Source organism: Paracoccus versutus, from assembly GCF_000763885.1.
Classification (GTDB): Bacteria; Pseudomonadota; Alphaproteobacteria; order Rhodobacterales; family Rhodobacteraceae; genus Paracoccus; species Paracoccus versutus.
Map to the genome: position 1 here is coordinate 83,286 of NZ_JRKO01000001.1, position 57,003 is coordinate 140,288.

56 protein-coding genes (2 of these 56 running past the window's edge) are annotated in these 57,003 nt (G+C 61.0%); 32 read left to right on the forward strand and 24 right to left on the reverse strand.

From position 1 onward, the window contains the following. The 5 genes from IT40_RS00420 to IT40_RS00440 form a co-directional block, all read left to right on the forward strand. On the forward strand, positions 1-747 hold the 3' portion of the coding sequence (locus tag IT40_RS00420; RefSeq protein ID WP_012092635.1) for a relaxase/mobilization nuclease domain-containing protein. 993 nt of this gene lie to the left of the window's left edge; 747 of the gene's 1,740 nt are visible here — the last part of the coding sequence; the start codon falls outside the window, past its left edge; its stop codon occupies positions 745-747. 24 nt (positions 748-771) lie between these two features. After that, on the forward strand, positions 772-2,757 hold the full coding sequence (locus IT40_RS00425; RefSeq protein ID WP_012092636.1) for a conjugal transfer protein TraG: 1,986 nt from the start codon (positions 772-774) through the stop codon (positions 2,755-2,757). A gap of 4 nt (positions 2,758-2,761) precedes the next feature. Further along, positions 2,762-3,211, forward strand: a complete 450-nt coding sequence (locus tag IT40_RS00430; protein WP_012092637.1) for a ribbon-helix-helix domain-containing protein — start codon at positions 2,762-2,764, stop codon at positions 3,209-3,211. Positions 3,212-3,351: 140 nt separating this feature from the next. Next, positions 3,352-3,636, forward strand: coding sequence for an EF-hand domain-containing protein (locus IT40_RS00435; protein ID WP_036749074.1), 285 nt, complete (start codon positions 3,352-3,354; stop codon positions 3,634-3,636). Positions 3,637-3,766: 130 nt separating this feature from the next. Then, positions 3,767-4,204, forward strand: coding sequence for a hypothetical protein (locus IT40_RS00440; RefSeq protein ID WP_052095659.1), 438 nt, complete (start codon positions 3,767-3,769; stop codon positions 4,202-4,204). 152 nt (positions 4,205-4,356) lie between these two features. Here IT40_RS00440 and IT40_RS00445 read toward each other — a convergent pair whose 3' ends face one another. Genes IT40_RS00445 through IT40_RS00470 form a run of 6 tightly spaced genes read right to left on the reverse strand, consistent with a single transcriptional unit; the run spans position 4,357 to position 8,743 of the window. Beyond that, entirely contained in the window at positions 4,357-5,583 is a 1,227-nt protein-coding gene (locus IT40_RS00445) for an MFS transporter (RefSeq protein ID WP_012092639.1), read from the reverse strand. Further along, the gene (gene arsH / locus IT40_RS00450; protein ID WP_012092640.1) at positions 5,580-6,296 is read right to left on the reverse strand and encodes an arsenical resistance protein ArsH; all 717 of its coding nucleotides are present in this window, start codon (positions 6,294-6,296) and stop codon (positions 5,580-5,582) included. The genes IT40_RS00445 and arsH overlap by 4 nt, the downstream gene beginning before the upstream one ends. Continuing rightward, positions 6,293-7,381, reverse strand: a complete 1,089-nt coding sequence (gene arsB, locus IT40_RS00455; protein ID WP_012092641.1) for an ACR3 family arsenite efflux transporter — start codon at positions 7,379-7,381, stop codon at positions 6,293-6,295. Before arsB ends, arsH begins: the two co-directional genes overlap by 4 nt. A 27-nt stretch (positions 7,382-7,408) precedes the next feature. Then, positions 7,409-7,834 carry an arsenate reductase (glutaredoxin) gene (arsC, locus tag IT40_RS00460; protein ID WP_012092642.1) on the reverse strand — a complete coding sequence of 142 codons (426 nt, stop codon included), beginning with the start codon at positions 7,832-7,834 and terminating at the stop codon, positions 7,409-7,411. 8 nt (positions 7,835-7,842) lie between these two features. Next, on the reverse strand, positions 7,843-8,391 hold the full coding sequence (locus IT40_RS00465) for an arsenate reductase ArsC (RefSeq protein WP_012092643.1): 549 nt from the start codon (positions 8,389-8,391) through the stop codon (positions 7,843-7,845). Beyond that, positions 8,384-8,743, reverse strand: a complete 360-nt coding sequence (locus IT40_RS00470) for an ArsR/SmtB family transcription factor (RefSeq protein ID WP_012092644.1) — start codon at positions 8,741-8,743, stop codon at positions 8,384-8,386. The genes IT40_RS00465 and IT40_RS00470 overlap by 8 nt, the downstream gene beginning before the upstream one ends. A gap of 46 nt (positions 8,744-8,789) precedes the next feature. Between IT40_RS00470 and IT40_RS00475 the strand changes: the two genes are divergently transcribed. Then, entirely contained in the window at positions 8,790-9,287 is a 498-nt protein-coding gene (locus tag IT40_RS00475; RefSeq protein ID WP_012092645.1) for a DUF6428 family protein, read from the forward strand. A 105-nt stretch (positions 9,288-9,392) separates the two neighbouring features. Here IT40_RS00475 and lspA read toward each other — a convergent pair whose 3' ends face one another. From lspA to IT40_RS00505, 6 genes are all read right to left on the reverse strand, one after another. Beyond that, positions 9,393-9,857, reverse strand: a complete 465-nt coding sequence (gene lspA, locus IT40_RS00480; RefSeq protein ID WP_012092646.1) for a signal peptidase II — start codon at positions 9,855-9,857, stop codon at positions 9,393-9,395. Between the two features lie 25 nt (positions 9,858-9,882). Next, complete coding sequence (locus IT40_RS00485) at positions 9,883-10,626, reverse strand: cytochrome c biogenesis CcdA family protein (RefSeq protein ID WP_012092647.1); 744 nt, start codon at positions 10,624-10,626, stop codon at positions 9,883-9,885. Next, entirely contained in the window at positions 10,626-11,246 is a 621-nt protein-coding gene (locus IT40_RS00490; RefSeq protein WP_012092648.1) for an SCO family protein, read from the reverse strand. The genes IT40_RS00485 and IT40_RS00490 overlap by 1 nt, the downstream gene beginning before the upstream one ends. Next, positions 11,243-11,746, reverse strand: a complete 504-nt coding sequence (locus IT40_RS00495) for a copper chaperone PCu(A)C (protein ID WP_012092649.1) — start codon at positions 11,744-11,746, stop codon at positions 11,243-11,245. Before IT40_RS00495 ends, IT40_RS00490 begins: the two co-directional genes overlap by 4 nt. Next, positions 11,739-12,356: a cation efflux transmembrane domain-containing protein gene (locus tag IT40_RS00500; protein ID WP_012092650.1), complete on the reverse strand. Its 618-nt coding sequence runs from the start codon at positions 12,354-12,356 to the stop codon at positions 11,739-11,741. The genes IT40_RS00495 and IT40_RS00500 overlap by 8 nt, the downstream gene beginning before the upstream one ends. Before the next feature lie 66 nt (positions 12,357-12,422). Then, positions 12,423-14,555, reverse strand: coding sequence for a heavy metal translocating P-type ATPase (locus IT40_RS00505; RefSeq protein WP_036749083.1), 2,133 nt, complete (start codon positions 14,553-14,555; stop codon positions 12,423-12,425). Between the two features lie 78 nt (positions 14,556-14,633). On the opposite strand from IT40_RS00505, the gene IT40_RS00510 reads away from it, so the two are divergent. Further along, positions 14,634-15,038, forward strand: coding sequence for a MerR family transcriptional regulator (locus tag IT40_RS00510; RefSeq protein WP_425272517.1), 405 nt, complete (start codon positions 14,634-14,636; stop codon positions 15,036-15,038). A 7-nt stretch (positions 15,039-15,045) separates the two neighbouring features. On the opposite strand, the gene IT40_RS00515 is transcribed toward IT40_RS00510, so the two are convergent. Both IT40_RS00515 and IT40_RS00520 read right to left on the reverse strand, forming a co-directional pair. After that, entirely contained in the window at positions 15,046-15,981 is a 936-nt protein-coding gene (locus IT40_RS00515; RefSeq protein WP_036749085.1) for a bile acid:sodium symporter family protein, read from the reverse strand. An 8-nt stretch (positions 15,982-15,989) separates the two neighbouring features. Next, positions 15,990-16,355, reverse strand: a complete 366-nt coding sequence (locus IT40_RS00520; RefSeq protein WP_012092654.1) for an ArsR/SmtB family transcription factor — start codon at positions 16,353-16,355, stop codon at positions 15,990-15,992. A gap of 476 nt (positions 16,356-16,831) precedes the next feature. Between IT40_RS00520 and trbB the strand changes: the two genes are divergently transcribed. The 11 genes from trbB to IT40_RS00575 are packed head-to-tail and all read left to right on the forward strand — an operon-like array spanning position 16,832 to position 26,432. Further along, the gene (gene trbB, locus IT40_RS00525; RefSeq protein ID WP_425272518.1) at positions 16,832-17,782 is read left to right on the forward strand and encodes a P-type conjugative transfer ATPase TrbB; all 951 of its coding nucleotides are present in this window, start codon (positions 16,832-16,834) and stop codon (positions 17,780-17,782) included. Then, on the forward strand, positions 17,779-18,108 hold the full coding sequence (locus IT40_RS00530) for a TrbC/VirB2 family type IV secretion system protein (protein WP_036749090.1): 330 nt from the start codon (positions 17,779-17,781) through the stop codon (positions 18,106-18,108). Before trbB ends, IT40_RS00530 begins: the two co-directional genes overlap by 4 nt. Next, positions 18,108-18,389 (forward strand): VirB3 family type IV secretion system protein, encoded by a 282-nt coding sequence (locus IT40_RS00535; RefSeq protein WP_036749093.1) that lies wholly within the window; start codon positions 18,108-18,110, stop codon positions 18,387-18,389. The genes IT40_RS00530 and IT40_RS00535 overlap by 1 nt, the downstream gene beginning before the upstream one ends. Positions 18,390-18,399: 10 nt before the next feature. Then, on the forward strand, positions 18,400-20,910 hold the full coding sequence (trbE, locus tag IT40_RS00540; protein WP_036749095.1) for a conjugal transfer protein TrbE: 2,511 nt from the start codon (positions 18,400-18,402) through the stop codon (positions 20,908-20,910). Next, positions 20,907-21,689: a P-type conjugative transfer protein TrbJ gene (gene trbJ, locus IT40_RS00545; RefSeq protein ID WP_036749098.1), complete on the forward strand. Its 783-nt coding sequence runs from the start codon at positions 20,907-20,909 to the stop codon at positions 21,687-21,689. The genes trbE and trbJ overlap by 4 nt, the downstream gene beginning before the upstream one ends. A 16-nt stretch (positions 21,690-21,705) precedes the next feature. Beyond that, entirely contained in the window at positions 21,706-21,993 is a 288-nt protein-coding gene (gene trbK-alt / locus IT40_RS00550) for a putative entry exclusion protein TrbK-alt (RefSeq protein ID WP_036749100.1), read from the forward strand. A 3-nt stretch (positions 21,994-21,996) separates the two neighbouring features. Beyond that, positions 21,997-23,355, forward strand: a complete 1,359-nt coding sequence (gene trbL / locus IT40_RS00555; RefSeq protein WP_036749102.1) for a P-type conjugative transfer protein TrbL — start codon at positions 21,997-21,999, stop codon at positions 23,353-23,355. Continuing rightward, positions 23,352-24,041 (forward strand): conjugal transfer protein TrbF, encoded by a 690-nt coding sequence (gene trbF / locus IT40_RS00560; RefSeq protein WP_036749105.1) that lies wholly within the window; start codon positions 23,352-23,354, stop codon positions 24,039-24,041. Before trbL ends, trbF begins: the two co-directional genes overlap by 4 nt. Further along, positions 24,038-25,066: a P-type conjugative transfer protein TrbG gene (gene trbG, locus IT40_RS00565; protein ID WP_036749108.1), complete on the forward strand. Its 1,029-nt coding sequence runs from the start codon at positions 24,038-24,040 to the stop codon at positions 25,064-25,066. The genes trbF and trbG overlap by 4 nt, the downstream gene beginning before the upstream one ends. Then, positions 25,063-26,190 (forward strand): TraB/TrbI/VirB10 family type IV secretion system protein, encoded by a 1,128-nt coding sequence (locus IT40_RS00570; protein ID WP_036749111.1) that lies wholly within the window; start codon positions 25,063-25,065, stop codon positions 26,188-26,190. Before trbG ends, IT40_RS00570 begins: the two co-directional genes overlap by 4 nt. Positions 26,191-26,192: 2 nt before the next feature. Continuing rightward, on the forward strand, positions 26,193-26,432 hold the full coding sequence (locus IT40_RS00575) for a DUF2274 domain-containing protein (protein ID WP_036749115.1): 240 nt from the start codon (positions 26,193-26,195) through the stop codon (positions 26,430-26,432). Here the strand turns inward: IT40_RS00575 and IT40_RS27145 are convergent. From IT40_RS27145 to IT40_RS27150, 6 genes are all read right to left on the reverse strand, one after another. Next, positions 26,395-27,330, reverse strand: a complete 936-nt coding sequence (locus tag IT40_RS27145; RefSeq protein ID WP_084196752.1) for a LysR family transcriptional regulator — start codon at positions 27,328-27,330, stop codon at positions 26,395-26,397. The two genes, IT40_RS00575 and IT40_RS27145, sit on opposite strands and share 38 nt — an antisense overlap. A 266-nt stretch (positions 27,331-27,596) precedes the next feature. Next, positions 27,597-28,085, reverse strand: a complete 489-nt coding sequence (locus tag IT40_RS00585) for a peroxiredoxin family protein (RefSeq protein WP_036749121.1) — start codon at positions 28,083-28,085, stop codon at positions 27,597-27,599. A gap of 51 nt (positions 28,086-28,136) precedes the next feature. After that, on the reverse strand, positions 28,137-28,649 hold the full coding sequence (msrA, locus tag IT40_RS00590; protein ID WP_036749124.1) for a peptide-methionine (S)-S-oxide reductase MsrA: 513 nt from the start codon (positions 28,647-28,649) through the stop codon (positions 28,137-28,139). Then, entirely contained in the window at positions 28,650-29,096 is a 447-nt protein-coding gene (gene msrB, locus IT40_RS00595; RefSeq protein WP_036749127.1) for a peptide-methionine (R)-S-oxide reductase MsrB, read from the reverse strand. It abuts the gene before it with no gap. Positions 29,097-29,223: 127 nt separating this feature from the next. Continuing rightward, positions 29,224-30,096: a LysR family transcriptional regulator gene (locus tag IT40_RS00600; protein WP_036749130.1), complete on the reverse strand. Its 873-nt coding sequence runs from the start codon at positions 30,094-30,096 to the stop codon at positions 29,224-29,226. A gap of 17 nt (positions 30,097-30,113) precedes the next feature. After that, on the reverse strand, positions 30,114-30,641 hold the full coding sequence (locus IT40_RS27150; RefSeq protein ID WP_082657960.1) for a MarR family winged helix-turn-helix transcriptional regulator: 528 nt from the start codon (positions 30,639-30,641) through the stop codon (positions 30,114-30,116). A gap of 141 nt (positions 30,642-30,782) precedes the next feature. Here IT40_RS27150 and IT40_RS27155 point away from each other — a divergent pair, with 141 nt between their 5' ends. The 8 genes from IT40_RS27155 (at position 30,783) to IT40_RS00635 (ending at position 36,808) form a co-directional block, all read left to right on the forward strand. Then, positions 30,783-31,388 (forward strand): molybdopterin-dependent oxidoreductase, encoded by a 606-nt coding sequence (locus tag IT40_RS27155; RefSeq protein WP_084196753.1) that lies wholly within the window; start codon positions 30,783-30,785, stop codon positions 31,386-31,388. Beyond that, positions 31,381-32,121, forward strand: coding sequence for a ferredoxin reductase (locus IT40_RS00610; protein WP_036749135.1), 741 nt, complete (start codon positions 31,381-31,383; stop codon positions 32,119-32,121). The genes IT40_RS27155 and IT40_RS00610 overlap by 8 nt, the downstream gene beginning before the upstream one ends. A 530-nt stretch (positions 32,122-32,651) precedes the next feature. After that, positions 32,652-33,224, forward strand: a complete 573-nt coding sequence (locus IT40_RS00615; RefSeq protein ID WP_036749327.1) for a hypothetical protein — start codon at positions 32,652-32,654, stop codon at positions 33,222-33,224. 73 nt (positions 33,225-33,297) lie between these two features. Beyond that, the gene (locus IT40_RS00620; protein ID WP_036749139.1) at positions 33,298-33,744 is read left to right on the forward strand and encodes a hypothetical protein; all 447 of its coding nucleotides are present in this window, start codon (positions 33,298-33,300) and stop codon (positions 33,742-33,744) included. 7 nt (positions 33,745-33,751) lie between these two features. Then, positions 33,752-34,111, forward strand: coding sequence for a hypothetical protein (locus IT40_RS27160; protein WP_243700141.1), 360 nt, complete (start codon positions 33,752-33,754; stop codon positions 34,109-34,111). Further along, a complete protein-coding gene (acuI, locus tag IT40_RS00625) occupies positions 34,108-35,094 on the forward strand; it encodes an acrylyl-CoA reductase (NADPH) (protein ID WP_036749142.1) in 987 nt (328 codons plus the stop codon). The genes IT40_RS27160 and acuI overlap by 4 nt, the downstream gene beginning before the upstream one ends. A gap of 77 nt (positions 35,095-35,171) precedes the next feature. Further along, on the forward strand, positions 35,172-36,131 hold the full coding sequence (locus IT40_RS00630) for a YeeE/YedE thiosulfate transporter family protein (protein WP_036749145.1): 960 nt from the start codon (positions 35,172-35,174) through the stop codon (positions 36,129-36,131). A gap of 17 nt (positions 36,132-36,148) precedes the next feature. Further along, complete coding sequence (locus tag IT40_RS00635) at positions 36,149-36,808, forward strand: RraA family protein (protein WP_036749148.1); 660 nt, start codon at positions 36,149-36,151, stop codon at positions 36,806-36,808. A 28-nt stretch (positions 36,809-36,836) separates the two neighbouring features. Here IT40_RS00635 and IT40_RS00640 read toward each other — a convergent pair whose 3' ends face one another. Beyond that, positions 36,837-37,424 carry a TetR/AcrR family transcriptional regulator gene (locus tag IT40_RS00640; RefSeq protein WP_036749151.1) on the reverse strand — a complete coding sequence of 196 codons (588 nt, stop codon included), beginning with the start codon at positions 37,422-37,424 and terminating at the stop codon, positions 36,837-36,839. A 159-nt stretch (positions 37,425-37,583) separates the two neighbouring features. On the opposite strand from IT40_RS00640, the gene IT40_RS00645 reads away from it, so the two are divergent. The 6 genes from IT40_RS00645 (at position 37,584) to IT40_RS00665 (ending at position 46,511) form a co-directional block, all read left to right on the forward strand. Continuing rightward, a complete protein-coding gene (locus tag IT40_RS00645; protein ID WP_036749154.1) occupies positions 37,584-37,982 on the forward strand; it encodes a RidA family protein in 399 nt (132 codons plus the stop codon). Positions 37,983-38,269: 287 nt separating this feature from the next. Beyond that, positions 38,270-39,241: an LLM class oxidoreductase gene (locus tag IT40_RS00650; protein WP_036749329.1), complete on the forward strand. Its 972-nt coding sequence runs from the start codon at positions 38,270-38,272 to the stop codon at positions 39,239-39,241. A gap of 89 nt (positions 39,242-39,330) precedes the next feature. Continuing rightward, a complete protein-coding gene (locus IT40_RS00655) occupies positions 39,331-39,972 on the forward strand; it encodes an SDR family oxidoreductase (protein WP_036749156.1) in 642 nt (213 codons plus the stop codon). A 121-nt stretch (positions 39,973-40,093) separates the two neighbouring features. Next, positions 40,094-40,399, forward strand: coding sequence for an ArsR/SmtB family transcription factor (locus IT40_RS27165; RefSeq protein WP_084196755.1), 306 nt, complete (start codon positions 40,094-40,096; stop codon positions 40,397-40,399). A 359-nt stretch (positions 40,400-40,758) separates the two neighbouring features. After that, entirely contained in the window at positions 40,759-43,641 is a 2,883-nt protein-coding gene (locus IT40_RS28225; protein ID WP_147307257.1) for a hypothetical protein, read from the forward strand. Beyond that, positions 43,638-46,511, forward strand: a complete 2,874-nt coding sequence (locus IT40_RS00665) for a DEAD/DEAH box helicase (protein WP_084196756.1) — start codon at positions 43,638-43,640, stop codon at positions 46,509-46,511. The genes IT40_RS28225 and IT40_RS00665 overlap by 4 nt, the downstream gene beginning before the upstream one ends. Before the next feature lie 912 nt (positions 46,512-47,423). Here IT40_RS00665 and IT40_RS00670 read toward each other — a convergent pair. The 3 genes from IT40_RS00670 to IT40_RS27170 form a co-directional block, all read right to left on the reverse strand. Further along, a complete protein-coding gene (locus IT40_RS00670) occupies positions 47,424-49,145 on the reverse strand; it encodes a nuclease-related domain-containing DEAD/DEAH box helicase (protein ID WP_036749165.1) in 1,722 nt (573 codons plus the stop codon). Then, positions 49,145-55,303, reverse strand: coding sequence for a DEAD/DEAH box helicase (locus tag IT40_RS00675; protein WP_147307256.1), 6,159 nt, complete (start codon positions 55,301-55,303; stop codon positions 49,145-49,147). Before IT40_RS00675 ends, IT40_RS00670 begins: the two co-directional genes overlap by 1 nt. Positions 55,304-55,374: 71 nt before the next feature. After that, a protein-coding gene (locus IT40_RS27170) for a Druantia anti-phage system protein DruA (RefSeq protein WP_208021292.1) crosses the window boundary here: on the reverse strand, positions 55,375-57,003 show its 3' portion. 255 nt of this gene lie beyond the right edge of the window; the window shows 1,629 of its 1,884 coding nt (coding positions 256-1,884); its start codon lies beyond the right edge, outside the window; its stop codon occupies positions 55,375-55,377.

Below are 57,003 nucleotides of genomic sequence, written 5' to 3' on the forward strand. Positions count from 1 at the left end.
CGCGGCTCGGCCAGCTATGTCCTCGCCGGCGAAAGCCTTGACGTTCCCGTCATCGGCCGCCTGGTCGAGCGCGGCCTCGACGACGAGTTGAAGGGCACCGCTTATGCCGTGGTCGACGGCACCGACGGGCGGACCCATCACATCAAGCTGCCGCATCTCGACGCCGCCGGCGACAGTCCGCCCGGTTCCATCGTCGAGTTGCGATCCTGGGAGGACCCGCAGGGGCAGCGCCGCGTCGCGCTCGCCGTCCGCGCCGATCTCGATCTTGGTGCGCAAGTCGGCGCCTCGGGCGCGACCTGGCTCGACCGGCAGGCCATCGCCCGCGATCCGATCGCGCTGTCGGACAGCGGTTTCGGCGCTGAGGTCCGTCAGGCTCTGGACGAACGCGCTGAACATCTGATCGGCGAGGGCTTTGCCGAGCGGCAGGGCGGTCGCGTCGTCTTCGCGCGCCGGCTGCTCAGCACCTTGCGCCAACGCGAACTCGACAACCTCGGCGAGAAGCTCGCAACCGAGACCGGCATGTCCTTCGAGCGCGCAGCCAGCGGCGAATATGTCGCCGGCTCCTATCGCCAGCGTTTCGCGCTCGCCTCCGGCCGCTTCGCCATGATCGACGACGGCCTCGGCTTCCAGCTCGTGCCCTGGTCGCCCTCTCTCGAAAAACAGATCGGCCGTCACGTCTCCGGCGTAGCCCGCGATGATGGCGGCGTAGATTGGGACTTCGGGCGCAAGCGCTCCCTCGGCCTTTAGCCTCAACCAGAAAGGACCATCGCAATGTCCGCGACCAAGATCCTCTGGGGACAGATCACCATCGTCTTCCTCATCATCCTCGCCACCACCTGGGGCGCGACCCAGTATGTCGCCTCGAGCCTCGGTTATCAGGCGCAACTCGGGCCGCCCTGGTTCGTGATGTTCGGCGTGCCGATCTATTATCCGCCCGCGATCTTCTGGTGGTGGTATTTCTACGAAGCCTATGCGCCGCCGATCTTCGCCAAGGGCGGGATCATCGCGGCATCGGGCGGCTTCATCGCCATTGCCGTCGCCATCGGCATGTCGGTCTGGCGGGCGCGCGAGGCGAAAAACGTCGCCACCTATGGCTCGGCGCGATGGGCCGGGAAAGGAGAGATCAAGGCGGCGGGCCTGCTCGATCCCGATGGTGTTGTTCTCGGCCGTTACGAGAAGGACTATCTACGCCATGACGGGCCGGAGCATGTCCTGTGCTTTGCCCCGACACGTTCGGGCAAAGGCGTCGGCCTCGTCGTCCCGTCGCTGCTGACCTGGCCGGGGTCGGCCATCGTCCACGACATCAAGGGTGAGAACTGGCAGCTCACCTCCGGCTTCCGCTCGCAGCACGGCCGCGTGCTGCTCTTCGACCCGACCAACCCGAAATCCTCGGCCTACAATCCGCTGCTGGAAGTGCGCCGCGGCGAGTGGGAGGTGCGCGACGTCCAGAACATCGCCGACATCCTCGTCGATCCGGAAGGCAGTCTCGACAAGCGCAACCATTGGGAAAAGACCAGCCATTCGCTGCTGGTGGGCGCCATCCTGCATGTGCTTTACGCCGAACCCGACAAGACCCTGGCAGGTGTGGCCAAATTCCTGTCCGATCCGAAGCGCCCGGTGGATTCCACGTTGCGCGCCATGATGAAGACCGCGCATCTGGGCGAAGCGGGGCCGCACCCGGTCGTTGCCAGCGCCGCGCGCGAGCTGCGCAACAAGTCCGAGAACGAGCGCAGCGGCGTGTTGTCGACGGCGATGTCGTTTCTCGGCCTGTATCGCGATCCGGTCGTGGCCGAAGTCACACGCCGCTCCGACTGGCGCATCAGCGATATTGTGGGAGGCGATCAGCCGGTCACGCTTTACCTCGTCGTGCCGCCCTCCGACATCAACCGCACCAAGCCGCTGATGCGATTGCTGCTCAATCAGATCGGCCGTCGCCTGACCGAAGACCTGCAGGCGAACGCCGGGCGGCATCGGCTCCTTCTGATGCTGGACGAGTTTCCGGCGCTGGGCAGGCTCGATTTCTTCGAGACCGCGCTGGCTTTCATGGCCGGCTACGGTCTGAAATCATTCCTGATCGCGCAGTCGCTGAACCAGATCGAGAAAGCCTACGGGCCGAACAACTCGATCCTCGACAACTGCCATGTCCGCGTCAGCTTCGCCACCAACGACGAGCGCACGGCGAAACGGGTGTCGGATGCGCTCGGCACCGCCACCGAGATGAAGGCGATGAAGAACTATGCCGGCCATCGCCTGTCGCCCTGGCTCGGGCACCTTATGGTCTCGCGCTCGGAAACCGCGCGCCAGTTGCTGACGCCGGGCGAGATCATGCAGCTTCCCCCACATGAGGAGATCGTCATGGTGGCGGGCATCCCCCCGATCCGGGCGACGAAGGCGCGCTATTACGAGGACGCCCGGTTTCGCGAGCGCGTTCTGTCACCGCCTGAATTGAAAGGTCCCGAAGAAACGCGGCCCGACGACTGGACCAAGCTTCCGATCCCGGCGCGACCGGAAGGCGCCACGGATCACGGCGACCAGAGAACCAATGACGAAGATCCGACCGAATCCGAACGCCGATTGCAGCCTGAACTCAGCCGCGTAAAGCCCGTGGAGAAGAAAAAGCCCCTCGAGAACGAATTCGAGATCGCGCCGCCCGATGAAGTTGAGGAAGAGGCCATGCAAAATCGGCGCATGATCCGCCAGGTGCAGGGCATTGCCCGGCAGGTTGCCATGGACCCGAACGACGGCATGGAGCTGTAGCGCCATGGCCAATCTCCGGAAGAAGAAAAAACTCACCGTCTATCTGGACCCCGATGTCGAAAAAGCCCTGACCGAGTTTGCCGCGCGGCGGGACCGGTCGCAGTCGATGATCGGCGAGGCGGCCATCGCCTCATTCCTGTCTCCCGACGATGCCGAACGCCGAGAGGCGATAATCGCCAAGCGCCTCGATCGACTCGATCGCCGCATGGACCGGCTTGAACGAGACGTCGGCATCGCCGTCGAAAGCCTGGCGGTCTTCATCCGCTTCTGGGTCAACACCACACCGGCCTTGCCTGAGCCGGCGGCAAAGGCCGCGAAGGCCAAATCAGCGGAGCGATACGAGGCGTTCATCACCGCGCTCGGTCGCCGCCTCGCACAGGGACCGAAGCTGCGGCAGGAGGTGTCGGAGGATGTGACGGATCAGAGAGTTGAATTTGGCCGCCTTAGTCGTTGACACGAGTTCCCGCTCCCGGTTGGCTGAGCAGTAACAAGGATCCGCCGGAAGCGGCCTTCGCGACTGTCGCGGTCTTTGGGATTTTCGCGAATTATCCTAAGGTGATGGCTGTATATTCACTCGACTTTGGAGGAACAGCCTTGAGACTTGCCATTGCCAGCCTGTTCGCCATCGGTCTCGCCGTCCCTGCCTTCGCCCAGACGGAACCGCCCGCAGATTTTGACGAAGCCGCATGGCAGGCCGAATGGGACGCGGGCGACACGGATGGCGACGGCAAGCTGAGCCGGGAAGAGGCGAAAGCCGGGAATCCGAACATGACCGATGAAGTCTTCGACCAGATCGACACCGATGGCGACGGTTTCATCAGCCCCGCGGAAGACAAGGCCGCGCTCTTCGAAGCACGCGGCAAAACCACAAATGAATAGGGTATGGGCGGGGGCTTTTGGCGCAACGGTGTTTGTCGCGGCAGCATCCGTGGCAGGCGCGGAGGCGCCCACGTCCGCCAGACCGGCCGGGTTGCCTGAGAACTATGTTCCTGAAATCCCCTCGCATGAGATGGAGCCGGACACCGGCCCGCTTTCGGCCGCCCTACAGGAGCGTTTCCGCGACCGTATCGCCGGTATCTTCATCGAGCGCGAGCCCGATTTCCATGTCGTCGTCAGGCTAACGGGAGACCGGGATGCGGGCACGCTTCAGTACCAATTGGGCGAAGATCGGGTGCGTGTCGAAGTCCTGACAGGCGCATCCCATACCGTCGATCAACTGGTCGCCGCGTTGGATGACCGCCAGATGATTACGCGCGTTCTTCCCGATGGCTACGGCGGATATGTCGATGAGCGCACCGGATATGTGGTTCTTACGGTTCTCCCCGGAACAGAGCTTGCCGGTGGCAGCGAAGCATCCCTTTCGGCTGCTTTGGGCGTGCCGATCCGCATCATCGAAGGGGAACCCGCTACAATCGGTCCAGCACCACAGCAGCGGGAAGAGCGGTAATCCATTGCGGCCCGGATTCCGGGCCGCGACGTGTCGCAAAAATCAGTCGCACAATTTTGACTTTCGCACGCGACATTTGCGACAGAAATTCCCCTGAAAATTCAACGTTGGCCTGACCTGCTACAAAAATCAGGGATCTTCGTGACGGCTTCTCAAAACTTATCGTTGCTTCCCGCTTCTCCTTTGATCGGCCCCCATAACAGCGCGACGAGGGCGAGATTGGCGATGGCGAGAGCTGCCAGCGCCACAAGAGTTTGATCGGTGCCCCCGACCGAAAGCAGGATCGCACCCACGGTTGGGCCGGCAGCTTGGGCGACGAGACTGGGCCGGGCAAGCCGCCCCATGATCGGCGCATAGCGGGAAGGTCCGAACAGGGCGAGCGGGAGCGCACCCTTGGCGATCGAGAAGATGCCATTGCCGGCCCCGTAGAGGATGAGCGACAGGCCGATGATGAGAAAACCTGCCGCGAGCATCGTCACCCCTGCCGCGCTCAGGACGGAGGCGGCCGCGAGTGTCCAGAAGGGATGATGCCTCCCCCCGCTCGCCATTTCGCCAATTCGGCCGGCGACTTGGGCCGGGCCTATCAGCGCGCCGAGGGCTACAGCTTCGCCCAGCGACAGCCCGCGTTGCTGCAACAGGGTCAGCAGATGCACCGATATGATGGTGACGCCCAATCCGGCCAGCACCACGATCGCCATCATGATCAGATAGGCCCGGCGCTCATGGTCGCGCAGCTTGATCGCAGGAGCTTGGTCTTTGCCACCGATCGGCCTGGGCTTGCCGTTGCTCGGAAGGACCAGCAGCACGAGCGGCAGGCAGATCGCGAGATGAATGCCGGCATAGGCCATGCAGGCCCCGCGCCATCCCAGATGCTCCAGAAACAAGGCCGAGAGCGGCCAGCAGACCGTGCTTGCGAAGCCGCCCCACAAGGTCAGTGTAGTGATGGCGGATCGCGCGGAACGGCCATAATAGCCCCCGAGCGTGGCAAATGCCGCATCATAAAGGCCGGCCCCCATGCCGATACCGAGCACGATCCATCCGGCGACGAATACCCATAGGGACGGCGCAGCCGCAAGGATGACGAGGCCGGCAGCGAACAGCAGGCAAGCCAGAGCAAGGATGGGACGCCCGCCGTGCTGGCCAATGGCGTCACCCACGCGCGGGGAAACGACGCCGGCCGCGAGCAGGCCAATGGAGAGAGCGCCGACGATCCATGAAAGCGGCCAACCCGTATCGGCCGCGATCGGGGCGGCGAGAACGGCGAGCAGGTAATAGGAGCTGCCCCATGCAAATATCTGTACGATGCCGAGCGCGGAGATGACGGGCCACCTTCTCGCGTCGGGAGACAGGCCCGTTTGAGCCGGCAGGTTTGTCGTCACCGGACGCGCTTGAGCGCCATACGCTCTTCCAGCTTTTGGGCGGTTTCCTTGCGCTCGCTGTAGCGGTCGGTGAGGTAAGGAGCGACGTCGCGGGTCAGAAGCGTGAACTTCACCAGTTCCTCCATCACATCGACCACCCGGTCGTAATAGGATGAAGGCTTCATTCGACCCGCTTCGTCGAACTCCTGATATGCCTTGGCGACCGAGGACTGGTTGGGGATGGTGATCATCCGCATCCAGCGGCCGAGGACGCGAAGTTGGTTGACGGCGTTGAAACTCTGCGAGCCGCCAGAGACTTGCATCACGGCCAATGTGCGGCCCTGGGTGGGGCGAACTGCGCCAACCGCGAGCGGTATCCAGTCGATTTGCGCCTTGAGGACTCCGCTCATGGCACCGTGACGTTCGGGGCTGGTCCAGACCTGCCCTTCGGACCATTCCGAAAGTTTCCGAAGCTCCTGCACCTTCGGATGATCAACGGGCGCACCATCAGGCAGCGGCAGGCCGTGCGGATCGAACACACGGGTTTCCGCGCCGAAGTGGTTGAGGAGCCGTTCGGCTTCGAGCGTGAGCAGCTTGCTATAGGAGCGTTCACGCAACGAGCCGTAGAGCAGGAGAATGCGCGGCGGATGAGCAGAGGGCGTCGTTCGTAGGCGTTCAGCCGATGGGCTGTCGAGCACCGCGCGGACCACATTAGGAAGGTCGGAAACCGTCATGGCTTGGCCTCGGCCGGAACGGCAACGGGCGTCCCTTTCTCGGGAAACCACTTCGCGCCGAGCCTGAGCGCGACATGAACGAGCAGGATCAGTGCGGGCACTTCCACGAGCGGGCCGATGACGGCGGCGAAGGCCACCGGCGATGCGAGACCGAATGCCGCGATGGCGACCGCGATGGCCAACTCGAAATTATTGCCGGCAGCGGTGAAGGCGATGGCCGTGGTGCGCGGATAATCCGCCTCGATCAGCCGGCCCATCGCGAAGCTGATGAGGAACTGGATGACGAAATAAAGCGCCAGGGGAATGGCTATGCGCAGGACATCGAGAGGCAGCGACACCACGTCCGCGCCCTTGAGGCTGAACATGGCGACAATGGTGAACAGCAGCGCGGCTAGCGTTATGGGGCTGATGCGCGGCAGAAATTCGTGCTCATACCAGCCCGCGCCTTTGCGAGCGATGAGGATGCGGCGCGTCAGGAACCCGGCGAGGAAGGGAATGCCGAGATAGATCAGCACCGCTTCGGTAATGGTCCAGAAGCTCACGTCTATGACGCTGCCCTCAAGGCCGAAGAGGGGTGGCAAGACGGAAAGGAAAAACCACGCATAGGTGGAGAAGAACAGAATCTGGAATATCGAGTTGAAGGCAACCAGACCGGCGACATATTGATTGTCGCCGCGCGCGAGTTGGTTCCAGACCAGCACCATAGCGATGCAGCGGGCGAGTCCGATCAGGATCAGTCCTGTCATGTATTCCGGGTGGTCGCGCAGGAAGATCACGGCCAGCGCGAACATCAGCGTCGGGCCGATGATCCAGTTTTGTACCAGCGAAAGGATCAGCACTCGCTTGTCGGAAAAGACCCGGTGCAGTTCTTCGTAGCGCACCTTGGCGAGCGGCGGATACATCATCAGGATCAGGCCGATGGCGATCGGTATGTTGGTGGTGCCGACCGACATGGCGTTGAGAGCTTCCGGCAAGCCGGTGAATATCGTGCCCAGCACGACGCCGAGTGCCATCGCGGCGAAAATCCACACCGTCAGATAGCGGTCGAGGAAACCAAGGCGGGAAGCTGGCTTGAGGGAAGCCATCAGTATTCTCCAATCGCAGGCTGAAAGTCAGGCGGAAGCAACGCGCCGTCCATGTTCGTCAATGATCCGCTCGCCATCCTCTTTGACGAACTCGCCCCGTTGTGGGGGCAGCAGATCAAGAACGGCTTCGGACGGTCGGCAGAGCTTGACCCCTTGGGGGGTGACGACGAGGGGGCGATTGATGAGGATCGGGTGCGCCATCATGGCGTCGAGCAATGCGTCATCGCTCAATTCTGGATCGCCAAGGCCGAGGTCGGCATAGGGCGTTCCTTTCTCCCGCAAGATCGAGCGGGCCGTCAGGCTGGCGCGCTCGATGAGTTGCGCGAGCAGCGCCCGTGAGGGCGGGGTTTTCAGATATTCGATGATATGCGGCTCGACGCCGGAATTGCGGATCAGGCCGAGCGTATTGCGCGAGGTGCCGCAATCGGGATTGTGGTAGACAATGACATCCATGGATTGCCTCACGCCGCGCCAGAGCGGGGCGAGGCTGCCCCTTCGGATTGACCGATTTCGTTGAGCTTCATATTGAGCGACGATTTATCGAGGCTGGCGACGGGCAAGGCCACGAAGACCGAAATCCGGGTTTTCATGTAGCGAAACGCCGTGACAAAAGCCGCCATGCGCTGAATCTCGGTGCCCTCGACGGTGGCGGGGTCTTCGATACCCCAATGCGCGGTCATCGGCTGGCCCGGCCAGACCGGACAGGCTTCGCCGGCCGCGTTGTCGCAGACGGTGAACACGAAATCCATCACCGGCGCGTCGGGGCCGGAGAATTCTTCCCATCCTTTCGATCGGAAGCCTTCAGCCGGGTAGTCGTAGCTTTCGAGTACCTTCAGGGCGAGCGGGTTCACTTCGCCTTTGGGCTGGCTTCCAGCCGAATAGGCCCGGAAGCGACCCGCACCATCCTTGTTCAAGATGCTTTCGGCAAGGATCGAGCGGGCGGAATTTCCGGTGCAAAGAAACAGCACGTTGAAGATTCTATCGGAGTGATTGGCCATAGGCTCAGGCATGGGTGACGCCTTTCGTCGGTTTGCAGCAGGACAGCGCGGCGACTGCCGGGTTGCACACGTCCGGGTGGCCTTGGCAGCAATCGCGCATGAGAAATTCGAGCAGGCCGGACAGCGCCGGATAGGAGGCGCTGTAGATGATCGAGCGCCCGTCGCGCCGCGACTCGATGAGGTCGGCTTGTTCAAGGTGGCTCAGGTGGAAGGACATGCGCGACGACGATGCGCCGTCCATCGCTTCCCCGATCGCGCCGGCCGGCATCCCTTCCGGGCCGGCCGTCACCAGCAGGCGCACGATGCGCAGCCGGGTTTCCTGCGAGAGCGCCGCGAAGGCAGAGAGGGCTTGCTTTTCGTTCATGTATGCCTCAACATCTCAAGAGTAGTTGAATCATGGATACACGGACATGAACGCTTACGCCAGCCCCTTAATCACAGAATTTCCTGATGTTGCCTCGCTCGGGGCGATCCTCGATATTTTGGAGGGCCATGCCGACAAGGTTCTTGTGCTCGCCTATGGCGACGGGCAGCAGGTGCAGGCCGGCTATCACATCACGGAGGTCAAGGCCGGTTCCTTCGTCACGCTCGATTGCGGCGGCAATCCCGATGCGTGGCGGGAGACGGTCTTGCAGGTCGAGGATATTCCCCCGACCGAAGGCAGCATGCCGATGACCGTCGCCAAGTTCCGGTCAATCTTGGGAAAGGTCGGCAGCAGGGTCCAGCTTGACACGGACGCGCGGTTGACATGGGAGGTGAGCCGGCCCGGTGAGCCGATGCAGGTCTATGACGGGGCCGGAATCGAGATCGAGAAAGACCGGACGATTGTGCGTCTCAGCCCGCGCCCCGCAATCTGCAAGCCGAGGCATCGCGCGCAGCAGACGAGAGCGTCTGCCTGCTGCGGCTAAGCCCGCCCGAGCCATTGCCATGTCGCACTACTTCTAAATCCCGCTACGTTGCAGGTTCCGGGAATTTTGCGGCGATAGTTTCGGATAGCTGGCGAGGACTTCTGTTCATGCAGCCTTTGTTTTGCCTCGTGCCAGAACGCTCTCCACCAGCAAAAGCCCGACCCCACAGACAATCGCCACGTCGGCAAGGTTGAAGGCGGGCCAATGATAGCTGCCAATGTAAAAATCCAGGAAATCCGCCACCGCACCCTGCCGCAGCCGGTCGAGCAGATTGCCGAGCGCCCCCCCAACCACGAGCCCGAGGGCGGATGCCGTCAGGCGGCTGTCGCTTCGATGGATCCAGACAAGGAGGCCAGCGACTATAGCGAGCGTGAACGCCATCAGGAGCCAAGCCGGCGCCTGGCCGAACAATCCGAAGCTCACGCCGGTATTGAAGCCGAGCACGAGATTAAAGAAGCCGGTGACGGGGATGACCTGAGGCGGGTTCATAACATGGTTCAGGACCCACCACTTCGTCGCCTGATCAAGGAAAAATCCGCCAAGGGCGATGGGAAGGCCGAGCCTGAGCATGTCCAAATGTCCTTTAAACTCCGGCTTAGCCGATCCGGCCGAGGGCCGGGAAAGTCTGGAGCAGCCATATCGCAAAGCTGGTTAGATGGCCGGTGATCATGGCGATGCCCATCACCACCATCACCCCACCAGCGACGATTTTGAGCACCCGGCCAGTACGGCGCATCGACATCATCCGCGCCATGAACCCGCGCATGAACAAAGCGGCCAAGATGAAAGGGAGGCCAAGGCCGAGCGAGTAGACGGCGAGCAGCGTCGTTCCGCTTGCGACCGTGGCGTTGGCGGCGGACAGGGTCAGAATCGCGCCCAGCACTGGTCCGATGCAGGGAGTCCAGCCGAACGCGAAAGCGAGACCGAGGAGATAAGCCGCGCCGGCGCTTCCGCTGCCCGGATTGGCATGGAACCGCGCTTCACGATTGAGCCAGGGCATTGGTACGAGGCCTGTCGTGAACAGACCGAAGAGGACGACGATTACGCCTCCGATCAGGTTCGCTTCGAAAAGATACATGCGCAGGAGCCGGCTCAACACGGTTGCGCTGGCCCCAAGGAGGACGAACACGGTCGTAAAGCCGAGCACGAAGCAGAGGCTGAGGCCGAGAGTTCGGCTTGCCGCCTTGAATTCGGCATCGGCCGCAGTGCCATCCGGGCTAATCGTGCGGCCTGCGACGTAGGAGATATAGCCCGGCACCAGCGGAAGGACGCAGGGCGACAGGAAGGATACGACACCTGCGGCGAAAGCCGTCGCTATTCCGATACTGGAGAACTCCATCAGCCAATCTCGCCCGCCAGGCGGCGGAGCTTCTGCAATCGAATCTCACGCGGCTCGTGCATGTCGAGCGTGCCGACGAATTGGCTCTCGGCATCCATTAGGTAAACGCCGGCGGTATGATCCATTGTGTATTCGCCCCCTTCCAGAGGCACTTTTCGCGCATAGGCCGCAAAGGCCTTCACCACAGCGTCCGTTTCCTGTCGATTTCCCCGCAGTGCGAGGATGCGGTTATCAAAGGCTGTCATGTACTGAGCCAGCAATTCTTGTGTGTCCCGTTCGGGATCGACGGTGAAGAACAGGACGTTGAACTGGTCGGCCACCGGCCCGAGCTCGTTCATGAGATCGCTCAGTTCATAGAGCGTCGTCGGGCACACATCGGGACAATGGGTGAAGCCGAAGAAGGCGAGATAAGGCTTTCCGGCCAGCGCAGCATTGTCGATCGTTTCGCCTCGATGGGATGTGAGCTGGAACGGGCCGCCGATGGCTGCCGTGCCTGTCGAGGACGCGACCGCCACGGTTTGCTGTTGCCAAGGCTTGGATACGGACAGGCCGATGAAAAGCCCGCCGACAGCGGCGACGGCAACCCATGCAACAAGGCGGAAAAGTTTGACGCCGCTCATTGGACAGCCTCTCCGTGTCCGTCATGTTCGTTCGCAGATTCCGGACGAGCGCCCATGTTCTGCACAACGAACTCAACGTCGATCGCAGCGGCCTGCTCGAACACAAGAGTCGCGGCAAACCGCTCCCCATCCTTCAAAGGGCGCGATGGCTTCAAGAACATGATGTGCATACCGCCAGGTTGAAGCTCGACGGTCTCGCCAGCTCCAATTTCGATGCCATTTTGCACAGGCCTCATGCTGGCAACCCCATCGCTCACGGTCGACTCATGGATTTCCACCCGGTCTGACAGAGGTGATGAGATTGAAACCAGGCGATCGGCCATATCGCCATCGTTTGTCAGCGTCAGATAGCCGCCGGCTACCGGCGTGACCGGCGGAGTCGCGCGTGACCACGGGTGATTGATGGTGATCGAACCAGCTTGGAAGTCGTGACCCACAGCAGGAGAGATCGACACTGCAAGGGCAAGGAAGGCGGCGGATAGGGCTCGCAAACTAGTCATGTTCCTTTTCTCCTTTTCCAGCTTCGCCGGCCTTCTCAAGGATTTCGAAGCCGCTTCTGACAACGACTACAACCACACCCAAGCCAATGATCAGATCCGGATAAGGCGAATTGAAAAGAATTACTGCAAGACCAGAAACAGCGATCGCCGAGTTCACGAGCATATCGTTTGTCGTGAATATCCATGAGGCTTGCAGATGCACGCCACTTTCCCGATGTGATTTCAGGAACCACATGCAGATCATATTCGTAAGCGCGCTCGCGATTGCCACGGCGATCATGACCGGCCCGATCGGATCGGAGCCAGTGAAGAAGCGTCGGCCAACCTCAAACAGAAGCAAACCGGCGAATACTATCAGGAGCATACCCGACAGCCGCGCAACGCGAACCTTCGCCGCCAAACCGCGACCTACGACGAAAAGGCTGATGGCGTAGACACCGGCATCGCCAAGATTATCGAGTGCAGAGCCCATCAATCCTGTTGACTGAGCCCACCAACCTAATCCTCCCACAATGGCTGCCTGGGCAGTATTAATCGCAAGTACCCATGCGAGCGCCCATTGTTCGCTCTTCTCGGATGAATTGGCACTGCCCTGGGACTGATTACTCATAAATTATACCTCGGCTTTCTTGGCGAGAAGTGGAAGCCGCGACCTGCATGTGCGCACTGTTCAAGCTCATTTGTCGCGGGTGCCGCGCCAGGTCAGCAGGCGCAGCGCATTGGCCGTAACGAGGACAGTAGCGCCCGTATCGGCGAGGATGGCCATCCAGAGCGTGGTAATGCCGAATAGAGTCGTCACGAGGAAGACAGCCTTCAGACCAAGCGCTATTGCGATGTTCTGCCAGATATTGCCGAGCGTCGCCTGCGACAATCCGATGAGATCAGCGATACCCGTCACCCGGTTTCTGAGCAGCGCGGCATCAGCGGTTTCCAGCGCGACGTCGGTGCCCGCACCCATGGCAACGCCAACGGAGGCAGCAGCGAGCGCCGGAGCGTCGTTGATACCGTCTCCCACCATGGCAATCGGTCCATCAGCCCTGAGGCGGCCGATCTCGGCGAGCTTGGCGTCGGGCAGAAGTTCGGCGCTCGCCTCAAGGCCGAGATGAGCCGCAATGGCGTCGGCCGTGCGCTTGTTGTCGCCGGTCAGCATCAGAGGGCGCACGCCGCGATCTGTCAGCCGCTTCACACCTTCGATAGCGTCGTCGCGCGGCTCGTCGCGCAAGGCGATCAATCCCTCGATGGTCTTGCCCTTGATGAGCACGACGACCGTCTTGCCCTGGCTCTCCAGCCCGGTGATCGTGTCAACGATGCTCTCTTCGAGGCCCGTTTGTTCGGCGGCGTGACGGGGAGACCCGACCGAAGCGAAGCCGTCCTTCAACCGCGCTGTGACCGCTTTGCCGGGTGTGGCAACGCCGCCCCCGAAGGTGGCGGGCAGTTCGAGCCCCCGCACCTTTGCCGCCTCCACGATTGCAATCCCGAGAGGATGGCTGGTGCTGCGCTCGACGGCCGCCGCGATGGCAAGGACGGAGTTCTCATCACCATTGATCGGCACAATGTCCGTCACCTGGGGGTGGCCACGCGTCAGCGTTCCCGTCTTGTCGAAGGCAACGGTTACGACCTTGCCAAGTGTTTCCAGCGTCGCGCCGCCCTTGATCAACAGTCCCTGACGCACACCGGCGGCAAGACCCGAAGCAATAGCCGCCGGTGTGGAAATCACGAGCGCGCAGGGACAAGCAATCAGCAACGTCGCGAGACCCCGATACACCCATGTCATCCAGTCACCGCCGAAGGCGAGCGGCGGCACGACAACGATCAGAGCCGCGACGACCATCGCGCCCGGCGTGTACCAGCGGCTGAAACGGTCGATCATACGCGCCGTCGGGGCCTTTGATTCCTGGGCTTCCTCGACCATGTGGATGATACGGGCGATGGTGTTGTCGGCCGCGACATGGCTGATCGACACCCGCAACTCGCCATTTGCATTGATGCTGCCGGCATAGACGTTTGCGCCGGCTTCTTTCAGCACGGGCACGGATTCGCCTGTCACCGGGGCCTCATCGACCTCAGAAACGCCGTCAATCACCGTGCCGTCAGACGGCACACGGTCACCAGGCCGAACAACGACAACATCACCGACGGCCAGATCTTCTGCGGCGACCTTCTCAACAACACCATCACGCTCGCGGAACGCGGCCCGAGGCACGAGATCGATCAGTGCTTCAATGCCAGCGCGCGCACGGCCGGCCGCCACGGTTTCAAGCAATTCGCCCACTGCGAACAGAAAGATCACGACAGCAGCTTCTTCGGCCTCGCCGATGGCGACCGCGCCGAGTGCCGCGACCGTCATCAGCGTCTCGATGGTGAAGGGGGAGCCGGACATCGCGCCGGCGACCGCCCGCCTCGCGAACGGGATGATGCTGATCAATGCAGCGCCCGAGTATAGCCATTGCTCCGATTCGGGCAGGACACGCGCGAGGGCGAAGGCAAGGATGAACAACGCGCCGGTAAGGAGCACAAGCCGACCCTTGCTGCCTTTCCACCACGCCTCCGTGCTGCGTTTCCGAGGTGGGCTCGCCTTTGCCTCGGTCTGCTCGATCACTGGTGTGTAGCCGAGCGCTCGGATCTTTTGCTCAATGGTGCCGAGAGCCGTACGGTCCTCATCCAGTTGCAATGCGAGCGTCTCGTTGGCGTAGCTGACATGAATGTCGCTAACGCCCGGCAGGCGTTGCATCACCGTTTCAATTTTCAACGCGCAGGAGGCGCAGTCCATGCCTTCTACACGCAGTCTGTAAGGGCTCGCTGCCGCCATGATGTCACCTCGACTTTCCCGATGTGACATTGTAGATAGACCCTGTAGTAACTATAGGGTCAAGAGATGAACGACAGAATTCTGATGATCGGCCAATTGGCTAGACGAACGGGGACCAAGGTCGAGACGATCCGGTTCTACGAGAAGAACGGTCTCCTGCCCGCACCCTCGCGTACCGATGGCAACTACCGTGCATATGAGCCGGGCCACCTCAACCGCCTCAGCTTCATCAGGCGTGCGCGCGAGCTTGGTTTCTCGCTCGATCAGATCAGGGAGTTTCTCAAGCTGGCCGACGATCGTTCGCAGTCCTGCGCGGCGATTGATGCGATTGCAAAGGAGCACCGGAAGGAAGTCGAGCGAAAAATCGAAGACCTAACTGCGCTCAAGTCGGAACTGGACAGGATGATAGACCAGTGTGGATGCGGGCTGGTCGCAGATTGTAGGATAATAGAGAGCCTGTCTCCGCTGCCAGCCAGAACCTAATGACTGCTCACCGCAGCGCCGGGCCTCTCGATGCCAAAATCTTTGCGGCGATCGGTGACGTAATCATCTGGATCACAGCGAAGAAGGCGGCAGGCACGGCGATTTCCGAGGGCAACCCGGACGCCGCTACGAACGCCGCCGCAATGGAGAACTCCTTTTTGCTCACCGTGAACAGGTAGGCGATCAGCTCTTGCCGGTCGGCCACAAAGACTTTTGCGATGGACCCGACCGCATAGCCGATCAGGTTCAGCGTGAGCGCGGCCAGCGCGATTAGGAGGGCGAACCAGCCATAGCCGAGGATTGTTTCGGCGTTTGGACCCACGACCGCCAGAAGCAGGAGCAGGTAGAGCACCGAACCAAGAGAGGGATAGAGGCCATCGTGTCGGCCGACCGCTTCCGGGTATCGCGTGCGTAGGTAGACCCCGATCACGGTCGGCAGCACCACGATCAGCACTAATTCCATGATGATCGCCCCGATGGGAACTTGCAGCTCGATTCCGGTGAAAAGCAGGAACAGGATCGGCACGATGAAGGGCGAAAGCACTGTGTTGACCGCATTGAGGACCGCCGCGAGGGCGACATTGCCGCGTGCGAGCAGGACCAGCAACGGAGCGGAAACGTCAGTCGGCAGAGTGCCGACAAGGGTTTGACCGGCGGCCAGCGGCCCAGAGCCGAAGAACAGCCGCCCGGTGAGCCATCCGGCGAGCGACATGGGACCATAGACGAGGCCAAGCGCCCAAAGCTGCCGGCTCGGCTTCCGGAAAACCAGCTTCACGGCGTGAGCGTCGAATGTCAGGCTGATGACCAGCATCAGCAATGCCAGAAGCGGGCTTATGCCGCTTTCAAGGACCATGCCGAGCGAAGGGACGAGCAGGCCAAGCGCGGCCGTTACAACGGCCAGCAGCAGGAGATTGTTTTCAACAAAGGCGAGGGCTTTCTGCATCGGCAGTCCTATTCGCAGCGGATCGTACCGGTTGGGCGGCCCTCGCATTTCGCGAACAGGGCAATCGCTTGATCGCAATATTTGCAGTGACCTTGGCAGCAGTCGTGCATGAGGAAGGCGACGAGATCGGAGAGCGCCGGCCAGTTGGCGCTGTAGATGATCGACTTGCCATCTCGCCGCCCCTGCACGAGTCCGGCACGCTCCAGTTCCTTGAGATGGAAGGAGACGCGCGACGGCGGCGCATCATCGAGCGCGCCGGCGATGGCACCAGCGGCCATGCCGTCAGCCCCCGCGACGACCAACATGCGGATTATCCGCAAGCGGTCCTTGTGAGAGAGCGCGGCGAAGCCCGCGAGCGCGTCGTTTTCGTCCATATCATTTCAACGTTTCATGTTTTGTTGAAATTATTGCTTATAGATGGAGCGCGCGCGCCTCAATCTCGCGCAATTCCTGAAACCCGCAATAGATCGGCTGCACCCGGAAAGTCGCGGCTATTCGTTTCACAAGACTTTATCGCAAGTGCTAAGCCACTTGCGACATGATTTCCGAGAGCGGACCACCTGGGGCGAACGTCGGCTCGGTCCCGGCGAGGCGGCCTGACGCCACGGGCCGGTCGAATCAGTCGAGAGCATGCCGGTGTGCCTGCAGATCATCCGACTGGTCAGGCACACCGCCGTTCTCCTGTAATTTTATCCCACACTACTACGACGACCGAAACTTGTTGAAACGACCTGTTTTGTGTCTCTTTTAGTGATCCCCATCCGGGGATCGTCTCTCGCCTCCCCGGTGGAACGGGGACGAGATGCCAGGCATCAACCACAAACAGGCAAATGTGGACCGCGGCGCGCGCATGCTCCGGACGGCGCTCGGACCTGCCATCTCGGACCTCCTGCAAGACCCGGCCGTGGTCGAGGTGATGCTGAACCCCGATGGCCGGATCTGGGTGGACCGGCTGTCCGAAGGGCTGGCTAATACGGGCGAGCGTCTATCCGCCGCCGACGGCGAGCGCATCGTGCGGCTGGTTGCCCACCATGTGGGCGTCGAAGTTCATGCCCGCAGCCCGCGCGTCTCGGCCGAACTGCCGGAAACCGGGGAGCGCTTCGAGGGCTTACTGCCGCCGGTCGTCTCCGCACCCGCCTTTGCCATTCGTAAGCCCGCCGTCGCCGTGTTCAGCCTGGACGACTATGTGGCGGCGGGCATTATGTCTGCCGAGCAGGCCGAGACGCTGCGCGCGGCCGTCGCATCCCGCGCCAATATACTGGTGGCGGGCGGCACGAGCACGGGCAAAACGACGCTCACGAACGCGCTGCTCGCCGAGGTGGCGAAGACCTCCGATCGCGTCGTCATCATCGAGGACACCCGCGAGTTGCAATGCGCCGCGCCCAATCTGGTGGCCATGCGCACCAAGGATGGCGTCGCCACCTTGTCCGAACTGGTGCGGTCGTCCCTGCGCCTGCGCCCTGATCGTATCCCCATCGGTGAAGTGCGTGGGGCTGAGGCGCTCGATCTCCTCAAAGCCTGGGGCACCGGACATCCCGGCGGCATCGGCACCATCCATGCCGGTTCCGGGATCGGGGCGCTGCGCCGCCTCGAACAGCTCATCCAGGAAGCCGTCGTCACCGTCCCGCGCGCCATGATCGCAGAAACCATCGACTTGGTGGCCGTCCTCGCCGGTCGTGGTTCCGCGCGCCGGCTGGTCGAACTTGCCCGCGTCGACGGGCTTGGGCCGGACGGCGACTACCGGATTTCACCCGCCACTTCAGAACCCGACACCGCTTACAACACTGGAGAATCTGCATGATCCGTCGCGCCTTTCGTATCCGCCTCCATGTCGCAACCGCCGCCGCCGTCGCCTGGGCGAGCCTGATGACGTCTCCGGCCCTTGCCTCGGGCTCCTCGATGCCCTGGGAAGCACCGCTGCAATCCATTCTCGAATCCGTCGAAGGGCCGGTGGCAAAGATCGTCGCCGTGATCATCATCATCGTCACCGGCCTGACGCTGGCCTTCGGCGACACCGGTGGCGGTTTCAGGCGTCTGATCCAGATCGTGTTCGGGATCTCCATCGCCTTCGCCGCGTCGAGCTTCTTCCTGTCCTTCTTCAGCTTCGGCGGCGGGGCGCTCGTCTGATGGCGCTCGCGTTCGAAGCGCTCGACGAAGTGCCGGGTTTCTCGATCCCGGTTCACCGCGCCCTGACCGAGCCGATCCTGCTCGGCGGCGCACCGCGATCTGTCGCCATCCTGAACGGCACGCTCGCAGGTGCGGTCGGCCTCGGCCTACAGCTCTGGCTCGCCGGCATCCTGATCTGGGCGGTCGGCCATATCGCCGCCGTATGGGCTGCCAAACGCGATCCGTTCTTCGTCGAAGTTGCGCGCCGCCATCTGCGCATCCCGGCTTTTCTCTCGGTGTGAGGTTCGAGCCATGATGAATCTCGCGGAATACCGCCGGACTGCATCCCGCCTCGCCGACTATCTCCCCTGGGTGGCGCTGATCGGTTCGGGCGTCGTGCTCAACAAGGACGGTTCATTCCAGCGGACCGCGAAGTTTCGCGGCCCGGATCTTGAGAGCGCCGTCGCGGCCGAACTGGTCGCGGTGGCCGGACGGCTGAACAATGCCTTCCGCCGCCTCGGATCAGGCTGGGCCATATTCGTCGAGGCGCAGCGCAGCGAGGCGGCGACCTACCCCAACAGCGTCTTTCCCGATCCCGCCTCGGCGCTGGTTGATGCCGAGCGCAAGGCCGATTTCGAGGAGGAAGGCAGCCATTTCGTCTCGGGTTACTTCTTGACCTTCCTGTGGCTTCCGCCTGCCGAAGACGCGGCACGCTCGGAATCCTGGCTTTACGAGGGGCGCGAAACCTCCGGCGTGAACCCTTGGGAACTCGTGCGCGGCTTTATCGACCGCACCGATCGCGTGTTGGCGTTGCTCGAGGGTATGATGCCGGAATGCCGTTGGCTCGATGACGCCGGCACGCTGACTTACCTCCATTCCACCATCTCCACCAACCGGCATCGCGTGCGTGTGCCCGAGGTGCCGATGTATCTGGACGCGCTGCTCGCCGATCAGCCGCTGACGGGAGGGCTGGAGCCGCGCCTCGGCGATCAGCACCTGCGGGTGCTGACTATCACGGGCTTTCCGGGCACCACCACGCCCGGCCTGCTCGACGAGATGAACCGGCTGGCCTTCCCCTATCGCTGGTCAACCCGTGCCATCCTCATGGATAAGACCGACGCGACGCGGCTGCTGACCAGAATCAGGCGCCAGTGGTTCGCGAAACGCAAAAGCATTGCAGCGATCATCAAGGAGGTGATGACCAACGAGGCATCCGCCCTCGTGGACACGGATGCTGCGAATAAGGCCGCCGACGCCGACATGGCGTTGCAGGAACTCGGCGCCGACATGGCCGGCATGGCCTATGTCACGGCGACCATCACCGTCTGGGACGAGGAGGCCCGCCGCGCCGACGAAAAGCTGCGGCTGGTCGAGAAGATTGCCCAGTCCAGCGATTTCAGCGTCATGGTTGAGACGGTCAATGCCGTCGATGCCTGGCTCGGCAGCCTGCCGGGACATGCCTATGCCAATGTCCGCCAGCCGCCGATTTCGACGCTCAACCTTGCCCACATGGTTCCCTCGTCCGCCGTGTGGGCAGGGCCGGAACGGGACGATCACTTCGGCGCACCCCCGCTGCTCTATGGCAGGACCGAAGGATCGACCCCGTTCCGGCTGTCCCTTCATGTCGGCGATGTGGGCCACACCCTCGTCGTCGGGCCGACCGGCGCGGGCAAGTCGGTGCTGCTGGCGCTGATGGCGTTGCAGTTCCGCCGCTACGCGCGCAACCAGATCTTTGCCTTCGACTTCGGGGGATCGATCCGGGCTGCGTCTCTCGCCATGGGTGGCGACTGGCATGATCTTGGTGGCGAACTGACCGATGCTTCCGAAACTTCGGTTTCGTTGCAACCGTTGGCCCGTATCCACGAAACCGCCGAGCGCGCCTGGGCGGCGGACTGGATCGTCGCCATCCTGATGCGCGAAAACATCCAGATCACCCCGGAGGTGAAGGAACACATCTGGACGGCGCTGACATCGCTTGCCTCAGCGCCTGTCGGGGAGCGGACCATCACCGGCCTCGCGGTCCTCCTCCAGTCGAACGATCTGAAACAGGCGCTCCGCGCATATTGCATCGGGGGTCCCTATGGCCGGCTTCTCGACGCCGAGGCTGAGCATCTTGGCTCGGCCGACGTGCAGGCGTTCGAGATCGAGGGGCTTGTTGGAACCGGCGCGGCCCCTGCTGTCCTTTCCTACTTGTTTCACCGCATCGGCGACAGGCTGGACGGTCGGCCGACACTCCTGATCATCGACGAGGGTTGGCTGGCGCTTGATGACGACGGCTTCGCGGACCAGCTCCGCGAATGGTTGAAAACCCTGCGCAAGAAAAACGCCAGCGTCATCTTCGCCACGCAAAGCCTCAGCGACATCGATGGCAGCAAGATCGCGCCCGCGATCATCGAAAGCTGCCCGACGCGGCTACTCCTGCCGAACGAGCGCGCCATCGAGCCGCAGATCACCGCCATCTATCGCCGCTTCGGCCTCAATGACCGCCAGATCGAGATCCTCGCGCGGGCGACGCCTAAACGCGACTATTACTGCCAATCGCGACGCGGCAACCGGCTGTTCGAACTGGGCCTCAGCGAAGTCGGCCTCGCGCTTTGCGCAGCCTCCGCCAAATCCTACCAGACGCTGATTGCCGAGATCTTCGCCGAGCACGGCCGAGACGGTTTCCTCGCCGCCTGGCTCAAGGCGCGCGGTGTCGAATGGGCCGCCGATCTGATCCCGGACCTCACCAATCTCGCCACCGAAAGCGAGGACCTGGCGCCCACTGCCTTCGATGACGCCGAGTTCGATTTCACCCTGGAAGAAGAGGAGATTACCCCATGACGCGCAAAATGCTCCGTCTCAGCCGCGTGACGGGCGCTTCGGCGCTCGCACTCGCGCTTGCCGCACCTTTGGCGCTAGCGCCGGTGTTCACGGCACCAGCCCATGCCTTCTTCGGCGGGTTCGGCCGCATCGTCTATGACCCGACCAACCACGCCGAGAACTTGTTGACGGCAGCGCGCACGCTGGAGCAGATCAACAACCAGATCACCTCGCTCCAGAACGAAGCGCAGATGTTGATCAATCAGGCGCGGAATCTCGCGAGCCTGCCCCACAGCTCGCTTCAGGCGCTTCAGCAGAACGTCCAGCGCACCCAGCAGCTTCTCGGGCAAGCCCAGAATATCGCGTTCGACGTGCAGAACATCGACCAGATGTTCCAGCAGGACTACGGCAATCTATCCCTCACGGCCACCGACCAGCAATTGATCGCCGATGCGCGCTCGCGCTGGGAGAACACCGTCGGTGGCTTGCAGGATGCCATGCGCGTGCAGGCGGGCGTAGTTGGCAACATCGACAGCAACCGTGCCGAGATGTCCACGCTCATCGGCGAGAGCCAGGGCGCGACCGGCGCGCTTCAGGCTACGCAAGCTGGCAATCAGCTTCTCGCCCTGCAATCGCAGCAGCTCTCCGACCTGATCGCGGTGATTTCGGCAAACGGCCGCGCCGACGCGCTGACCGAGGCCGAACGTGCGACGGCCGCTGAGCAGGGCCGCATCCAGCGCGAGCGCTTCCTAACGCCGGGGTCGGGCTACCAGCCCGGCAATGCACGGATGTTCAACTGAGGTTGGAGCTCCGATCATGGAAGGGAAGGTGCTGGCCCGGATCGCGGCCATAGTGTTCATCGCCGTCGCCTTAACGGCGACCATCATCGAGATGACCCGCGAGGACGTGAACGTTCCCGCGCCTTCCGCTCCCGCATTCCAGCCTCCGGCCGATCCGCTGCGCGAGGGGCAACGTCATTGCCAGCAGCTCGGAGAGGCCGCCGCCAACGATCCGACCTGTCTCCGTATCTGGGCCGAGACACGCGACCGCTTCCTCGGCCGCACACCCGGCCCGGCGACGCCTGCACCGAACGGAGGAAAATGAGCCATGGGTGGAACGGGGGTCATCGACAATTTTCTCGGCATCTTCACCAGCTACATCGACAGCGGCTTCGGCCTGCTTGGCGGCGAGGTCGCGTTCATTGCGACGACGCTGATCGTCATCGATGTCACGCTAGCCGCGCTTTTCTGGGCATGGGGCGCGAATGGCGACATCATGGCGCGGCTGGTCAAAAAGACTCTGTTCGTGGGCGTCTTCGCCTACATCATCAGCAACTGGAACAACCTCGCCCGGATCGTCTTCGAGAGCTTCGCCGGGCTGGGCCTGATGGCCTCGGGCACCGGATTCTCTGTCGCCGATCTCTTGCGCCCCGGCCGTGTCGCCCAGACCGGGCTCGATGCGGGACGGCCTCTTCTGGAATCCATCTCCGATCTCATGGGCTGGATCGCCGTCTTCGAAAACCTCGTGCAGATCCTTTGCCTGTTCTTCGCCTGGGCGCTGGTTATCCTTGCGTTCTTCATTCTGGCGATCCAGCTCTTCGTGACGCTGATCGAGTTCAAGCTGACGACGCTGGCTGGCTTCGTACTGATCCCCTTCGGCCTCTTTGGCAAGACCGCGTTCATGGCGGAACGGGTTCTGGGGAACGTGATCTCCAGTGGCATCAAGGTGTTGGTCCTGGCCGTCATCATCGGCATCGGCTCAACGCTCTTCGGCCAGTTTACCGCCGGCTTCGGCGGCGCGACCCCCACGATCGACGACGCCATGGCGATTGTCCTGGCCGCTCTTTCCCTTCTCGGACTCGGGATTTTCGGCCCCGGCATCGCCACCGGCCTCGTTTCGGGTGGCCCGCAGCTCGGCGCGGGCGCTGCCGTCGGGACCGGCCTCGCCGTTGGTGGTGCTGCTGTGGCGGCCGGAGGCTCGACCATGCTTGCCGCCAAGGCGGGAGGCGCTGCGCTGTCGGGTGGTGCCGCGCTTGCACGCGGTGGTGCCGCGGTCGGCGGTGCGGCTTCGTCGGCCTACACCCTCGGCTCGATGGGCGGCTCCGGCGCGGCCGGGATCGCTTCCGGTCTCGGAGGTGTTGGCCGCGCCGGCGCGTCGGGGGCCATCTCGCCTCTGAAGCGCGCCGCCAACCGCGCCGCCGACAGCATGAAATCCAGTTATTCCGATGGCGCGAGAGCCGGGTTCACAGCGTCCGGCGGCAGTTCCTCCATGGGAACGGTCGGGGGCGTCCCATCGCCCGAACAATCCCCTCCTTCAGCCGCTGATGGTTCGCCTGCCTGGGCACAGAAAATGCGCCGCAGCCGAGCGATGAGCCACGGCGTCACCGCCGCCGCCCATGCCGTCCGATCCGGCGACAGCCATGGCCCCGGTTCATCCGTAAGCCTTTCCGAAAGTGACCGCACATGAACATCTTCAAACGACCGACGACCCACTATGGCAAGGTGCCGGAGCCGGAGACGCCTTATCAGCGCGCCGCGCAGGTCTGGGACGAGCGCATCGGTTCGGCCCGCGTGCAAGCGAGGAACTGGCGCTATATCGCCTTCGGCTCGCTGATCCTGTCCGCAGGCTTCGCTTCGGCGCTGGTCTGGCAGTCGGCGCAGGGGACGGTGGTGCCCTGGGTGGTGGAGGTCGACAATCTCGGCCAGGCGCAGACCGTCTCGGCCGCGAATGCCGACTATCGCCCGACCGATCCGCAGGTCGCCTTCCATCTCGGCCGCTTCATCGAGCAGGTCCGCGCAATACCGGCCGACGCCATCATCGTCCGCCAGAACTGGCTTCGCGCCTACGAGTTCACCACGGATCGCGGCGCGGCGGCGCTCAACGACTATGCCCGCGCCAATGATCCATTCAGCCGTGTCGGTCGCCAGCAGGTCGCCGTTGAGGTCTCAAGCGTCATCCGGGCCTCGCCCGACAGTTTCCGCGTGGCGTGGATGGAGCGGCACTATGAGAACGGCCAGCTTTCCACGACCGAGCGATGGACCGCGATCCTGACCATCGTGCTCCAGACCCCGCGCACCGCCGATCGGCTGCGTGCCAATCCACTCGGAATCTATGTCAACGCGATCAATTGGTCGCGGGAGATGAGTCAATGAATTCTTCGACTTTCCGTAAAGCCGCGTTTCCGGCTTTCCGTAAACTTGGCCTTCCGGCTTTGCTGCTTTCTGCCACCATGCTGGCCGGCTGCGCTACCAACCGGACACCGCAATTCAGCTACGACGCCCATGTGCCGCCACTGCCGACCGTTCAAACGGCCACGACCGACGACCGGCCCCGGCCGCTCCATGTCCCACCGGCCTGGACCGTGGCTCGGGGCGGCACCGCCGCTGGCACGCCCGATGGCCGCGTCGAGAACGCCAATGCCGCCGCCCGCGTCGAGCCGCGTAGGGAAGGCTACTACAACGCCATCCAAATCTATCCATGGAGCGAAGGCGCGCTCTATCAGGTCTATGCAGCGCCCGGACAAATCACCAATATCGCACTGGAGCCGGGTGAGAACCTGACCGGAGCGGGGCCGATCGCAGCCGGTGATACCACGCGCTGGATCATCGGTGATACGGAATCCGGTTCGGGCACCAACCGTCGTGTTCATATCCTCGTCAAGCCGACACGAGACGATATATCGACCAATCTCGTGATCACCACCGATCGACGGGTTTACACGATCGAGCTGCGTGCGCGGGAAGCGCTCTATATGCCCTCTGTGGCATGGGCTTATCCTGCACCGCCGCCGGGAAGCCGTGTCACCACGCCATCGGCGCCGATCATTCCGGCCGAGGCGGCGAGGAACTATCGCTATGCATTGCAGGTGCGGGGCGACAGCCCGCCATGGCGACCGATTTCCGTCTTCGACGACGGCAGGCGGGTCTATGTCGTCTTCCCGCGCGGGATTGTGCAGGGCGAGATGCCGCCGATCTTCGTGCTCGGCGCGGATGGCGAGCCGCAGATCGTCAATTCCCGCATTCATCAGAACGTGCTGATCGTGGACCGCCTGTTCGGGGCGGCCGAGCTGCGCCTTGGCAGCGGCGACCGTCAGCAGGTCGTCAGGATCGTCCGCATGGAACAGACGCAGGCGGCCACGCAACCGGCCGGCACGTTCACGGGAGGATCGTCCTCATGAGCAAGACCGACACCGCCGCGCCCATGCGGCTGCGCGCAGAAGCCCCCCGCGTCACCCGCCTATCCCGCAAGATGCTGGCTGGCGTCGGAGCCGTCGCCCTGCTCGGCATCGGCGGGGCGCTGATCTACGCACTCCAGACCCGCGATGCTGCGCCGGGTGGCGGCGAACTCTATTCGACGGAGAATCGGCCCACGGCGGACGGCCTGGCCGGCCTGCCGAGTGACTATAGCGGCCCGGTCCTTGGCCCCGCGCTGCCGGGTGATCTCGGTCGTCCGATCCTTGAGGCGCAGAACCGGGGCCAGCCAGTTGCCGCACCCGCCATCACCGCGCCAGCGGTCGATCCCGAAGAACGGCGCCGTCTTGCAGAGGAAGAAGCTGCACGGTTGAGCCACGTCTTTTTCCAGTCCGGCCCTCACACGGGAGCACCGGCAGGAACGGCTATGGCCGGCCTGGCTGGTCTCGGGGCGCAGCCGGATGCGGCAGGGCAGAACCGCCACGCGGCTTTCCTCAACGGCCCGGTGGCCCGGCAGACCGTCGCCCCGGATCGCCTCACGCCCCCGGCATCGCCTTATATTCTTCAGGCGGGCGCCGTCATTCCGGCCGCGCTCATTACCGGCATCCGCTCGGACCTTCCCGGTCAGATCACGGCGCAAGTGACCGAGAATGTCTATGACAGCCCGACCGGTTCGCTGCTCCTGATCCCGCAGGGAACCCGTATCATCGGCCAGTATGATGATGGCGTGACCTTCGGCCAACGCCGCGTGCTCCTCGTGTGGAATCGCCTGATCCTGCCTGATGGCCGGTCCATCGTGCTGGAGCGCCTGCCGGGCGCCGACGCCGGCGGCTATGCCGGTCTTGAGGATGGCGTCGATTATCACTGGTGGGATCTGATGAAGGCGGCTGGCCTATCCACGCTTCTCGGGGTCGGTGCGGAACTGGCAACCAGCGACGAAGACCGGCTGATCCGTGCCATCCGCGACGGGGCGCAGGACACCGTCAATCAGGCGGGTCAGCAGATCGTGCAGCGCCAGTTGCAGGTTGCGCCGACATTGACGATCCGGCCGGGCTTCCCGGTCAGGATCATCGTCACTCGCGATTTAGTGCTCCAGCCGACAGGAGGTTGATCATGACCAAGTTGAAACTTGGCCCGCTGCCCGACGACAAGCCCGTGAAGGTCACACTGGAACTGCCCGCGACGCTTAACCGCGATCTGATCGACTACGCCGATGTGCTGGCCCGTGAAACCGGCAAGCCCGTCGCCGATCCCTTGAAGCTGATCGTGCCGATGCTGGAGCGGTTCATCGCTACGGACCGCGGGTTTAGAAAGGCTAAGCGCTCGATATCGCCTGCGAGTAGTCAGAGCTGACGGCGATTGCCCTTGCCAGACTGAGTAGCCGACGAAAGGCGGGGTTATCATTGTTAGTCGACCACACCGCTGAGAATGGCAACAACTCGCCGACGATTGCCTTGTAAACCACCCCAGCGAACCGTGCTGATGTCATGGCCTCGCTCACGACAGTCAATCCTTGACCGAGTGCGACGAGAGCAATGAGATTGTCTCGGCTGGTGTGTTGTACTTTTATTTCGGGATGTCTGCCGAGGTCAGCCAGATATCGAACAAGATAGGCGTGGATCTCTTGTCCTGGCGCTGTCTCGCTCACAATGAACGTTTCGTCGTGCAGATCACGCCATTCAAGTTCTTTCCGATTGGCCAATGGATGGTGGGCGGGCAGAACTGCAAATACGCGCTCCTCCCACAGGGGGGTTCGCTCGCACCCCGGCCAATCTCGTGTGCCGGCGACAAAGGCTACATCGAGGCTGAGATTTCGGATTGCTACAACGTGGTCTGCGGGGTTCCCGTCGACCAACTCTATTGTTACCTGCCCGTGGCGTTGACCGAAGGTGCCCAACAGTTCCGCGAGGAAGCCGGAAGCGATTGAGGAATAAACGCCAATACGGATTCGACCCTGCTCGGAGCGACCCGCAAGCGCCACGTCGTATGCGCCTTCTGCGATGCTCCGAATAGCTTCCCGTGCGCGCCTCAGGAAGCGTCGGCCCGCATAGGTTTGAGACACGCCCCAGGAATGTCGGTGAAAAAGTGACGCTCCAATCTGGTCCTCAAGGTCGGCGATGCACCGGCTGACTGCCGACTGTGAGATGCCCAGGCCAATTCCCGCCTTGCGAAAACTGCCCTGTTCGGCCGCCGCCAGGAAATATCTAAGATGGCAAAGCTCGATTGCCTCAACAGTTTTCGACAGCACCATTAGGAGACCCTCGCCAATTTTGGCTCAAGCAAGCTGTGGTCGTGCTTATGCGAGTCGGGCCAAGCAAGAGTGTCTGCGGGCTCGTTGCCGGCGCCGCGAACCAGGCATAGTCGCGCCCTCCGGAGCCTTATGTGGTCGCTATTTCCTGCCGGACGCATCCATGGCGTCGTTGATGTAGTGTGTGACATGAAACAATTCCCGTTGCGGCCCTATCGACGATCATGGCGTGCATTCAGCGATGGATCTATTCTGCCGCCTCCGGTGCCTCACCCGACGGATGCTCCAAGCGCGTGAACCAAGGCATCCGCCTCCAGCCGAAACCCGTCGTAAACAACGCGGCCGTCGGGCGCGATCACGACAAACCAGGGCGTCCCACCCGTTTGAAACGCCTCCATAATTGCCGGCACGGTTTCGCCTCGACCCTCAACGGGAGCAGCGTGCCCAAAGGGAATGCCCAGTCCATATCGTGACTGGTTTTCCCGTAGGCGGTCGAAGGTGTTCACGTCCGAGCCCTCGAACACCGTCTGCACGGCGGCGAAGCCAACGCCTTTGTTTCCGAGATTTTCTAAAAGTGTCACAAGCGTGGGAAAACCGTGTGTGTGACACCCGGCGCACCAGTCTTGAAAGAAATACAGGATCTTGAAGCCCGTACCCAGTTCTTCCAGAGACAGCGGATCACGCTGATTGCCATTCCCATCGATCCACTGAACATTCTCCAACGGCGGAGATGGCGACCCTACAATTCCAGTTTTCATGATGTTCTCCCGTTGGTGGCTCGCGGCATTGCACCGCGAGCCACATACCTGTTAGGCCGCCGTGTCTGTTCGGCGCGGCAGAACCCAGTTGGGGCGCGCGAAATGGCACGAGTATCCGTGCGGGATGCGCTCCAGGTAATCCTGGTGTTCCGGCTCGGCTTCCCAGAAGTCACCTACCGGCTCCACCTCCGTGACCACCTTGCCGGGCCACAAGCCGGAAGCTTCGACGTCCGCGATCGTATCCAGAGCAACATTCTTCTGTTCGTCACTCGTGAAGTAGATCGCTGAGCGATAGCTCTTACCGAAGTCATTGCCCTGCTGATCCAGCGTGGTCGGATCATGGATCTGGAAAAAGAACTCCAGCAGTCGGCGATAGCTGATTTTCTGAGGATCGAAGATGATCTCGATCGCCTCGGCATGCGTTCCGTGATTGCGATAGGTCGCATTGGGCACGTCCCCGCCGGTATAACCGACTCTCGTTGAGATCACGCCCCACTTCTTTCGAATGAGATCCTGCATGCCCCAAAAGCAGCCACCAGCCAGTACAGCACGTTCGGTTGTCATCTAGATATCCTCTACCTGGTTGAGATAGTCACCGTATCCTTGCGCCTCCATCTCCTCGCGTGGGATGAAGCGCAGCGACGCGGAATTGATGCAGTAGCGCAAGCCGCCACGGTCGGTCGGCCCGTCAGGGAAGACGTGGCCAAGATGGCTATCGCCATGTGTCGAGCGCACTTCCGTGCGGACCATGCCGTGACTGGTGTCACGCAGCTCGTTGATGTTCAGCGGCTCGATCGGCTTCGTGAAGCTGGGCCAGCCACAACCGGACTCGAATTTGTCCGACGATGCGAACAAAGGTTCACCCGAGACGATGTCGACGTAGATGCCGGCCTCATCATTGTGGAGAAGAGCACCGGTGCCCGGCCGCTCGGTGCCGCTTTGCTGCGTCACCCGGTATTCCTCGGGTGAGAGCCTTGCGATCGCGGCGTCTGTTTTCTTGTATGTAGCCATGTTTTTCTCCTTCGAATGTCTGCCGCTAAAGTGGCTATTCAATCCGAAGGTGTCCAATACGGCACGGCTATAGTTTCAATGCTTCGCCTCAGTGTTGCCAGCGGTCAAGCCAACGCGATGGTCTACACTACCACCCATGGCGTTCGACCAGCATTCGAAGCTGGCGCAGGACCGCCGCTGTTCCTGAGCCAGAAACTGACTGGAAACCGATCGTCCGGGTAAGGTCGAGCGTTTCAACCGGGCGAAGGGTCAGGCCGGCGACGATGGCCGAGTTTTCGGGCAGCATGCAGACACCGGCGCCTTCGGCCACCGCCTGCTGGATTAGATCCTCCCGTTCAGATCTTAGCCGCGGGACCATGACGATAGCGCGTTCGCGAAGATGCTCGTTGACGCGAGAGCGAAATTCACAATGAAGGCGATCAAGATAAGGTTGCTCAGCGAGTTCGGCGAGCGAGATCACTTCCCGACCGGCTAAAGGGTGCTGCTCCGCCATGGCCAATAACAGCCGCTCGCGGAACATCTCAGCGGTGGCGATCTTGGCGTTACCCGCCATCGGATCGGAACAGAAGCAGCCATCGAGCCGACCGCTCAGCAGACACTCAACGGCCTCTTCGCGGGTGATCGGCCGGACAACCAGTTCGAGCATTGGCAACTGTTGCAGGGCATGGGCGATGAACCCAGTGATTAGCCTTGGTGCAATCGTGTTGACGACGCCCACGGTTAACGTCTCTCGTCTTCCCCGAACCCGATTGAGGGAGAGTGCGCGGACCCGCTGTTCACCTTCCGCTATCGAAGCAAACTCTGAACGGATATCACGGCCTAGAGCTGTGAGACGGCTGTCTTTCCCATCACGATAAACCAGGGTGCCACCCAGTTCCTCCTCAAGTCGTTGGATCGCGCGTGTGAGCGTGGGTTGCGAAACACCGCTGCGCATGGCCGCTTCGGTGAAGTTCAGAGAATCCGCCAGATTCAGGAAATATCGTATCTGATTGAACTCCATGCCTACCGCCGTTCTGTCTATTGTTTCATTACTATGGGGCCGAACGTTTCCATTGGACATGAGGTGCAACGTTTCTCGTCGCAATATCGGCATGTCGTCAGCGCGGAAAGTGGGTCGCTCGCCAGCGCTGCAACCAAGGTCTCGGCGACACTCTCGAAAGCAGCGAGATGCTCGTGTGGCACGTGTCCGACTGCCCACGTCAGCGCTTCTCGACGATGTTCCAGCACCTGTTCGCGCTGTTGTTTCGCGCTGGGCGTCAAGACGAGGTTGAAGGCTCGGCGATCAGTGCGTGAAGGGCGTTTCTCGACAAGCCCCCGTTCTAGCAAACGGTCGACCAACCGGACAGCTCCACCATGCGTGATGGTCAGAACCCGGCTCAACTGTTCGATCGTCATTCCGGGGGCATGACCGATCGCTACCAGGGCGGCAACGGTTCCTCCACCGTCCTGCATTGTTTGCGCAATCGCGGCGTGCATGCGGTCGTTTACCCCTACGGCCAAGGCGCCCAGAAGGTTCACCAGCCGCTCGGAGACGTTTCTATCCATTGCGCTCTCAGCCACACAGCGTTATAAGTATGAGTCAGTCATATATTATCTGCGGCGACAGGTCGAGGTCTGTGTAAAGCGGCCTTTTCAGGCCGGAACATCTCCGCGCGTGTCGACTCACTAGAAGCAAGGGGACTTCGAATGGCTACCAGAGGGTTCACCGGCCGCCCATCGGGAGGAGACCAGTCGGAACGGATTCCGCCCGGTCAACATCTTGTCGACTATTTTCCTGTCCTCACCGCAGGGCCGACGCCGAACATCGAGCCGGGGGACTGGAAATTCACACTCAAGATCGGCCCACGGCCCGTGAAGGCTTGGAATTGGACGGAGTTCAACGCCCTGCCGATGACGAAGATGACGCGCGACATACACTGCGTGACGTCTTGGTCGAAGCTGAACACCGCATGGGAAGGCGTGCTAATCGACGATATCCTGGCCGATGCTGGCGTGGAGCATCCCACCGATTTTCTTCTCGCCCACAGCTTCGATGGATATTCGACCAATGTCCCGCTAGCGGATCTTGCGTCGGGAAAGGCGATGGTCGCGTTGAAATATGAAGGCAAAGCGATCCCGCGTGATCATGGAGGACCCGCCCGCCTGCTCGTTCCACATCTTTACTTCTGGAAGTCTGCAAAATGGGTGAACGGGCTCCAGTTCACTGAACGCGACGAGCCCGGCTTTTGGGAACTGCGCGGCTATCATATCTACGGCGATCCGTGGAAGGAGCAGCGATATTCCGGTGATTGAGCGTACCACGCCGATCGGTTGGCAGATCGGAACGATCTCCGAGATCGTCCAACGCACGCCGAGCATCAAGAGCTTTTTTCTGCGTCTGGCACAGCCTTTCACGCATGTCGCCGGACAGCATGTCGACATTCGACTGACGGCCCCTGATGGATACTCGGCGATGCGAAGCTACTCGATCGCATCCGATCCATCTCGCTCTGACACTATTGAGCTCGTCATCGAAAACCTGCAGGGCGAGGTCTCTGCCTACTTCCACGACGTCGCCGTCGCTGGAGACGAAATTGAACTGCGCGGTCCTTTAGGGGGCCATTTCTTGTGGCCGGAGCCAGAAAGCGGCCCGATCCTTTTGATCGGCGCGGGGTCCGGTGTGGCGCCGTTCATGTCGATGATCCGGCACAGGCGTTCAGTCGCGCTTACCGTTCCGACAGCGCTTCTCCTGTCCGCCCGTACGAGAAACGACGCCCTCTTCGCCGAGGAACTCATTTCCAGCGAAGAAGGCGACCCTAACTTCGCACTGACCCTGGCGATTACCCGCGAGGCACCTTGGCGAGCCTCGGATTTTGCGCGTCGGGTGGACGAAGGAATGATCAAGGACGTCGTTGGCCGCATGCCTTCTATGCCTGCGCATGTCTTCATCTGCGGATCGAACGGCTTCGTCAATATTGCCGCTGATGGCGTTCTCGCTTCGGGACTGGCCCCGGATGTGATCAAGACTGAGCGGTATGGGGGGTGAGGGCTCCAGCGGCCGCGTCGCGGATCGCACGGAATAGGTGCACAAGAGCCGGTCTCTCGAGCATAGCTACGACTGCGCAGGCATCACGCTCTACATCACCAGCAAGTTCGCCCTGAGTGGCTTCACTCGCGGACTTTCGCGCGGGCCCGGTCCGACTGGTGACCGTCAACGGAAACCAGCCCCGGCCCATCGACACAGAGCTTGCACCTCCTCGGGGGACACCAGGGTATGACGCAAAAGTCGGGCTCACAAGTGTCGGACGCTATGGAAAGACAGCAGAAATAGCCGCATCGATCGCATTTTCTGTGCAGCCCGAAAGCTGCCTTCATCAATGGTGAATACCTCTACGTCGACGGCGGGTGGAACGCTTGAGAGGTGATCGCGCCAGCATGACGCGACATGCCTGCTCCGCATCAAAACTATAGTCACAGCACATTGGGAATTCGTTCGTCAGGATGCAATCATAAGCATTGTGCTCGTTGATACATCCGAGCGCCCCTGATGGCCGAATAACACCAAAGGAGATGCAGATGAGACTAAGAGTATCTGATGTTGTTGAAGCGGTGAACCAGCTCGTGAGCCAAGGTTATGAGCGTGAATACCGCATAAGAGATGGCAGACTTTTTGATCTGGCGCTCGGCTCCGAGCTCGAGTCGAGCAACATTCAGGTCGACTCCGCGCTCCGCTTGGTGAGCGGCCGGGATGGCGAGGATGCATCCAACATCTATGCCATTTCCGACCGAGAGTCCCAAAGCAAGGGATTGCTCGTGGATGCCTTCGATATATTTGATGAGATCGGCGACAGTGGTTTGGCCGACCGGCTGCTCGCAAAGCGTGACACGGATGTCGTTGGGGACAACGATGTCCCGAGCAGATACGGCCTTCGCAAAGTCTACAAGCGGGAATTCGATAACGACCCCGAGCGCTACGTACTGCGCATAGGTTTCCCGGACTTTCCTGACTGCCCGTTCGGTCAATCGTACTCGGTGCTCGGCTTTGACACCGCGGAGCAGTCGTATGTGTGGCTGGTCACGAGCATTCTGCGGGATTCCCGACTGAACCGGATTCCATATCAGGGCACGGAACTCCCCGACGACGAGTGAGCACCGTCCGGCCATCAGGTGGCGTCCATGGCCGGTCGTCAGAACCCAGACAATCAGACCCCAAGGAAGAGCAATGATGGACAAGAACCTGATCAAAGAGACCATGCTTTCGCTTGAAGCTGCCGCCTTTCAGAGCGCCCGGGAAGAGTATCTCGACTATGTTGCAGACGCTCGGCTAGATCGCAGCGAGCCGATCGAAAACGATGAGCAAGCCCAGGCTGAAACAGCCAGCGATTTTTCCGAGGCTCTCGATGACACCCTTCACGACTATGGCGACAAGCTCGAAACGTTGAGAAAGATCGACTTCGGCCCGAAGGCGACCGTAACTGCTGGCGCTCTCGTCCGGCTATCGGGTCGCGACTTCGTCATAGCCGTGTCCACCGGCAGATTCACAATCGACGGTCGCGAAATGATGGGGATTTCTACGATGGCCCCGATCTTCGAAGCACTTGAAGGCGCGCGAACTGGCGAAACGGTGGAGTTCAAGGGGCGGAAGCTGGTGGTCGAAGATGTTGCCTAGCGATCGGATGACCGGCGATCCAGTGGCCCTCGGAAAAGGTCCTGGCCAGCGTTACGGATGCGCGGTGCGATCGACGTGCGAGAACGTTGATGGAAATGCTGATTTCGAAACTGCACTAGGCGCTTTGCCTTCGGGCTACAGCGAAGGTGTCTACCAGGGCAGGCGGTATGGCGTCAGTGTCCGTCGATCTGACGACGGGCGGCGCAACAGCCTGTTCGCTCGCGAATTGGCGGGAGCCGATATCGTCAGTTTCAATATGTATCGTCTGGGGTCGGGCAACACGTCGCTCAAGCCCTGTGAGATGTCCACTGAGAAGGTGATCGACTTCGTTCGGGGCTTTCGGTTGCTGGGGAGGAAATCTTCATGAGTAGTTTCAAGGCGCTGGTTATAGAAAAGACCGACGACGGCCAGACTGTCGCCCTCAAGGATTTCAAGGTCGCCGATCTGATGGATGGTGACGTCGCAATCAGGGTGACCCACTCCACGCTCAACTACAAGGACGGGTTGGCCTTGACCGGCAAGAGCCCGGTGGTGCGCCGGTTTCCCATGATTCCGGGAGTTGACTGCGCGGGTATCGTGGAGGCTTCCGACAACCCTGACTTTCAGGCGGGTGATCGTGTTATCCTCAACGGCTGGGGGACCGGCGAGACGCACTTGGGGTCCTATGCCGAGAAAGCAAGGGTCCGGGGCGACTGGCTTATTCCGCTGCCGAAGGGGCTTACGCCATCTCAGGCCATGGCAGTTGGTACGGCGGGCTTCACCGCAATGCTGTCGGTACTCGCGCTCGAAAGGCACGGTTGCAGCCCCGGTGACGGCCCAGCGATCGTGACAGGCGCAGCTGGGGGCGTCGGCTCGATGGCCATCGCCTTTCTTGCCAAGGCCGGTTGGCGCGTTGTTGCCTCGACGGGACGTGTCAGCGAAACGGACTATCTCAGTGAACTCGGAGCTACCGAGATTATCGAGCGTTCCGAGCTTTCCGGTCCGGGCCGGCCGCTGGCAAAAGAGCGTTGGGCGGTCGGAGTCGACTCCGTCGGCTCCAGCACCTTGGCCAATCTTCTTTCGAGCATTCAATACGGCGGAGCGGTCGCTGCTTGCGGCCTTGCCGGGGGCATGGATCTGCCAACCTCTGTCGCTCCTTTCATACTGCGAAGTGTGGCGCTGCTCGGCATCGACTCGGTGAGAGCAAGAAAGTCTTTGCGACTGGAAGCTTGGGATCGGATCGCCCGTGACCTCGACCGTGACAAGCTCGCCGCCATGACCAGTTCCATTCCGCTTGCCGACGTGCAGTCGGCCGCAACCGATATACTGGAAGGCAAGATACGTGGGCGAGTGGTCGTCGACATAGGATGAACGGCGTCTGCCGAGCAACTTGTCCAATGATATCAGCGTAGCGACACGCGCCGCGACGCCCAAACAACGGTTATGAAATGACGAGCATTTTCCCTGAACTATCGTTCTCCAGCATGTCCGCAACGGACTGGCTGGGCGCATTGTTGATTGCGGCGCTCGCGTTCATCCTCGGATTCGCGCTTAACCGCGGTTCGATATGCACCGTGATCGCTACGGCCGACTGGGTGTTGCGTAAGCGGCCTGCCAGATCGATTGCCTTGCTGGAAAGTGCCCTCTGGGCGGGGGTTGTCTACGCCGTTCTTGGCGTCGCACCGTTCATGCCCGCAGGTTGGCTACCGATAGAATATCTGCTTGCGGGTGCAATCCTTTTCGCGCTTGGCAGCTACGTAAATGGCGCCTGCGTTTTCGGATCCATTGGCCATATCGGCAACGGTGATATCCAGGTCAGCCTGGTCTTCGTGGGCATCTTCCTTGTCACCTTCGTCGAACCGATCGCAAAACTTCTTCCTGAGCACCCTCCGCTGAGCTTGCCGTTACTCGGGGGCGCCATGCTGTTCGTTGGGCTGATCATTGTGGTCGTTGGAATCCGATTCTTTCTCGCCCGTCGCGACCGTGCCAACTTCCGCGTTCTCACCGTTTCCATGGGCCTGATTGGCGTAAGCTTTGCAACGCTCGCGAGCGTAGCGCCGCTTTTCTCGATAACGGCCTCCATCGAGGCTGTGGTGAGCGTGCCTGTTGCCGGTGCGGTCGCTGTGATGGGAATGTCTTTGGGGAGCATCACCTCTTCCCTTCTTCGCAACGGGGCGTTCCGCTTCAAGCTTCCGACTTGGGGCGGCATGCTACGTCATCTGACGGGCGGAATTCTCATGGGCCTGGGCGCGGTGCTCATTCCAGGCGGCAATGACACCCTGTTGCTGACGGGGTTCCCAGGAGCGGCTTGGCAGGCATTGCTCGCATATGTGGTCATCGTCGGCGTATTGGCAGCGCTTATCGCAGGCTTTGGCTCGAAAGCCATGGCGTGGGGCGATCGAGGATAGTTTGAAAGGACCGAATAATGGAAGATATCGACGACATTTGGAAATCCGTAACATCGGCATCTGTGTGCGATGCACTTGGGAGAATCTGCAACCATCGCGCCCACGTGCTCGATCTCGTCTCCCCGACGCCTGGAAAGGTGCTCTTCGGGCCGGCCGTCACCCTGCGTATGCTGCCATTGCGCGATGATCTATTCGACGAGAATGTGAACAGCTTCTCCCGTCTGTTTTACGAGGCCGTCGGCGCAACGCCTAAAGGCAAGGTTCTCGTGTTGGACAGCAGCGGCCATTCGGACGTTTCGGTTGGCGGCGGGACGAAACTTTCGCGGCTGCACAATCTAGAACTCGCCGGCATGATCACCGACGGTCGACTCCGCGACTTCGAGGAACTCGCAACTTACGAACCAGTCTTCTATTGCCGGGGAACCACGCTCAGGGCCGGAACGGGGGACTTAATGCCCGTCGCAGCGAACGAACCCGTCAATCTCGCGGGCGCAACGGTTGTCCCCGGCGACTACATATTCGCTGACGGTGCCGGTACGGTCATCCTTCCGGCCGGGCTTGCGCATCAAGCGCTCAAAGCGGCGCAGGAGGTTCAGGCGCAGGACAGCTACTATCTTGACGTCATCCGCCGCGAAGTCCCAGCGAGCGACCGCGGATCGGCAAGCGACAACGCATGACGGGTGGGCGTAGGGGGAGCTAGCCTGACTACGCCAGAAGTCCCGAAGCCATAAATTGAAACGCCTCAACGGCTCTGGGAAGAGCCGCTCGCGGTTCTTCGCTCGCAGCCACCCATAAGGCGGCCGTCAACGCTGCGCCGGAAAGCAGTCTAGATGCTGCATCAACATCGACCGGCTTGATAGTCCCATCCGAGACCAACCCGGCGACGGTCTGCCTCGTCATTTGGAGACACGCATTCTGGCTCGGCCATTTTGATGGGTCGCCCAGAAAAGCCGGGCCATCCAGTAAAACGATCCGCTGGACTTCGGGTTCAAGTGCCATTTCGATATAGGCAGCACCTTCGGCCAACAATTGCTCCCAGCCGCTTTTCTTCCTTAACGCCGCCTTTCGCGCACGCGTTGCCATCTCTCCATCGACCTCAGCAACCACGGCGGCCAACAAGCCCTTCTTGTCGCCAAAATTATGGTAGAGAGCGCCTCGCGTCAGCCCTGCATCGGCGGCCAGGTCGTCCATCGACGCTGCGGCAAATCCTTTCTCTGCGAACGCTTTGCGTGCTGCCGCGATTAGCTTGGCACGATTCTCTTCCATCGTTTCGACGCGGCTTCTGGGGGGCATTTCCAACCTCTTTTCATGTACGAGCCGTATGCAGATTGACATACGGGCCGTATATGAACTAATTCCACATACGGCTCGTATATCAAACGTGCCAATTGCTGTGAAGTCCCGCGGCCCGATCGGCCTTATGCGGGAGAAGAGACCTGAAAGGACCATGTCATGCCCCAGCCTCAAGCTGTTTTTCCTGCTGACCGCCACTCACTCTATGAAGCTCATGGATATTCGGCTGCGATCCGTTCTGGCGATCTGCTGTTCGTGTCTGGCCAAGTCGGTAGCCGAACTGATGGCTCACCAGAGCAGGACTATGCCGAGCAGGTTCGCCTCGCCTTCGCCAACCTGCGCGCCACTCTCGCCGCCGGGGGCTGCACGTTCGACGACATCGTCGACGTGACGACCTTCCACACCGATCCCGAGGGGCAATTCGAAACGTTTATGACCGTGAAGAACGAAGCCTTCCCGCAAGCTCCGTATCCGAACTGGACGGCCATCGGCGTCAACTGGCTCGCTGGCTTCGACTTCGAGATCAAAGTTATTGCTCGCATTCCTACCGGAGCCTGACGCAGGTTGGGCCGCTACCGCGACAAAGCGTACTCGGGCGGGCCGTGGCCAGCCTAAGTTGCGCAGCGGTCGGCAGATAGGTCGGCCGCTTCGGCCGGTATAACAGGAGGTCGGCGATCCGCGTGTGGAGTTACGCAACCCGATTTGCCGGATCGCCACCACAAACCCCTCATGCACTACAAGAGGTGCTGGCCGAGCGACACATTTCTATGTTTTGGGATATTGACATATCCCGATATCCGGTTATTGTGATGAGGAGATCAACGACAGCGAACGGAATCCAGACCATGTATCAACCCAGTCCAATCTCCTACGATCAGCACCGCGGATTCCGGCACACGTTCACGCATGGAAAGCTAAGCGTAGGCTTGTTTTTCCCTATCGAAGCGTTTGACGGCGATATGCCAACCATGCGCAACCAGGTTGAGCTGGCAAAGCGCTCTGAGGAGCTGGGATTTTCAACGCTCTGGTTTCGCGATGTGCCCTTGCGCGACCCGAGTTTCGGCGATGTAGGGCAGGTTTTCGATCCGTGGGTCTATCTCGGCTTCATCGCCGCGCAGACCTCGAAAATTGCGCTCGGTACGGCATCAATTGCGATCCCACTGCGCCATCCTCTACATACCGCGAAGGCCGCAGCTAGCGTGGACCAGCTCAGCGAGGGTCGGCTGCTCCTTGGCGTCGCGTCGGGCGATCGACCCGTCGAATTTCCCGCGTTCGGTTTGGATCCTGATAAACGGGGAGAAATCTTTCGCGAGAACTTGGATATCATTCGGGGCGCGCAGCGTACCAGCTTCGAGCCCTTGCAATGGGGTCGCGGACTTCTCGCAAACGCTGACCTGATCCCGAAACCGACGACGAATGAGATCCCGTTCTTCGTAACCGGCAACAGTCGTCAATCCCTTGAGTGGATCGCGCGGGAGAGCAGCGGTTGGATAACATATCCACGCCCGCCTCAGGCGCAGCAGCAAGTCGTGGAGAACTGGCGCCAGACAGTCTCGACGCAAGTGGGCGATGTCTACAAGCCGTTCCTCCAGTCCCTTTACATCGATCTCGACACGCATCCCGCGACGCCGCCGACTCCGATCCATTTGGGGTTCAGGCTTGGGAGAGACTATCTCCTGAAGCTGCTGGAAGCCCTCGAGGGGATCGGTGTGGATCACGTCATCCTCAATCTCAAATACGGTCGTCGACCAGCTCCCGAAGTCGTCGAAGAGCTTGGTTTGCACATCGTGCCCCGGTTTGGCGCCCAAGCTGCCTGAGCCGGTAGATGTCATGGGGCGCGAAGTCCCGGAAACAGCAATTCAAAGCAATTCTCCAGGGTGGAGATCGTCAAAGAAGGAGATACGTCATGACCAAGGTCTTGGTATTGGGCGCTGCCGGCAAGATAGCGCGCCATGCAGTGAGTCAATTTGTCGATGAGGAAGGTCTCGACCTGACCCTTTATCTGCGAAGGTCCGAGCGCCTGCGAAATCTGGCAGGAGATCGCGTCGAGATTGTTGAGGGTGACGTGACCGACACCGACCACCTGCGACAGGTCTTAGAAGGCAAGGACATCGTCTATGCCAATCTGGGAGGGGACGACATCGAAGACCAGGCAAGGTCAGTCGTCGCGGCACTGGAAGCGGCGGGTGTCCGTCGCCTGATCTGGATATCGACCCTAGGCATTTACGACGAGGTCCCAGGGGAGTTCGGTAAGTGGAATCACCAGATGCTCGACGGGGGATACCTAGAACCCTACAGCGCGGCTGCTCAGGTTATCGAGGCTTCAAAGCTGGACTATACCATCGTGCGGCCGGCGTGGCTCACCGACGTTGACGAGGTGGAGTATGAGCTTACCCAGAAGGGCGAACCCTTTAAGGGCACGGAAGTGTCCCGCAAGAGTATCGCCGACCTGGTGGTGAAACTGTCGCTGGACCCGACGCGCTATGTGCGCGGGTCAGTCGGTGTCAACAAGCCCGGCACCGAAGGCGACAAGCCCTCGTGGTACTAGCCCCTTCACGGTCAGCCAGCGGGAACCGGTTTGGATTCCTGCTGGTCGTGAAGATTGGCGGTCCGTTGCATACGATACCGAGGTATCGTAATATCGTGAAAAATCTCTACGGCGGAAGATCATGGCTATCGATGTCAGTGAAGCCCTCAAGGCACTCGACAATCCAGCTCGCTTGGCAATCCTGGCCAAGCTCAAGGAGCCACGAAAGAACTACCCCGAACAGGATGTCGATCCCGACGAAGTTGGGGTATGCGTGAGCATCATCCAGGAGCGCGCTGGCTTATCCCAATCGACCATTTCGCAATATCTGACAGCTTTGCAACGCGCAAAGCTCGTTACATCCCGGCGGGTCGGCCCTTGGACGTACTATAAACGTAACGAAGAGAACATCGCTGCGTTCTTGAGGGAACTGCATGACCTGATATGATCACTTCCGTCTACATGAACTACCATCGACATGTACGTGGACATTGTGATCTCAGCAGATTCAGACGACAGCGCTTTCGTGGCCGACCTCGATAATCTTGGCACAAAGATTGTCGCCTCCTAACATTCTGTGCGCTCAAAGATTGAAGGTCGGCCTCAGCGTCTGTCAGCAACGCTAATAAGACCGGAGGTTCGAGGCAATGATCCACCTCGCAGCAGGACCTATCAAGTCGCGAGTAATCCCTCCCGACCCCAGCGCGGACACTGCAGTCGATCATTGGCAAGCCACCGTTGCAAGCTTGCCAAACGTGTTGCGACATGGCCCTATGTGCTTTGGGAGCGGAGGGATGATCGGGGACAGTGAAACTTGGTGATATCGACGCGTACGAACGCCGCCTCCGGGATGCGATCGTTGCCTTCAACAAGAAGCAAGTATCAGGGGTCACACTTATTGAAGCCGTCGACGAGGCAAATCTCTGGCCGGACGGTTTCGAGCAAGCACAGCCTTTCCTGAGTGAGCTTCATTTGTCGGCGCTCTTCGATAGGAGCCCGCTTTTGCTTTGTGCCATCGCGGCCGAGATTGGGTTCAGATTCGAGGGAGTCGGTACCGAATTTTGGAACAAGCTTGCTACGGCGCTTGGGGTTCCGATCACGATGTCGGATCGAACGAGGTTCGGCGACGTCTTTAAGGCGACAGCACAAAAGTTTAGACTTTCGAAGCCCTCGGGAAGTGCCTTTAGCGCGCACTTCTCTATAATTTCTTGGCCCATCGCCAATGCTCTATTGCCGCTGGATCTCATTGGTCCTGTCACGCGCCTTCTTGCTAGAGCTCCCGCAACCGCACTTCCTGGACCTGGGCGCAACGCCAATTTCCCTAGTCTAAGAGCGTGGGCCAGCGCGGCAGAAGGAGCCAGGCTGGTCGATTGGTTACGGTTCGAAGCGTCATCGGAACGAGTATTGACTTCTTTGCTCACAGAGAACCGAGGCGGCGGTATTTCGGCGCTTAGCTATTCACGCCTTCACGACTCGATCTCGAAATCGTCTGAAGCGTTCTTCGCCGCTCGCGCAGCACGTCGGCGTGCCCGGCGGATTAGGGGAGGAAGTATCGCTCCAGAGAGTCCGGGGCGCCTCATAGTAACTCGGGAGTTGGCTGGCTTGAGGCTATACGCCACATGGCCCGCCTTGCCCGGTGAATTGGTTGATGAAGCCAAGAATATTGCACGTGCTGCGGGTTGGCGGCCGCAGCTTTGGGGGGCTGGCGCGCGCCTGCATAGTGATACCGCCCTTGGAGACGGCCCTTTTGCGCTAACACACTCGGACGTCCCTCGAGGCGATCATGCATCCTATGGCGATGCGGCGGCCGTGTTTGGTGAGGGCAGTGCGATTGCCGCGGCGCTTGCCAGCCGCAGCATAGATTGGAACGAATCTTTGTTGTTCGATGTAAACGACGAACGCACGCGGGGCGAGCAACGCTTTGCGCCTTTCGATCTCAGTAGCGGATATGCATGGATTGCCTGTCGCGCGGGAATGACTTCTCTCGATCAGCTCCATTTCATCGGGTCGGTCGCCGGCTATCGGCTATTCGAGGCGAGTCTTGCAGATGAAACCGCGCGCACGATCCTCGGCAACCATGGACTGTTAGCTGCCGGGGATCGCAGCTTTGTCGCCCGCCACCCGATCGACGCGATCATAGCACCCCAAGGCGTGGTTCGGCCCGACAGACCCTTCACGATCTATCGGCTGGGGCCCCCAATCGACGTTGGCGAACCTCAGCGGCTGCGCAACGCTGAGCAGGTGAGTGGACAGCCTCGCGTACGCTGCGAGGGCGCTCAGGAGCCGGACGATATTCCGATCAGCCTGTCCCTCCTCGAGCGTGATGGAGCATTCTCTGCACTCATAGAGCGGAGGCTGCAGTTGCGTCTCGAAAGCGCGCATGCGCTCAGGGCCGTTCCGCTCACAACTGAGCTTGAAATCAATGGTAAGCTCATCGTTCGTAACGTCGGCGAACTTGCCGAACTTCCCGTCACTGTCGACCAGCATTCGCCACTCCTGACGGGCCTATATGCGGACGGCATCCGCACACGACTCCTCGAGAGTGGGGTAGGCACTCTTCGTTTCTCGGTTGGACGGCTAGCCAGTATTGAGGTGCCACTCGCACGACCGAAGGGTGCTGTCGACTGGTCAACCACTCCTCCAACTCTCATCGATGCGGACGGCTCAGCCAGTATGGCCTGCGCGCCCGCCACTGCGCCCCACCGCTTCGTTCCGGCGCCGGCAGTCGTTCGCCCCGAGAGTGGCGCTGTCGGGTACGTGTTTCGGTTCGGCGACGGGCGCTTTGCAGATCCGATGAACCTCCTAGCGAGTCCAAGCTTCAATCTTGGCGATTTCGCCGCCGCCTTTAATGACTTAGGCTCACGCCAGCTTCGCGATGGGGAGCGGGGGAGCGGTGATCTCGCGCGGGCACGCATCGCATGGTCACGCGCGCAATGCGGAACGTTGCAAGCTCTGGCAGCGAAAAGTCGGATCGTGCAGCAATTCGAAGAACCACTCATCTACAATCTCTGTGGTCGTGAGTGGTTCGATCGAGAGCGAGATGACAAATCCTCTCGATCCGACCCTCACCAAGCACTCTATCTGGTCGCGCTGGAGCAGGGTCTCGCCAGCCTGCCCGAGGGCGTTCCGGAACGATACGCCGGGGACTTTGCCGAGGCTTTTGCGGTCCGGGCCCGTGACCTCGATCCAGACTGGCCGCTTAGGCGGCCGACTCCGCGAGACGACGCGATGGACGACGCGCTCAACCTCGGCTTCACCGACGCGGTGAATACCCTTCAGGCGCGTGGCTCCTTGCCCGGCGTCGATCCGGATGATTGCGATTTCGGTAGTCCAGAGGATGCTTGGGCCTCTGCGGCAGAGGAAGCCATACGCCGGATTCGTCGATCACGCCTCACTCGCCTGATCGCGCCTGATGAAGGGGGGCGACAACTGCGCGACCGCTTCTATTCGAACATCGGCGTTGCCGAGATGGCTGAGGATCTCGCGGCGTGGTCCCGCACCTTCGCACTACCGCGGGGGCAATTGAGCGTTGAAGCAGCTGCTGCCGCGCTCCAACTGTGGCTTTCCCCAGCCGCTTGTGAGGCGCTTGATGCTGCGATGCGGGTGCTGGTCAATGACCCGTTCGTTGCTCGAGCGAGCCGCTATGCGGCGATCCGTATGGACGCGACCTTGGGCAGCGCGGTCTCATGAGCGACTTCAATCGACTTCTCCTCAACCTCCATGCCGAAGCGCGCCGCTGCGATCGTGATCAAGCTTTGCTTGGCGCGCTCGGGGTGGGTGCGTTCGCCTATCCGCATCAACTCGATAGCGTCCATCGTATGTTGACCGCATCGGCCTGTCGCTGGCTGCTGGCCGACGAGGTCGGCCTTGGGAAAACGGTCCAGGCAATCATGGTAATGCGTGCACTTGCAGCGCAGTCTTCCCGCCTGTTGAACGTGGCCCTCGTTGTGCCCGACGACCTGGTCGAGCAATGGGAAAAGGAGTTGCTGGCGCGCGGGCACGCAATCGCGATCGAAGCCGGCGAGTCGGGGGGACCCAACAGTAATCTCCTTATGCGCCTCATCCGGCCGAGCCGGATCGTGGCGGGCGGAAAGATCGCTGCTGACAAAATCGACATGCTTCTCGTCGACGAGTTTACCAAGCTGCAGGTCGCGGTTCGCAACGAACTGATCGCGGCCGCACGAACAATTCCGCACGTCATCGCGATGACAGCTACGCCGGCGCTTCACCAGGTTCGCACGCGCGGCGAACTCATGGAGTTGCTCGAGCCGGAGGCCGCGCGAATTGCCCGGGCCGAAGGCCGCAATGTCCTTGATGTACTCTCGGAGCGCGAACAGGCAGCCTTCGACCGGTTCCGCGGTGAACTCGCCGACGCCGCCCGCCGTCGAGCCGTCGAGGACAGCTATGGCCTCTACCGGCGGCTCATTCGAACTCAACGCACCGACTATCCCGACACTTTGCCACAGCGCCGCTACCAACCGATCCGCGTCGCGCCAACTGACGGCGACGTGCAACGCGCCAAAGCAACTCGAGCCTACCTTGAGGCGGCCGAAGCAGCCGGTCTCGACTACAGGCGGGACGCACTCCTCCAAGTTGCCGGTCGCAGTCCACAATCGCTACGTGAACGACTCTCAACGCTCAAACGGACGCAAGCAGTTGCCGATGCCTGGCGGCGCATCGAGACCGTGCTACGCGACGAACCTGGGGACGCCAAGCTTGATGCACTGGTCGACCACGTTCGAGAGGTCCGCGCCATGAAGCCCGACGCTCGCATCGTGATCGTCGCGGAGGACAATCCCACCACCGACTACCTTCACGATGCACTAACAAGGCTCGTCGATGCCAAGGTCGCTCGAAAACGTCGTGTGATGCGAGCAGCTGAAGAACTCGAAGTTCAAGTCGCCATGCTCAAAGACGCGCTTGAAGATTTCGTCAACGGGGAAGCGAATATCTTGATTGCCGCGCTCGACGCTCGTGAAGGTCACAATCTTCAATTCGCAGACGAGATCATCTTCTTCGCGCTCCCGTGGTCGCCGCCGGACATTCAGCAGTGGATCGGGCGAATCGACCGTCTCGGGACGCGAGGGGTTCCATCGAGTCGAACCATCGCCATCACCCCCATCGTGACGGAGAACTCAATCGAGGCTCGAATCCTCGAGGTGCTCGAGGCGACGAAGGTGTTTGAGAGAAGTGAGGTTTGGGACGACTCTGAATGGGAGGCTATCAGCAAGGCTATTAACGCGGCGGCTGAAGGTGATCGCGGAGCGACCTGGAGCGACGCCACATCATATGCGCGCAACCTCGGCGAAACCGCAAATGATTGGCTGAAAAGTACCAAGCTACCGCCTAGCCCCCGTACTACGATCGCAGAAAAGAGAGCTGCTGGTCTGCGCAACCGTGACTATGCGTGCCCGCTCACCGCCGAGGCTGAGGATCGAAAACTCAACTGGTTCCAGTCGCGCGAGCGAGGTCTGGATGTCCTTCTCAACTTGGCGCGCGAAGAGTATTTCGACATCCGTAGCGGAAAGGATGGCCAACAGAGCTTCAAGACGATCTGGTACAGAGGTGATGGTCGCGAACCGGAATTGGCCCTGCCCGACATCGACAACCGGAGTTCTTGGCATCGGCAAGCCTTTATCACGAAACGCGCTGCCATTGAATGTCCTCCCAACACCTATGTAGAGCAGAAGGATGGCCAGAAGCGTCGCCTGCACTTCCTCGATCATGGCTGCAGCTTGCACGACCAATTGATCGATGCACTCATTAGAAAGCCCATATCAAGCGACCTCACGACTGAGTTTGTCGTGGAGTTCCCATCAGGTCATCCGATCCTTTCATGGAAAGGCAGGAGGCTTTTCATCGCCGTTGCAGTGCTCGATCTCTCCAGTGCCCTGGCGCCGGACTTAGATGCGATTATCGGCCCGATCGACAGGCAAGCGTCGAAACCCGAACAGGATGCGCGCAACACCGCACTTCGATCCCTTGAAGCGTCGCTTGCTGCAGATCGTCGTTGGCTACTCGACCGCTGCCCGCCTATGTTCCTCATGAGCGTGTTCGTCGAGAACATGGGCAGCTTCTCACCGGCGATGGCGACAGCCAGTGCGATCCTGGATCCGTCACATGACCGGTTGCGCGGTCGCCAACTTTCGCGACGACGAACATCTCTTGCGGAGCCGCAGATTGCAGAGGCTCGCGCCGCCGCACAGGCGGACCTACAAAAACGGGGGTCTGAAGCGCTTGGGCGCGCGCTCGTTTCTATCAACGGCGCTGTGGATACTCGCCTGTTCGCGGTCGACGCAGATGCGGTTCAGCATGTCGAAGCGGCGCGAGCCGAACTAGCAAGTGCCGAGGCTTTAGATCAGAAGCTGGTTTTCAATCAGGCGGCAGTGCGTGGGGCAAAGCTGGCGGTCGAATTCAATGAGAGGGCAAGCGCCGCGCGCAAGGCCTGGCTTACCGGAGCGGCGGGTAGCGTTTCGAAAGCGGCTACGTTGAGCAAGCGGCGGTATTTCTGGGTTGTTCCCAGGGCTATGTCCGAGGAGAGCCTAGGAGCCTCTCAATAGCTCCACGCGCTTGATCGTCGAGGCGCCAGGACCAAGCGCTGACCTGATCGCCAGTCAGCAACGCAGCTCGCTCGACTTGTCGCGGGGGCGGTGTCAGGAATTCGAACGTTCCTGCCTCTCGGTTAACAGCCCAGACCGGTTGTCTCGCGGACAGTGTGATACCTACGATAATCCAGTGCCAGATGTCGCGTGTCGGCGGCTCCCACACTGTTGCCCTTCCATTCTCAATCGCCAAAATGACCCGGCGCTTCCGATATCCTCCGCTGATCGTGGCCGGAAAGCATCCGTCACAGTCGGCGCGAGCCCACCGCCCGCTCGGGCCGTCCGGTGTGCCAAAGTAGGCACCCGTTCCGCTCAGGACCGCCAGGTTCTGCGGTTCATCGAGGGAATACCGTTCGCCCGAACTCGCCAGCGCTCGAGCGTACTCACTGAGTGCCTTGGCATCGTCCTGGGGCTGGTCCGCGCCTCCTAGTTCAACTAGGGCATCCCGCCACGCTGGTCGACCTAGCTCGACGTGGAGAGGCGTCGTGATCAAATCCATTCTGTCATCCACCGGCACTCGCCTGATCGGATCGTTAGAACTGAGCGCCACCGCACCGAGCACCACATTGTCGGCGCCGCCCCACACCAAACGCCGCGGAGTGGTCGGCGCATATCCGCGCCCGGCACCAGTCGCTAGTTCATCGATATCTCCAGACCGCATGAGCACGCCGATCGCGTCGTCGATCGCTGCGCGCAAAGTGTCTTCGGCGATATCCAGAGGACGATAAGCCTCCTTTATCCCGCTGGTGATGCGGCCGCGACTGACATACCCCCCCTCCCGGATTGCGTCGCGGATGTGCCTTAATACGCTGCCTAGTAGTGCCTCTTCAGTGTCGAGGTTTAGGACTTGCGCCCATAGTGAACTGTTGCTCATTCGTCGGAGCCGAGTGCCACAGCCGCCGCTATCGCATCATCCAGTTGTTCGCGCGACGATCGGTCGTGCGCCACTATGATCAGATGCGAACGAGCACGCGTCAGCGCGACATAGAGATCGCAAACCGTGAAGAGGCCACCGAGCCCCGAAAAATCGGCAAGCACGACCACGTCGGCCTCGAGCCCCTTAAAACTGCGCGCGGTCGTCACCAAGACACCGCGGCCCTCACGCCAAGTCCCAGCGTCTTCGACGAGCGCCACTCCGTCAACATCACGGACGTTTGCGAGTGGTCCCTTTCCTTTGGCCGTTGGACCAAGAATGGCGATTTGACGCGATGTGAGCCGGTGCTCTTTCAATAGCGAACGCAGTTCTCCGCGGATCAGTCCGGCGATCGATGCGGCGTTAGGGGGAGTAATGATCTTCGGAGGCCTCCCGAGGGGTGCCGTCTCGAACGGTAGGGAGGCTATATTGGTCGCGGCGGTGGCGCAGGCGACGATTCGGCGCGTGTTCCGGCAGTTGATGTCGAGTTGAAAGCGAAACGCACCCTTAATGGGCGGGTCCACCGGCTCACGACGTAGGCTTTGCGCTGTATCAAGAAATGCCCAAACCGGGCCGTTCTCCTCGAGGAGATACTCAAGCGCGTCCCACCAGCCGGGGGAAAAGTCCTGCGCCTCATCAACCACGAGTGCAGTAAACACCGGACCATCGCTATAGAGGTCCATCGCCGCCTGCGCGAGCAGATCGGGCGCCAGTTCGTCCCACCATCTCTGCGGCTGGGCGGCATTCGCGTTGAAATCAATAGCAGCCTCTCGGCAAAGGTCGGCCGCGAGGCGATGGAAGTTCTCAACCCTAATGCGCCCCCCATTCTCGACGAGTTCGTCGGCGAACTCTTCCCGAATCCACTTTGCAAGTTCCGAGTTGAAACAGGTAAACAACACTCTGTGGCCCGCGCCTGCGAACGACCTTGCGCGTTGCATGGCTAAGAGCGTTTTGCCGGACCCGGCGACGCCTTCGATGATCGCACGAGGATTGGTCTCGAACCCGCGCAAGACCTGGAGTTGCTGACGGGTCAGTCGGGCAAGCGTCGCCTCATTGGCGGACAGGCTCACACTGAGTGGTTGGTAGATCCGGAACTCTGGCGCCAGCGCCTTGCGCACCGCCTCAATATCTTCAATCGAGAGCTCAGGTTTGAAAGCGCCGTTGGCTTTATAGACCCGCGTCAATCCTGCCTCGAGGTCGGCCATGTCGTCGATCGATAGCACGGCCTCGAGCGGCAGATCCGTCGGCGCCTCCCCCTTGAGCACGCAGTGCGGGAACGCAACCGCTGTGCCCCAGGTCACACGCTCGACGAGTGCTTTCCCACATATCAGTTCGACACGCTTCCGCAGAGCCCATTTGCTTCGGGACGCCTGTCGAACCGGGTCTTTGATTTCTTCTACACCACTCCTCTTGCGCCGAAACCACCGACGCTGCCGGACCTCGATCTCGCCGCCCTTGACTTCAAGAACAAGCACGCCGTGCTTGCGGTGAAGGATCAGGAAGTCGGCCTCTCCCTCGCGAGCTGGGGCGCCGAGATCGTCACGGGCAGGATTTGCCCATGGGAGGGAATGCATTACGATGAAACCGGCCCCGAGGCTGGTTTGCATTGCGCGCGCGACGTCGGCCTCTGATCCATGCTCCATCGTGTCCGGATCGATCGGCGGGATAAACAACGCCATTAATCAATAACCTTCACAAATCTAGCCAGCACTTCAACTGCTGTGGCAGGCACCACCAGTTCACTTACGCATTCCATGTGCTGAGAGGCCGCTCGATATCGGATGCGCGTACCATCCGTGCCTGCAGGCTGCAGAATGCCAACCGTCCATTCCGCACTCGTCGATCCGAACGCTTTTCCATCGGTGCGGCGAAGCAGACAAATCTCAGTTTTGCCCGGTGCGTCGCTCAAAGGCCTGAAAAGACAAAGAGCGTCACTCGACACCGCGTTACCTTGACCATCTCCATTCTTGCCACTGAGCATATTTCCTTTGACCCGGAAAAGCAGATCGTTGGTCTCTGCACCAGCGACAGCGTATTTTTGCGTTCCGGAATCGCCGGCTAGATTGCCTGCGATGACCATCGACGCATCAAGCTCAGGCGTCCCGTTGGGATCGAGTGCGAGGGTGTTCACGCTTGTAGTCACTGGTCCGACAAGGGCGATATTGGTTGCGATCGGTAGGGCGCGCAGGACCATCAGGATGTCGACGGCCGCCACTACGTGGCCATTGGCGAGCGCCCGAGCTCGCGGCGAGCACGGCTCGCCGTCGATGAAGGGATGCGACAGGCAAATTATCCGGCCATCTTCCTCAACGAGCCCTCCGTCGACCCGGGTAAACTTCGCGTCGCTTTCTAGGAGGTCGCGACCCAGCCGGTCGAGCGCCTCGTCTTCACGTTTCGCCGCAATGCTGAGTGGTTGCCCGGCGAAACAGGCCTTCAGCAGATCACCGCCGATGAAGCGATCGAACATCGCATGATCGAAGCGGTTCTTGTACGACCGTAGGCATTGGTAGCAACTGTCGTCGCAGGTGCAGTCATCGAGGAGTTCGATTGCACGTTTGACCAACCGGCTCGGGTCTTTGGAGGCTGCCTTCACAAAGCCGGCGCCGCCGGCTGCCTGATCATAGAGATAGAGGTCAATGAACTGTTGATCGCAGCTAGCTGGAGCAAACCGGAAATCCCCATCAATATCGTTGGGCTCAAGATCTTCCAGTTGGCAAGCCGCGCGGCGGAGGGCTTCGACCGCTGACCGCGCTGCGATGACGGTGGAAGGCCGATCTGGATCAAACCGCCAGCCGGCCGGCAGCCCCAGACGAAACACCGCGACATCGGTCCTAAACTCGTTTCCGAGGACGATCTTCAGCGCCGAGCCCGTACACTGTTCGGGCTCCTTGGGGCGCCTAGGCCGTGGCCTGTCATGCGGCTGCTTGCCGAAAAGCTGTCGCATTGTGGGATCAAAATTCGCAGGCTCAATCCGGCCGCACTGCGTACAGTAGTTGAATGCGGGGTTCGCCGCGTCAAGGGATCCGCGATTGGTAACGACGAGATTCTTACTCTCGCTCCATGCCTCCCAACTCGTTCCCAGCGGCCAAGTCGCGCCACCAATGCGCGAGCCCGGCGTGAATGTCATGGAGTCAAGAGTCGCCTTTGTTGGGCGCAGACGCATCCCGGCGTCGAAATCCGGAGGGAGCGCGGTTATGGTCGGAGGATGCGAGAAGCCGGGTGGCCGAACCCAGCGCCGCGCTGGTCCCAATGTTGCCCGGCCGCTGCAGGCCGGGCAGTCGCGGGTCTGGTCAACATAGCCGTCGGACCAATCCAAAAGATCGGCGTAGTTGCAGACCCTGCACTGATAATAGAGCTTGCGAGCACGGTAGGCGTCGAGCCTGTCACTATCACGCTCGGCGTAAATGCCGAGGGACAGGAAGCGCTTGCCGTCGACCCAGACCTCGTGACCTGGCGCATATTGACTGAGCGCTGCGTTCAGTGCCTGCTGAGGAGAATATCGACGCTTGGGGCGCCAGGGATCGGTGTCGTCCTCAAAGACGCTGAAAGCGGCGACATCGGTCGGGAACGCATATTTGGGAAGCAATCCCTCGGCGAACAGCCGATCGAGGAGACGCCCATCTTTGACGGGAGGAACGTCCTCCTCGCTTCCGTCCTCCAAGATCTCATCCCCATAATCCTCGCCCTCCACAGCGGCGGGTACTGGCTCTGCCGGGATTTCTTCATCCGATTTGATAAGGGCCTCCTCGAGTACTCGCGGAAGGTCATTCAGGACACCCTTGGGGTCGAGCGCTGGGCAGGATTGCGTGAATAAGCGCTCGATGTCGCCCGCAAGCGATTCCTGATTGAGCGACAGCCAGGCTCGCAGCCCGGCCAGGGAAAAGTTGTCCTCAGCGCCGTTGACAAAATCGGAGACGGAGCCGAGGGACGAAAAGACGTCCGAGGCACTAGAGACGTCATCGATCCGATCTTGTTGGAAGCGGCCAATCAAGAACCCGAACGCTTGGCGCTTCGCAATAACCACGTTGTCGAGATTGAGGATCGGGTCTGGCGCTGGGCCCGCCACGATCGGTGCAGGGTCGCGATAGTAGGTCTGGTCGTGACTGTCCGCGCCGCAGAACATGATGACGGTCGAAAGCCCGGCGCCACGTCGGCCGGCGCGACCGGCACGCTGTTGGTAGTTCGCTCGTCCCGGTGGGACGTTCCGGAGGGCGACTGCGGTCAACCCGCCAATATCGATGCCAACCTCCATTGTGGTCGTGCAACTCAGGATATCGATCGGCGCACCCACCTGCCCATCCTGCTCGATTGGAATATCCTGGAATCGAAGTTCGTAGGCCTCGTTTCGCGACATCGCATTGGCCATTCCGCTATCGTTGAGAGCGGCCGAATGCTCCTCGGCGATCAGTTGATGTGGAGCATAACCGTCGGCGGGATCGATCAGCCTCTCCCACAGCCTGCGGAAAAACGCCTTTCTGCTCCGGAAAACTGGATCGTGCTCTGGGTCGATGGGATGTGCATTTCCGGTACAACTTGTGCAGCGGTTGCCGATCAGGGCGTTGCGTGGCGATACCGTGGTGCAGCGCTCGCAGCGAATCCACTGAGTGGCGGGATTAAGCTCAAGCGCGACTTTCGCACCCTGTACATAGAAATCGCCGGTGACATTCGGAGAGAACACATCGCGCAGCGCTGGGCCAACTGAACTGGCAAAGTCGCCTTTGAGCCATTGCTTGAGGCCGCGTGCTTCAAGCAGTGTTGTAAACTTCTTGGAGAATTTGCCATTCCATGCGCGGATGCCCGACGATCCGCGGCCCGTTTCGACATTGTCGGGGGTGTCACGTAATCGGATTGCATGCTTGCGCAGGGCCTGCCAAAGCCAGAGTTCGATAAGGGCAGCACGCGCCTCTTCATCATTCAGCCCAGGGATCGTTGGTAAGACGACCGCCTCATTCACCTTGTCCGCCTCGATCTTGGTCAGCTTTGCTTTTAGGGTTGCCAGGGCGAGAGGGAAAATGCCCGTGTGCTCGTCTTGCAGCACAGCGTAGAGGCTCTGGAATACAGAACGAGGCGTCTCAGCGCTGGTCTGGTTGGTGAGTTGCCGGAAATCTTCGGCGTCCGCGTCGGGGCTTCCGATTAAGACGACGGCGCGACGACCGGCTCGATCTAGCCGGCCATCTTCCGCACCAATCGGACGCAACCGTACGCCGTGACGGGCCCCCCCGAGGGCGATCGCGAGAGGAGCATCGTCGAGCGACGGGGTGAACGCAGGTTGCTTCAAGGCCGTCATGCCCGCCAGCAACAGCGGCCGAAGACTGTCCCGGAAGGAAAACGTCTTTAGAGTGCCGGCCAAGCGGGACGCTGTTTGGCGGCCGTCAGAAAACACCAACGCCTTTCGCCCTTGAAGAGGCGTATCGCTATCGGGTCTCGGCGGCTGCTCGAGGACCTGAACCGAGATCAGTTCCTGGAAGGGTTGCTCACCCTTGGTCTGAAGATCAGAGATTCCGTTTGAGGATGACGGGTCGCAATTCGCGCCGCAACGCGGGCATTTCTCGAATAGCTTTGGGTCGAGAAGGGGCGCGAGCCATACCTCTCGTACGAATGTGCCGCCACCGTCGATCTTTCCGGTTGCGAGATCTAGGTACACGGGCCGGACCGCCCCTGCCACCTGTGGCTTCGGATCTTCCAGACAAACGTGGACGGGCTCGATCAGACCGGTGTCACCGGCATAGGCATAGCCGTTATCCTGCCAGAGATGATCCGTCCCCGCAGGTGCTCCTATGTTAGCGCGCGCGACCGATAGTCCGCACGACCGGCAACTGTGAAGTTCAAGGACCTGCGATCCGCAGCCGCATATGCGGCGGGGCTCGGAGTAGAGCTTCCCCGTCGGCCCCCCGCGATAGGCGGCGTCGATTTGGTCGCAGTCGGGGTTCGCACAAGCCCACAGGCCGGGCAAACCGCGAAAAAGCATGTGGACACGAGCAGGCAGCAACGGCGGTTTGTCCGGTGCAGGTTTTGCGAGTGATGCCAATTCGAGCAGGGCATCGGTCGCCGAGACGCCGTTCTCGGTGTCGGTGAAGAGCGCGCCGGGCAACTCTGTCACGGCCCACGCGGCACCCGGCACATTGACGGGGTCAGCGGGATTTTCGGCACCGCTCGTAATATTCCGGAGCCGACCAACGACGGGAAGAGGCGCCAGAATCTCGTACAGAGCTGCGGGCAGATCGTCCGCGGCATTGCGAAAGCCTTCGGCATCCGCTTCTCCCAGCGGATATCGTCTCGCCACGCTGATCCGCCCCTGGGGGCATGAAACCGTGTCGACGATGAGAAACGGCTCCTGGGAACGCGCTTCGCCCTTAGCTTCTACTACGACCACTTCCTCAAGGCGGCGGCCGTGGAGATCGAGCCCACCCACCGCAACCGATACAGCCTCGGGTCCGCTGTCGATCCTTTTTAGCGTGACGCGGCTGCCGGATAGGTCAGAGCGCTCCGCCGCCAACGGCGCAACGACCCCGGAGCGCTCGCGAAGATCCGGCGAGTGCAGAGCATCCAAGGGTACATTGGCCAATTGGTGCGCCAGGTCCGCAGATCCCGCGCCTGCTACATCTACAGCATGTTTGCTGCCGATCAGCCGCCGAATGGCCTTAGACTCAAGACCGCAAAGCCCGGCTACGAATTCCTTCGCCCGCTCGTCATTCGAGAACGACGCGCTGGTCGCGATGAAGATAACGCGCGACGTAGACAGTCCCAGTCGGTCCAGCAGCCGGCGGATCAGATAGGCGACTTCCGTGCCATTCGCGCCTCGGTAGAGGTGCGCCTCGTCCAAGATCAGGAGGAACTTCTCCTCAGGATGAGCCTCGAAGTAGGTGCGGGTTTCTCCAAAAATTTCGCGCTCGAGCGGACGCAGGAGCATGTACTCCAGCATCGAATAGTTCGTGACCAACAGGTCCGGGCAGGCCTCCTGGATCTCGTGTCGGGTGAGCAACTCGGGATCGTCGAGTTGCTCAATCGCACGGGCAGGGTGGCCATTTGCATCCTCCCAGTGTTGACCGGAATTGCCGTACCAGTTCCGTAGGCCGTCATATGCGCCTATGAAACTGTCTGGCTTTCCCGGCCACCGGCCTTTTGCTCGGAGCGTCTCGACGAGTTCCTGATCCTTCGTGCTGCCTGCCCGAGCAGCGTCTTCGAGCTTCAGGTAATAGCCGAGTGTTTTCAGGCGGTCCCGATCGCGGTTCGCGCTCCGGAATCCCGGATAGAGCGTGCGCCCGGTGTAGCGCCCGAACTTCGCCGGTCGACCGCTGGCACTCTTGAAGGCCCGTCGCACCGACGGCGCACCGAACAGGTTTCGCAGGCGCCCCAACTGATCGTTGACCAGCGCGTTCATCGGGTAAAGCAGCAAGGCGCGCACCGCCCGCGTCCCAAAATGCGCTTTCCTGTTGAGCGCCTCGTCAGCGAGGCGCGCAAGCACAGGCAGTAGGAAGCTCTCCGTCTTGCCGGAGCCGGTGCCGGTCGTTACGACGATGCCACTTCCTGCCGCGTCCGAATGAGTCGTGTGTTCGAGCGCCTCGGCCTGGTGCTCATACGGTGGATTGAAAAGCAGATCCTCGGATTTTTCAGCTAGGTCGGTGAGGAAAGCGGACACACCCTTTGGCAGGGAGAGGTCCGCATATTTGCGGTGACCGGCATAGCTCGGGGTGCTTTCGATGAACGGTGTCTGCGCCACACCATGATCGGTCAGCAGCTTTCGCCGCAATGCGACGACCTTCGGATCAGAGAGATGATAGGTCGCCTCAATATAGGAAGCGAGCGCCTCCCTCATGTGCTCAATTTCAGTACGCACGTGCCCCCAGTCCCCCCGGTTTATGCAGCCCCTTTAGCTTTCGATTCTTTCCCGCCTGAGGCCAATGAATGTTACTCTAATTGTTCCTGGTTTCCCAATGCAGTCAGCAGGCCGGGCATAGGCTCGGTATCCAGACTGCGCTGCACGCTGTTAGGTCCGAGAACCTTCAGAGAGGCTATAGTCTCATCACGCCGAGCGCGACCATCCAGCCAGCGGCGCCGCCAAGCTGCAGATATAGCATCCGCAGAAGGCGCTTCGGTCTCGATAGATGACAAGCCCATCAGCGCGTCTCGCGCATTCGCGCCGAGTTCGCAGGCGTAGAATAGGCGCGGAGTGGCATGGTGAAGAATTCTGTCGCTTGCGATGCCTAGGGCGTCCAGCCCCTCTCTGATCTGTCGGAGACGTGGGCTTGTTCCTTCGCCAAATCGATTGTTCACTCGGCGAGAAGTGTGAAGGCTTTGCGCCATTAGCCGAAGGGCATGGGCGGTATCCTGGCCCAGATGCAGCGTACCAAAGCCGCCGGTCTTGCTCTGACCGATCGAGTCCCACCGCAGATCGTGCGTCAAACCTTCGTTTTGAATCGCCCTTAGGTTGAGCCTATTGTACTGACTCGATCCTACGCCATAGAGGCTGGTCGTCGTCAGGACGCACAAGTCAGCCGGTTTCGAGATCGCGCGTCCAGCCATCTGTGACGCTATCACACTGACCTGACCATTGTATCGTTTGGAATAGTGATCGCGGACCTCCTTGGACGCAAGCAAGAGGGCCACGAGCTTGCCGCCAAGCAGTTCGTTGTACGGAGCTATGGCTCCACAGATGCTCACGTCGGCCACTCGGCTGGAAAGGCCAGCCTTTCGAAATTCAGTCAGCGCGATGTCGATGGCACGCTGTCCGCTTCTTGCGGAAAAGAGTTGGTCGAGAGCGGAAGAGGGTTCTGAAGCGAGATTGGCCGCCCGAAACATTTGCTTTGCAAACAGCAGTTGGGCGAGCAGTTCGGCTCTCTTTCGCACGAAGAGCAGATCTTCGGAAGCTCTCACCCAGTCAGTATCTGCACCGTTCACCTTGACGGTACCACGCATAGGGCGAACCTGATCTCCCTCCTGAATGCTGGTTTGGTAATGTGCCCTTAATTCGAGATCCCGCGCATACGCCGCCCCGGACGCCTTTTGCTCGAGGCGCAGGATCGTATTCTCGCTTGGACTTTCGATCTCGTCCGGTCGCACCAAGTCGTCCCAACGGACCTCTCCAATCGACGCATTCAGTCGATCGAGGAGAGCCTCCGCAAGGCATGCAGGGTCCCACAGGCCTGACCGAAGGTTTTCCTCTGTCGAATCCCGCAACCAACCTATCCAGTGGTCTCGGGCGGAGAGCCGCATGACAGGACTCGCCAGCATCGCTATGCCCATGACGGGTCGTCCTGGCCGCGCGGCGTTTCTGATTAAAACCAGCAATTGGCGCCCAGGAATTGGACGATACTCGTGCGCCCAAGTATGACGGAAATATCGCCATATTTCGTTCAATTGTAGTCCCGTCTCTGAACATTTCGCTCCCGCTTGGCAAACCTCGACCATCGGATCGATCAATCGTGCGAGCGCCAGATCGCGTTCGGTCACTGGCAGTTGATTTATCGCTTCAATATCGCGTCCTAACGCTGCCCCATCGTCAATAAGATCGAGCACAGAACTTCGTACTCCTGGCTG

Coding starts and splice junctions, on each gene's coding strand:
- IT40_RS00535 (WP_036749093.1), top strand. CDS start 18,108: ATGGCGCTCGCGTTCGAAGCGCTCGACGAAGTGCCGGGTTTCTCGATC.
- arsB (WP_012092641.1), bottom strand. CDS start 7,381: ATGGCTTCCCTCAAGCCAGCTTCCCGCCTTGGTTTCCTCGACCGCTAT.
- trbK-alt (WP_036749100.1), top strand. CDS start 21,706: ATGGAAGGGAAGGTGCTGGCCCGGATCGCGGCCATAGTGTTCATCGCC.
- trbE (WP_036749095.1), top strand. CDS start 18,400: ATGATGAATCTCGCGGAATACCGCCGGACTGCATCCCGCCTCGCCGAC.
- IT40_RS00640 (WP_036749151.1), bottom strand. CDS start 37,424: ATGCCCCCCAGAAGCCGCGTCGAAACGATGGAAGAGAATCGTGCCAAG.
- IT40_RS00505 (WP_036749083.1), bottom strand. CDS start 14,555: ATGGCGGCAGCGAGCCCTTACAGACTGCGTGTAGAAGGCATGGACTGC.
- IT40_RS00630 (WP_036749145.1), top strand. CDS start 35,172: ATGACGAGCATTTTCCCTGAACTATCGTTCTCCAGCATGTCCGCAACG.
- IT40_RS00515 (WP_036749085.1), bottom strand. CDS start 15,981: ATGCAGAAAGCCCTCGCCTTTGTTGAAAACAATCTCCTGCTGCTGGCC.
- IT40_RS00585 (WP_036749121.1), bottom strand. CDS start 28,085: ATGAAAACTGGAATTGTAGGGTCGCCATCTCCGCCGTTGGAGAATGTT.
- IT40_RS00570 (WP_036749111.1), top strand. CDS start 25,063: ATGAGCAAGACCGACACCGCCGCGCCCATGCGGCTGCGCGCAGAAGCC.
- IT40_RS00670 (WP_036749165.1), bottom strand. CDS start 49,145: ATGGCGTTGTTTATCCCGCCGATCGATCCGGACACGATGGAGCATGGA.
- IT40_RS00490 (WP_012092648.1), bottom strand. CDS start 11,246: ATGAGCGGCGTCAAACTTTTCCGCCTTGTTGCATGGGTTGCCGTCGCC.
- IT40_RS00495 (WP_012092649.1), bottom strand. CDS start 11,746: ATGACTAGTTTGCGAGCCCTATCCGCCGCCTTCCTTGCCCTTGCAGTG.
- IT40_RS00665 (WP_084196756.1), top strand. CDS start 43,638: ATGAGCGACTTCAATCGACTTCTCCTCAACCTCCATGCCGAAGCGCGC.
- IT40_RS27150 (WP_082657960.1), bottom strand. CDS start 30,641: ATGGATAGAAACGTCTCCGAGCGGCTGGTGAACCTTCTGGGCGCCTTG.
- IT40_RS00425 (WP_012092636.1), top strand. CDS start 772: ATGTCCGCGACCAAGATCCTCTGGGGACAGATCACCATCGTCTTCCTC.
- IT40_RS00635 (WP_036749148.1), top strand. CDS start 36,149: ATGGAAGATATCGACGACATTTGGAAATCCGTAACATCGGCATCTGTG.
- msrB (WP_036749127.1), bottom strand. CDS start 29,096: ATGGCTACATACAAGAAAACAGACGCCGCGATCGCAAGGCTCTCACCC.
- IT40_RS00650 (WP_036749329.1), top strand. CDS start 38,270: ATGTATCAACCCAGTCCAATCTCCTACGATCAGCACCGCGGATTCCGG.
- lspA (WP_012092646.1), bottom strand. CDS start 9,857: ATGCTCAGGCTCGGCCTTCCCATCGCCCTTGGCGGATTTTTCCTTGAT.
- IT40_RS00520 (WP_012092654.1), bottom strand. CDS start 16,355: ATGGACGAAAACGACGCGCTCGCGGGCTTCGCCGCGCTCTCTCACAAG.
- IT40_RS00615 (WP_036749327.1), top strand. CDS start 32,652: ATGAGACTAAGAGTATCTGATGTTGTTGAAGCGGTGAACCAGCTCGTG.
- IT40_RS27145 (WP_084196752.1), bottom strand. CDS start 27,330: ATGGTGCTGTCGAAAACTGTTGAGGCAATCGAGCTTTGCCATCTTAGA.
- IT40_RS00620 (WP_036749139.1), top strand. CDS start 33,298: ATGATGGACAAGAACCTGATCAAAGAGACCATGCTTTCGCTTGAAGCT.
- IT40_RS00645 (WP_036749154.1), top strand. CDS start 37,584: ATGCCCCAGCCTCAAGCTGTTTTTCCTGCTGACCGCCACTCACTCTAT.
- IT40_RS00440 (WP_052095659.1), top strand. CDS start 3,767: ATGGAGCCGGACACCGGCCCGCTTTCGGCCGCCCTACAGGAGCGTTTC.
- trbG (WP_036749108.1), top strand. CDS start 24,038: ATGAATTCTTCGACTTTCCGTAAAGCCGCGTTTCCGGCTTTCCGTAAA.
- msrA (WP_036749124.1), bottom strand. CDS start 28,649: ATGACAACCGAACGTGCTGTACTGGCTGGTGGCTGCTTTTGGGGCATG.
- trbF (WP_036749105.1), top strand. CDS start 23,352: ATGAACATCTTCAAACGACCGACGACCCACTATGGCAAGGTGCCGGAG.
- IT40_RS27160 (WP_243700141.1), top strand. CDS start 33,752: ATGACCGGCGATCCAGTGGCCCTCGGAAAAGGTCCTGGCCAGCGTTAC.
- arsC (WP_012092642.1), bottom strand. CDS start 7,834: ATGGATGTCATTGTCTACCACAATCCCGATTGCGGCACCTCGCGCAAT.
- IT40_RS27165 (WP_084196755.1), top strand. CDS start 40,094: ATGGCTATCGATGTCAGTGAAGCCCTCAAGGCACTCGACAATCCAGCT.
- IT40_RS00485 (WP_012092647.1), bottom strand. CDS start 10,626: ATGGAGTTCTCCAGTATCGGAATAGCGACGGCTTTCGCCGCAGGTGTC.
- IT40_RS00465 (WP_012092643.1), bottom strand. CDS start 8,391: ATGCCTGAGCCTATGGCCAATCACTCCGATAGAATCTTCAACGTGCTG.
- IT40_RS00600 (WP_036749130.1), bottom strand. CDS start 30,096: ATGGAGTTCAATCAGATACGATATTTCCTGAATCTGGCGGATTCTCTG.
- arsH (WP_012092640.1), bottom strand. CDS start 6,296: ATGACGGTTTCCGACCTTCCTAATGTGGTCCGCGCGGTGCTCGACAGC.
- IT40_RS00500 (WP_012092650.1), bottom strand. CDS start 12,356: ATGAGTAATCAGTCCCAGGGCAGTGCCAATTCATCCGAGAAGAGCGAA.
- IT40_RS27155 (WP_084196753.1), top strand. CDS start 30,783: ATGGCTACCAGAGGGTTCACCGGCCGCCCATCGGGAGGAGACCAGTCG.
- trbB (WP_425272518.1), top strand. CDS start 16,832: ATGCTCCGGACGGCGCTCGGACCTGCCATCTCGGACCTCCTGCAAGAC.
- IT40_RS00475 (WP_012092645.1), top strand. CDS start 8,790: ATGAACGCTTACGCCAGCCCCTTAATCACAGAATTTCCTGATGTTGCC.
- trbJ (WP_036749098.1), top strand. CDS start 20,907: ATGACGCGCAAAATGCTCCGTCTCAGCCGCGTGACGGGCGCTTCGGCG.
- IT40_RS00430 (WP_012092637.1), top strand. CDS start 2,762: ATGGCCAATCTCCGGAAGAAGAAAAAACTCACCGTCTATCTGGACCCC.
- IT40_RS00575 (WP_036749115.1), top strand. CDS start 26,193: ATGACCAAGTTGAAACTTGGCCCGCTGCCCGACGACAAGCCCGTGAAG.
- trbL (WP_036749102.1), top strand. CDS start 21,997: ATGGGTGGAACGGGGGTCATCGACAATTTTCTCGGCATCTTCACCAGC.
- IT40_RS00655 (WP_036749156.1), top strand. CDS start 39,331: ATGACCAAGGTCTTGGTATTGGGCGCTGCCGGCAAGATAGCGCGCCAT.
- acuI (WP_036749142.1), top strand. CDS start 34,108: ATGAGTAGTTTCAAGGCGCTGGTTATAGAAAAGACCGACGACGGCCAG.
- IT40_RS00470 (WP_012092644.1), bottom strand. CDS start 8,743: ATGAACGAAAAGCAAGCCCTCTCTGCCTTCGCGGCGCTCTCGCAGGAA.
- IT40_RS00530 (WP_036749090.1), top strand. CDS start 17,779: ATGATCCGTCGCGCCTTTCGTATCCGCCTCCATGTCGCAACCGCCGCC.